The 56,446-nt window shown below is 66.3% G+C and carries 50 protein-coding genes and 1 tRNA gene (1 of these 51 cut by a window edge); 22 read left to right on the top strand and 29 right to left on the bottom strand.

The features are described from left to right. The 4 genes from CHU93_RS08785 to epmB all read left to right on the top strand — a co-directional run. Positions 1–1,006, top strand: partial view of a CaiB/BaiF CoA transferase family protein gene (locus tag CHU93_RS08785; protein ID WP_094473713.1) — the 3' portion only. 185 nt of this gene lie to the left of the window's left edge; only the last 1,006 of its 1,191 coding nucleotides appear in the window; the start codon falls outside the window, past its left edge; it ends in the stop codon at positions 1,004–1,006. 137 nt (positions 1,007–1,143) lie between these two features. Beyond that, on the top strand, positions 1,144–3,531 hold the full coding sequence (gene lon, locus CHU93_RS08780; RefSeq protein WP_094473712.1) for an endopeptidase La: 2,388 nt from the start codon (positions 1,144–1,146) through the stop codon (positions 3,529–3,531). 79 nt (positions 3,532–3,610) lie between these two features. Next, positions 3,611–3,685, top strand: a tRNA-Val gene (locus tag CHU93_RS08775). 58 nt (positions 3,686–3,743) lie between these two features. Continuing rightward, a complete protein-coding gene (epmB, locus tag CHU93_RS08770; RefSeq protein ID WP_094473711.1) occupies positions 3,744–4,754 on the top strand; it encodes an EF-P beta-lysylation protein EpmB in 1,011 nt (336 codons plus the stop codon). Here epmB and CHU93_RS08765 read toward each other — a convergent pair. Next, complete coding sequence (locus CHU93_RS08765) at positions 4,747–6,111, bottom strand: alkaline phosphatase PhoX (protein WP_207759255.1); 1,365 nt, start codon at positions 6,109–6,111, stop codon at positions 4,747–4,749. The two genes, epmB and CHU93_RS08765, sit on opposite strands and share 8 nt — an antisense overlap. Positions 6,112–6,238: 127 nt before the next feature. Here CHU93_RS08765 and CHU93_RS08760 point away from each other — a divergent pair, with 127 nt between their 5' ends. From CHU93_RS08760 to CHU93_RS08750, 3 genes are all read left to right on the top strand, one after another. After that, positions 6,239–6,676 carry a glycine zipper 2TM domain-containing protein gene (locus tag CHU93_RS08760; RefSeq protein ID WP_165768670.1) on the top strand — a complete coding sequence of 146 codons (438 nt, stop codon included), beginning with the start codon at positions 6,239–6,241 and terminating at the stop codon, positions 6,674–6,676. 33 nt (positions 6,677–6,709) lie between these two features. Then, positions 6,710–7,354, top strand: coding sequence for a hypothetical protein (locus CHU93_RS08755; protein WP_094473709.1), 645 nt, complete (start codon positions 6,710–6,712; stop codon positions 7,352–7,354). Between the two features lie 86 nt (positions 7,355–7,440). Next, a complete protein-coding gene (locus CHU93_RS08750; RefSeq protein WP_094473708.1) occupies positions 7,441–7,932 on the top strand; it encodes a Dps family protein in 492 nt (163 codons plus the stop codon). Here the strand turns inward: CHU93_RS08750 and nhaA are convergent. The 12 genes from nhaA to CHU93_RS08690 all read right to left on the bottom strand — a co-directional run bounded on the left by nhaA (position 7,929) and on the right by CHU93_RS08690 (position 20,200). Further along, positions 7,929–9,089, bottom strand: a complete 1,161-nt coding sequence (gene nhaA / locus CHU93_RS08745; protein ID WP_094473707.1) for a Na+/H+ antiporter NhaA — start codon at positions 9,087–9,089, stop codon at positions 7,929–7,931. The two genes, CHU93_RS08750 and nhaA, sit on opposite strands and share 4 nt — an antisense overlap. A gap of 45 nt (positions 9,090–9,134) precedes the next feature. Then, complete coding sequence (gene rfbB / locus CHU93_RS08740; protein WP_094473706.1) at positions 9,135–10,223, bottom strand: dTDP-glucose 4,6-dehydratase; 1,089 nt, start codon at positions 10,221–10,223, stop codon at positions 9,135–9,137. Beyond that, positions 10,220–11,071: a dTDP-4-dehydrorhamnose reductase gene (gene rfbD, locus CHU93_RS08735; RefSeq protein WP_094473705.1), complete on the bottom strand. Its 852-nt coding sequence runs from the start codon at positions 11,069–11,071 to the stop codon at positions 10,220–10,222. The genes rfbB and rfbD overlap by 4 nt, the downstream gene beginning before the upstream one ends. Beyond that, positions 11,068–11,613, bottom strand: coding sequence for a dTDP-4-dehydrorhamnose 3,5-epimerase (gene rfbC / locus CHU93_RS08730; RefSeq protein ID WP_094473704.1), 546 nt, complete (start codon positions 11,611–11,613; stop codon positions 11,068–11,070). Before rfbC ends, rfbD begins: the two co-directional genes overlap by 4 nt. Then, positions 11,610–12,497, bottom strand: coding sequence for a glucose-1-phosphate thymidylyltransferase RfbA (gene rfbA, locus CHU93_RS08725; RefSeq protein WP_094473703.1), 888 nt, complete (start codon positions 12,495–12,497; stop codon positions 11,610–11,612). Before rfbA ends, rfbC begins: the two co-directional genes overlap by 4 nt. Continuing rightward, entirely contained in the window at positions 12,494–13,705 is a 1,212-nt protein-coding gene (locus CHU93_RS08720; protein ID WP_094473728.1) for a Coenzyme F420 hydrogenase/dehydrogenase, beta subunit C-terminal domain, read from the bottom strand. The genes rfbA and CHU93_RS08720 overlap by 4 nt, the downstream gene beginning before the upstream one ends. Positions 13,706–13,796: 91 nt before the next feature. Further along, positions 13,797–14,900, bottom strand: coding sequence for a hypothetical protein (locus CHU93_RS08715; protein WP_094473702.1), 1,104 nt, complete (start codon positions 14,898–14,900; stop codon positions 13,797–13,799). After that, the gene (locus CHU93_RS08710; RefSeq protein ID WP_086117532.1) at positions 14,901–16,070 is read right to left on the bottom strand and encodes a polysaccharide pyruvyl transferase family protein; all 1,170 of its coding nucleotides are present in this window, start codon (positions 16,068–16,070) and stop codon (positions 14,901–14,903) included. Positions 16,071–16,109: 39 nt separating this feature from the next. Continuing rightward, positions 16,110–17,210, bottom strand: coding sequence for a glycosyltransferase family 2 protein (locus tag CHU93_RS08705; protein WP_094473701.1), 1,101 nt, complete (start codon positions 17,208–17,210; stop codon positions 16,110–16,112). Beyond that, positions 17,207–18,145 carry a glycosyltransferase family 2 protein gene (locus CHU93_RS08700; RefSeq protein WP_094473700.1) on the bottom strand — a complete coding sequence of 313 codons (939 nt, stop codon included), beginning with the start codon at positions 18,143–18,145 and terminating at the stop codon, positions 17,207–17,209. The genes CHU93_RS08705 and CHU93_RS08700 overlap by 4 nt, the downstream gene beginning before the upstream one ends. A gap of 7 nt (positions 18,146–18,152) precedes the next feature. After that, the gene (locus tag CHU93_RS08695) at positions 18,153–18,764 is read right to left on the bottom strand and encodes a CatB-related O-acetyltransferase (RefSeq protein ID WP_094473727.1); all 612 of its coding nucleotides are present in this window, start codon (positions 18,762–18,764) and stop codon (positions 18,153–18,155) included. Positions 18,765–18,796: 32 nt separating this feature from the next. Next, entirely contained in the window at positions 18,797–20,200 is a 1,404-nt protein-coding gene (locus tag CHU93_RS08690) for an ATP-binding protein (RefSeq protein WP_165768669.1), read from the bottom strand. A 328-nt stretch (positions 20,201–20,528) separates the two neighbouring features. Here CHU93_RS08690 and CHU93_RS08685 point away from each other — a divergent pair, with 328 nt between their 5' ends. From CHU93_RS08685 to epsI, 6 genes are all read left to right on the top strand, one after another. After that, complete coding sequence (locus tag CHU93_RS08685; protein ID WP_094473698.1) at positions 20,529–21,863, top strand: outer membrane beta-barrel protein; 1,335 nt, start codon at positions 20,529–20,531, stop codon at positions 21,861–21,863. Beyond that, the gene (locus CHU93_RS08680; RefSeq protein ID WP_094473697.1) at positions 21,863–22,636 is read left to right on the top strand and encodes a polysaccharide biosynthesis/export family protein; all 774 of its coding nucleotides are present in this window, start codon (positions 21,863–21,865) and stop codon (positions 22,634–22,636) included. The genes CHU93_RS08685 and CHU93_RS08680 overlap by 1 nt, the downstream gene beginning before the upstream one ends. 69 nt (positions 22,637–22,705) lie before the next feature. Beyond that, positions 22,706–24,100 (top strand): Wzz/FepE/Etk N-terminal domain-containing protein, encoded by a 1,395-nt coding sequence (locus CHU93_RS08675; protein ID WP_094473696.1) that lies wholly within the window; start codon positions 22,706–22,708, stop codon positions 24,098–24,100. Between the two features lie 44 nt (positions 24,101–24,144). Next, a complete protein-coding gene (locus CHU93_RS08670) occupies positions 24,145–25,065 on the top strand; it encodes an AAA family ATPase (protein WP_094473695.1) in 921 nt (306 codons plus the stop codon). Beyond that, complete coding sequence (gene xrtV / locus CHU93_RS08665) at positions 25,055–25,972, top strand: exosortase V (protein ID WP_094473694.1); 918 nt, start codon at positions 25,055–25,057, stop codon at positions 25,970–25,972. Before CHU93_RS08670 ends, xrtV begins: the two co-directional genes overlap by 11 nt. Next, positions 25,969–26,676 carry an exosortase-associated protein EpsI, V-type gene (gene epsI / locus CHU93_RS08660; protein ID WP_094473693.1) on the top strand — a complete coding sequence of 236 codons (708 nt, stop codon included), beginning with the start codon at positions 25,969–25,971 and terminating at the stop codon, positions 26,674–26,676. The genes xrtV and epsI overlap by 4 nt, the downstream gene beginning before the upstream one ends. A gap of 23 nt (positions 26,677–26,699) precedes the next feature. On the opposite strand, the gene CHU93_RS08655 is transcribed toward epsI, so the two are convergent. Continuing rightward, positions 26,700–26,957 carry an XrtV sorting system accessory protein gene (locus CHU93_RS08655; protein WP_094473692.1) on the bottom strand — a complete coding sequence of 86 codons (258 nt, stop codon included), beginning with the start codon at positions 26,955–26,957 and terminating at the stop codon, positions 26,700–26,702. Between the two features lie 144 nt (positions 26,958–27,101). Here CHU93_RS08655 and CHU93_RS08650 point away from each other — a divergent pair, with 144 nt between their 5' ends. The 3 genes from CHU93_RS08650 (at position 27,102) to CHU93_RS08640 (ending at position 37,845) form a co-directional block, all read left to right on the top strand. Beyond that, positions 27,102–28,535 carry an undecaprenyl-phosphate glucose phosphotransferase gene (locus CHU93_RS08650; RefSeq protein ID WP_165768668.1) on the top strand — a complete coding sequence of 478 codons (1,434 nt, stop codon included), beginning with the start codon at positions 27,102–27,104 and terminating at the stop codon, positions 28,533–28,535. Positions 28,536–28,699: 164 nt separating this feature from the next. Further along, complete coding sequence (locus CHU93_RS08645; protein WP_094473690.1) at positions 28,700–34,204, top strand: AMP-binding protein; 5,505 nt, start codon at positions 28,700–28,702, stop codon at positions 34,202–34,204. Between the two features lie 5 nt (positions 34,205–34,209). Then, a complete protein-coding gene (locus tag CHU93_RS08640) occupies positions 34,210–37,845 on the top strand; it encodes an SDR family oxidoreductase (protein ID WP_243375453.1) in 3,636 nt (1,211 codons plus the stop codon). A gap of 19 nt (positions 37,846–37,864) precedes the next feature. On the opposite strand, the gene CHU93_RS08635 is transcribed toward CHU93_RS08640, so the two are convergent. The 6 genes from CHU93_RS08635 to rpmF all read right to left on the bottom strand — a co-directional run bounded on the left by CHU93_RS08635 (position 37,865) and on the right by rpmF (position 41,633). Then, complete coding sequence (locus tag CHU93_RS08635) at positions 37,865–38,578, bottom strand: ParA family protein (RefSeq protein ID WP_094473688.1); 714 nt, start codon at positions 38,576–38,578, stop codon at positions 37,865–37,867. A gap of 6 nt (positions 38,579–38,584) precedes the next feature. After that, positions 38,585–38,947 (bottom strand): MerR family transcriptional regulator, encoded by a 363-nt coding sequence (locus tag CHU93_RS08630; protein ID WP_094473726.1) that lies wholly within the window; start codon positions 38,945–38,947, stop codon positions 38,585–38,587. Next, positions 38,947–39,252 (bottom strand): integration host factor subunit alpha, encoded by a 306-nt coding sequence (locus CHU93_RS08625; protein WP_086117517.1) that lies wholly within the window; start codon positions 39,250–39,252, stop codon positions 38,947–38,949. Before CHU93_RS08625 ends, CHU93_RS08630 begins: the two co-directional genes overlap by 1 nt. Positions 39,253–39,364: 112 nt before the next feature. Further along, positions 39,365–40,354, bottom strand: a complete 990-nt coding sequence (locus CHU93_RS08620; RefSeq protein ID WP_094473687.1) for a beta-ketoacyl-ACP synthase III — start codon at positions 40,352–40,354, stop codon at positions 39,365–39,367. Next, a complete protein-coding gene (gene plsX, locus CHU93_RS08615) occupies positions 40,351–41,421 on the bottom strand; it encodes a phosphate acyltransferase PlsX (protein ID WP_094473686.1) in 1,071 nt (356 codons plus the stop codon). Before plsX ends, CHU93_RS08620 begins: the two co-directional genes overlap by 4 nt. A gap of 32 nt (positions 41,422–41,453) precedes the next feature. Continuing rightward, positions 41,454–41,633, bottom strand: coding sequence for a 50S ribosomal protein L32 (rpmF, locus tag CHU93_RS08610; RefSeq protein WP_086117514.1), 180 nt, complete (start codon positions 41,631–41,633; stop codon positions 41,454–41,456). Between the two features lie 249 nt (positions 41,634–41,882). On the opposite strand from rpmF, the gene recN reads away from it, so the two are divergent. The 4 genes from recN to CHU93_RS08590 are packed head-to-tail and all read left to right on the top strand — an operon-like array spanning position 41,883 to position 45,902. Continuing rightward, positions 41,883–43,535, top strand: coding sequence for a DNA repair protein RecN (gene recN, locus CHU93_RS08605; RefSeq protein WP_094473685.1), 1,653 nt, complete (start codon positions 41,883–41,885; stop codon positions 43,533–43,535). Further along, a complete protein-coding gene (locus CHU93_RS08600) occupies positions 43,536–44,864 on the top strand; it encodes a serine hydrolase domain-containing protein (RefSeq protein WP_094473684.1) in 1,329 nt (442 codons plus the stop codon). A gap of 28 nt (positions 44,865–44,892) precedes the next feature. Further along, positions 44,893–45,261: a DoxX family protein gene (locus CHU93_RS08595; protein WP_243375450.1), complete on the top strand. Its 369-nt coding sequence runs from the start codon at positions 44,893–44,895 to the stop codon at positions 45,259–45,261. After that, complete coding sequence (locus CHU93_RS08590) at positions 45,261–45,902, top strand: metal-dependent hydrolase (RefSeq protein WP_094473682.1); 642 nt, start codon at positions 45,261–45,263, stop codon at positions 45,900–45,902. Before CHU93_RS08595 ends, CHU93_RS08590 begins: the two co-directional genes overlap by 1 nt. A 152-nt stretch (positions 45,903–46,054) precedes the next feature. On the opposite strand, the gene CHU93_RS08585 is transcribed toward CHU93_RS08590, so the two are convergent. After that, a complete protein-coding gene (locus tag CHU93_RS08585; RefSeq protein WP_243375447.1) occupies positions 46,055–46,654 on the bottom strand; it encodes a TetR/AcrR family transcriptional regulator in 600 nt (199 codons plus the stop codon). A gap of 180 nt (positions 46,655–46,834) precedes the next feature. Between CHU93_RS08585 and CHU93_RS08580 the strand changes: the two genes are divergently transcribed. Then, positions 46,835–49,162 carry a TonB-dependent receptor gene (locus CHU93_RS08580; RefSeq protein ID WP_094473681.1) on the top strand — a complete coding sequence of 776 codons (2,328 nt, stop codon included), beginning with the start codon at positions 46,835–46,837 and terminating at the stop codon, positions 49,160–49,162. A gap of 440 nt (positions 49,163–49,602) precedes the next feature. Here CHU93_RS08580 and pgmG read toward each other — a convergent pair whose 3' ends face one another. Genes pgmG through CHU93_RS08565 form a run of 3 tightly spaced genes read right to left on the bottom strand, consistent with a single transcriptional unit; the run spans position 49,603 to position 52,180 of the window. Beyond that, positions 49,603–50,970, bottom strand: a complete 1,368-nt coding sequence (gene pgmG, locus CHU93_RS08575) for a phosphoglucomutase/phosphomannomutase PgmG (protein WP_094473680.1) — start codon at positions 50,968–50,970, stop codon at positions 49,603–49,605. A gap of 8 nt (positions 50,971–50,978) precedes the next feature. Further along, on the bottom strand, positions 50,979–51,389 hold the full coding sequence (locus tag CHU93_RS08570) for a J domain-containing protein (RefSeq protein WP_094473679.1): 411 nt from the start codon (positions 51,387–51,389) through the stop codon (positions 50,979–50,981). Further along, positions 51,389–52,180 carry a division plane positioning ATPase MipZ gene (locus tag CHU93_RS08565; RefSeq protein ID WP_094473678.1) on the bottom strand — a complete coding sequence of 264 codons (792 nt, stop codon included), beginning with the start codon at positions 52,178–52,180 and terminating at the stop codon, positions 51,389–51,391. The genes CHU93_RS08570 and CHU93_RS08565 overlap by 1 nt, the downstream gene beginning before the upstream one ends. 81 nt (positions 52,181–52,261) lie before the next feature. Between CHU93_RS08565 and panC the strand changes: the two genes are divergently transcribed. Next, positions 52,262–53,110: a pantoate--beta-alanine ligase gene (gene panC / locus CHU93_RS08560; RefSeq protein WP_094473677.1), complete on the top strand. Its 849-nt coding sequence runs from the start codon at positions 52,262–52,264 to the stop codon at positions 53,108–53,110. A gap of 184 nt (positions 53,111–53,294) precedes the next feature. On the opposite strand, the gene CHU93_RS08555 is transcribed toward panC, so the two are convergent. The 5 genes from CHU93_RS08555 to CHU93_RS08535 are packed head-to-tail and all read right to left on the bottom strand — an operon-like array spanning position 53,295 to position 56,293. Continuing rightward, entirely contained in the window at positions 53,295–53,789 is a 495-nt protein-coding gene (locus tag CHU93_RS08555) for a hypothetical protein (RefSeq protein ID WP_094473676.1), read from the bottom strand. Continuing rightward, the gene (locus tag CHU93_RS08550; protein WP_094473675.1) at positions 53,790–54,941 is read right to left on the bottom strand and encodes a GNAT family N-acetyltransferase; all 1,152 of its coding nucleotides are present in this window, start codon (positions 54,939–54,941) and stop codon (positions 53,790–53,792) included. Continuing rightward, positions 54,941–55,399 (bottom strand): RidA family protein, encoded by a 459-nt coding sequence (locus tag CHU93_RS08545; RefSeq protein WP_094473674.1) that lies wholly within the window; start codon positions 55,397–55,399, stop codon positions 54,941–54,943. The genes CHU93_RS08550 and CHU93_RS08545 overlap by 1 nt, the downstream gene beginning before the upstream one ends. 4 nt (positions 55,400–55,403) lie before the next feature. After that, complete coding sequence (locus tag CHU93_RS08540) at positions 55,404–56,015, bottom strand: hypothetical protein (RefSeq protein ID WP_094473673.1); 612 nt, start codon at positions 56,013–56,015, stop codon at positions 55,404–55,406. Beyond that, positions 56,012–56,293 carry a DUF3572 domain-containing protein gene (locus CHU93_RS08535; protein ID WP_243375443.1) on the bottom strand — a complete coding sequence of 94 codons (282 nt, stop codon included), beginning with the start codon at positions 56,291–56,293 and terminating at the stop codon, positions 56,012–56,014. The genes CHU93_RS08540 and CHU93_RS08535 overlap by 4 nt, the downstream gene beginning before the upstream one ends. Positions 56,294–56,446: the final 153 nt, after the last annotated feature.

Raw genomic sequence — 56,446 nt, 5'->3', positions numbered from 1 at the left:
CCGCGGCAAGCAGGGCCTTTGCCTCGATCTGAAATCCGCCGATGGGGTGGCTGTGCTGGAACGGTTGATCGCCACCGCCGATGTGCTGATCGAGAATTTCCGGCCCGGCGTGATGGAGCGGCTCGGCCTGGGCTGGGCGCATATCCGCACGCTCAATCCGCGCATCATCTATTGCAGTATCACCGGTTTTGGCCCGGATGGGCCGTATCAGAATGTGCGCGTCTATGATCCTGTCATCCAGGCGGTGTCGGGCATTGCGGCAAGCCAGGTCGACAAGGAGGGCACGCCCGGCCTGGTGCGCCACCTGGTGGCAGACAAGGTGACGGCGTTGACGGCGGCGCAGGCGATCACCGCGGCGCTGCTGCGGCGGGAGCGCGGCGGGCCGGACGCTGCGGGTGAGCGGGTGGAGGTGGCGATGCTGGATGCCGCCATCGCCTTCAACTGGCCCGACGGCATGTACAACAATGCCTTTCTGGACGACGCGCCGGAACGCTGGCCCGAATATGGCGCGCAGATGCGGTTGTGGAAGGCGGCCGATGGCCAGGTGGCGATCGGCGCGCTGCAGACCGCCGAGTTCGTGGCGCTGACCCGCAGCCTTGGCCGCGATGATCTGGCCGAAGACCCGCGCTTTGCCACCACCGCCGGCCGCATCAAGCACCAGCGCGAATGGGCGCCGCAGGTTTCGGCCGAGATTGCCCGGCGCACCCGGGCCGAGCTGATGGCCGGATTCGTCGCCCATGGCGCGGTGGGTGGGCCGGTGGTGCGGCTGGAGGATGTGCCCGATGATGCCCAGGTGCGGCACAACCGCATCTGCATCGAGGTGGCGCATGATGACGCGGTGGGCCGGGTGCGGCAGGCCCGCGCGCCGGCGCGTTTTGGGGCGCCGCTGGACCCGCTGGGCCCGGCCCCACATCTGGGGCAGCACAGCCGGCAGACGCTTGCCGCCCTGGGTTATGATGATGCCGCCATTGCCGCCCTGGTGGCGGCGGGCGCCGTCAAGGGCTGATTGCCACTGGCCGGGCCGGCATGGCTCTTGCATCATCACAACCGGGCCTGCGCTGATTCTGCCATTGCAGCCGGGCCCCGGCCTTCCCATATCGGGAGGCGATGCGGGGCGGCGTGTGCGGCCCCAGTGGAGTGAACATGACCAATCAGACCCTGCCCGTCTTGCCCCTGCGCGACATCGTGGTGTTTCCGCAAATGATCGTGCCGCTGTTTGTTGGCCGCGAGAAATCGGTGAGCGCCCTGGAAGCCGCCATGCAGGATGGCAAGATGGTGTTCCTGTTGAGCCAGAAGAACCCGGGTGACGAGGATCCCGGTGCCGACCAGCTCTATGATGTGGGCACCATCGCCACGGTGCTGCAGCTGCTGAAGCTGCCCGATGGCACGGTGAAGGTGCTGGTGGAAGGCCAGAGCCGCGCCGGGCTGGTGGCGCTGGATGCCAGCGGCGACCATCTGGTGGCCGAGGTGGCGGAGCGTGCCGATGTGCTGCGCGACGAGAGCGAGGTTTCGGCGCTGCTGCGTTCGGCCCAGAAGCAGTTCGAGCAATATTTGAAGCTGAACCGCAAGGTGGCGCCGGAAATTTCCAACCAGATCAGCGCCATCGAGGAGCCGGCGCGCTTTGCCGACACGGTGGCGGCCAATCTGGGCCTGAAGATTGCCGACAAGCAGAGCCTGCTGGCCGAGCCCGATGTGGGCACGCGGCTGGAGAAGATCTTTGCCTTCATGGAGGGCGAGCTGGGCGTGCTGCAGGTGGAGAAGAAGATCCGCACGCGCGTCAAGAAGCAGATGGAGAAGACGCAGCGCGAATATTATCTGAATGAGCAGATGAAGGCCATTCAGCGCGAACTGGGCGAGGAGGACGAGAAGGACGAAGCCGCCGAGTTCGAGGAGAAGATCAAGAAGACCAAACTTTCCAAGGAAGCGCGCGAGAAGGCGCTGGCCGAGCTGAAGAAGTTCAAGGCGATGGCGCCGCAATCGGCGGAAGCCACGGTGGTGCGCAATTATCTCGACACGCTGCTGGGCCTGCCGTGGGGCAAGAAATCGAAGATCAAGAAGGACATTGTGGCGGCGCAGACGGTGCTGGACGCCGATCATTATGGCCTGGAAAAGGTGAAGGACCGGATTGTCGAATATCTGGCCGTGCAGGCGCGCACCAACAAGCTGAAGGGGCCGATCCTGTGCCTCGTCGGCCCGCCCGGCGTGGGCAAGACCAGCCTGGGGCGCAGCATTGCCAAGGCGACGGGGCGCGAGTTCATCCGCCACAGCCTGGGCGGCGTGCGCGACGAGGCCGAGATCCGGGGCCACCGCCGCACCTATATCGGTTCGATGCCGGGCAAGGTGATCCAGAATCTGAAGAAAGCCGGCACGTCCAACCCGTTGTTCCTGCTGGATGAGATTGACAAGCTGGGCCAGGATTTCCGCGGCGATCCGGCCTCGGCCCTGCTGGAGGTGCTGGATCCGGAACAGAACAAGGCGTTCAACGACCATTATCTGGAGGTCGATTACGACCTGTCGGACGTGATGTTCGTGACCACGGCCAACAGTTACAACATGCCCCAGCCCCTGCTGGACCGCATGGAGATCATCAGCCTTTCGGGTTACACCGAGGATGAGAAGGTGGAGATCGCCAAGCGCCACCTGATCGAGAAGCAGTATGATGCGCACGGCCTGAAGAAGGACGAGTTTGCCGTGGCTGATGAGGCCATTCGCGACCTCATCCGTTATTACACGCGCGAGGCCGGGGTGCGGAAGCTGGAGCGCGAGATTGCCAAGCTGGCGCGGAAGGCGCTGCGCCGCATCCTGGAGGGCAAGGACACGAGCGTGACCGTGACCTCCGAAAACCTCGCCGAGTTTGCCGGGGTGCGCAAGTTCCGCTTTGGCCTGGCTGACAGCGAGGATCAGATTGGTGCGGTGACCGGCCTGGCCTGGACCGAGGTGGGCGGCGATTTGTTGACCATCGAGGCGGTGACCAGCCCCGGCAAGGGCAATATCAAGACGACCGGCAAGCTGGGCAGCGTGATGACCGAATCGATTTCGGCGGCGCTGTCCTTCGTGCGGGCGCGGGCCACCCATTATGGCATCAAGCCCAGCCTGTTCGAGAAGAAGGACATCCATGTGCACGTGCCGGAAGGCGCGACGCCCAAGGATGGCCCGTCGGCCGGCATCGCCATGGTGACGGCGATCATTTCCACCCTGACCGGTGTGGCGGTGAAGCGCGACGTGGCGATGACCGGCGAGGTGACGCTGCGCGGCCGGGTGCTGCCGATCGGCGGCCTGAAGGAGAAGTTGCTGGCGGCGCTGCGTGGCGGCATCACCACCGTGCTGATCCCGGCCGAGAATGAGAAGGACCTGGCCGACATCCCCGAAAATGTGAAGCAGGGGCTGAAGATCGTGCCCGTGGCCCATGTCGATGAAGTGCTGGCGCTGGCGCTGACCCAGCCGCTGGTGCCGATCGAATGGACGGAGGCCGACGAGAAGGCGGTGCAGCCGGCAGCGGCGGTGGCGGCCGAACCGGCGGTGCGGCACTGATTTTGTTGATTGGGCGTGATGCTGGGGCTTTACAGCGCCCGCCATCTCGCCTAATCGGCCGCTCCGCACGCGGAACATCGGGCGCGTAGCTCAGCGGTAGAGCACTGCTTTCACACGGCAGGGGTCACAGGTTCAATCCCTGTCGCGCCCACCATGTTCCCCCAAGACCCCGCAGCACTGGCTGCGGGGTTTCTTGTTTCAGGGCCCGACTGATGAACGCGCATCCGCAGCAGATCTGGACCGATTGGCAGGCGCAGCAGCGGGCGGCGCGGATCAGCACGGCCGATCTGTTGGCCGAAGTGGGGCTTTCGGCTGCGGATTTCCCGGCCGGCGTGCTGGCTGCGCCCGATTTCCCGGTTTCGGCACCGCCGCATTTCCGCAGCCTGATCCGGCGCGGCGACCCGGGTGACCCGTTGCTGCGGCAGGTGCTGGCACGCGGAGAGGAGGCGCTGCCGCAGCCTGGCCGGCTGACCGACCCGCTGGAAGAGGCTGATTATCGTGCGGCACCGGGCCTGCTGCGCAAATATCGCAGCCGGGCGCTGATGATCGCATCGGGCGCCTGCGCCATCCATTGCCGTTACTGTTTCCGCCGCCATTATGATTATGGCGCCGCGATGCTGACCCGCGCTGGCGAGGCCGAGGCACTGGCCGCCATCGCCGCCGATCCGGCCATCGAGGAGGTGATCCTGTCGGGCGGGGACCCGCTGTCGCTGAACGATGCGCGGCTGGACGGGCTGGTGACGGCGATTGCCGCCGTGCCGCATGTCGGGACGCTGCGCCTGCACAGCCGCACGCTGATGACCATTCCGGATCGGGTGACGCCGGCGCTGATCCGGCTGTTGACCGGCACGCGGCTGGCCGTGGTGATCGTGGCGCACAGCAATCATGCCAATGAGATTTCCGCCGATGTGGCGGCCGCGCTCGGCCGGCTGCGGGCGGCGGGGGTGACGCTGCTCAACCAGTCCGTGCTGCTGGCCGGGGTCAATGACGATGCCGCCACCATCGCCGCCCACGCCCGGCGGATCTTTGCCGCCGGCATGCTGCCTTATTACATGCACTTGACCGATCCGGTGGACGGCGCGGCGCATTTCGATGTGGACGAGGGCCGGGCGCGGTTGATCGAGGCCGAACTGCGCGGGATGTTGCCCGGCTATCTGGTGCCGCGCTTTGTGCGCGAGGTGCCGGGGCGGACGGCCAAGACCCCGCTGGCCGACCTCAGCTGAGCGGTGCGGTGCTGACCTGGCCCCAGGGGCCGGTGATTGCCAGCGTCTTGCCGGGGGCATAGACATTGACGAACAGCGTGCGGCCATCGGCGCTGAAGCAGGCGCCGGCCAGTTCGGTCTGGGCGCGCAGCCGGCCGATGGCATAGATCTGCCCGGCCGGGGTGATGCCGCGCAGGTGATTGTCCTGCACCTCGGTATATTGATCCTCGCACACCACCAGATGGCCACCGGGGCCCACGGTGATGTTGTCGCCAAAGTTCATCACGTCGGCGCGGGGCGATTCCACTAACAGATCGAGCTGGCCGGGCGCGTCGGCTTCGCGGGGCGTGCCTTCGTGGGGGGAGGGGCGATAGCGCATGATCTGGCCCAGCTTTGCCTGGCCGCCGCTGGTGCACATGATGAAAATCTGGCCGGCGCCGATGACAATGCCTTCGCCGCGGGCAAACAGCGCGGCACCCTTGGCCGCGCCGCGCAGGCGCAGATCATCCTCACGCGAATCGACACCATCAAGATCGATCCAGCGCACCGCCTGGGGCCGCTGCAGCGGCAGCTGTGCGCCGCTGAAATTGCGCGTGTCGGCAAGACCGCTGGCCAGCGCCAGCGCCTGCAGGCGGCCACCGGCCCTGAGATCGCCGCGCCGGGCCGGCAGCAGGCGATAGATCAGGCTGTCGGCCCGATCTTCGGTGAGATAGACGATGCCGGTGGCGGGATCGACGGCGGCGGCCTCGTGGTTGAAGCGGCCCAGCGCGGTGAGCGGCACGGGATCAACGAGGCCGCGCGCGCGGGCCGGCACTTCGAACACCCAGCCATGGTCGCGGGCGAGGCCGGACTGGCCGGCGCGGCTGACATCCTCCTCGCAGCTGAGCCAGCTGCCCCATGGCGTGGTGCCGCCGGCACAATTGCGGATGGTGCCGGCGAGGCTGAGATGGCGGCGTTCCACCTGGCCGGTGCGGTGGTTGTAGACGATGCTGGTGGTGCCGCCGGGTAGCGGCGTGCCATCCAGCCGGTCATAGGCGGCAAGATTGGTGCCGCCGCCGGCCGGGAAGGCGCCATCCCGGGCGTGGCGGGTGTGGAGTTCGTGGTTGCGCACCAGGATGGTGCGATCCCGATCGAGGCGGAAGGCGCCCATGCCGTCGAACCGGTCGGGCGTGGGCAGGCCATCGTCCATCTTCGTGCCGGCGGCGTCGATCACGCGATAGGCAAAACCGGGCGCCAGATCGAGCAGGCCGGCCGGATCGGGCCGCAGTGGGCCATGGCCAGCAATCGGCATGGAGGTGGCGGCCTGGGCGCGGGCGGCCAGGCCGGCGAGAGCGGTGGCGGCCAGACCGGCCCCGAAATCACGGCGGTTGATGATCATGATGCTGCCTTGCCCGCCCCCTGTTGCAATATCGTGAAACTGAACGGGCGATAACAAGCCTGTTCAGACTGTTCACATGCCGGATGTGCGAATCATCGGTGCATCAACAGGAGCGAAGGATCAAGCGATGCAGATCAAGACGGGCGTGATGGCGGGCCTGATGCTGGCCGGCCTGGCCGTGGCCGCCCCGGCCGCCGCCCAATGGCAGCAGGATGGCTGGCAGCAGCCGCAGGCCGGTTGGCAGGACAGCGGCTGGAATGACAACCGCCGCTGGAATGACGATCGCGGCTGGAATGACCGGCGTGGCTGGAATGATCGCCGCGGCTGGAACGACCGGGATCGCGGCGGCTGGAACCAGCAGGCCGGCTGGAACGATGGCCGAGGCGGCCAGTTTTGCCGCCGCAGCGATGGCAGCACCGGCACGCTGGTGGGGGCCGCCGTGGGCGGGGTGATCGGTTCGGAAGTCGCCCGGCGCGGCGACAAGACCATGGGCGCCGTGCTGGGCGCGGTGGCCGGCGGCCTGTTGGGCCGCAGCGTTGATCGCGGCCGCGTGGTGTGCCGTTGAGCCCCGGAATTTCTGATGGAAGGAGTAAGGTCCATGATGATGCGCAGCGCGATGATGACGGCCACCCTGGCGGGCCTGGCCTTTGCCGCCCCGGCACTGGCCCATGACGATGATTGGCGTGACCGCCGCAACGCCTCCCCGCGCGAAGTGGCGCGCAGTTGGGACCGTGTGCAGGATGAACGCCGCGACCTGGCCCGCGCCCAGTGGCGTGGCGATTGGGACGATGTGCGCGAGGAGCGGCGCGAGCTGCGCCGGGCCGAGCGCGAGTTCCGCGAAGACCGGCGCGATCTGTATCGCGCCGGCTGGGGCGGCGGGCCCGGCAACGGGCGGGGCAATGGTCAGGGCTGGGGCCCCGGTGGCCGGCCCGGCAATGACTGGAGCTGGCGCCAGGACGGCTGGAACCGCCCGGGCTGGCATGCCGAACATTTTTATCGCCAGGGCAATTACCGGCCCTATCAGCTGGGATGGAACGATCCGGTGTGGCGCGGGTATGACAACCGCTATTACTGCCGGCGCAGTGATGGCACCACCGGCCTGATCGTGGGCGGCATCGCCAGCGGTGTGCTGGGCAATGTGCTGGCGCCGGGCGGATCGAAGACGCTGGGCAGCATCATCGGCGGCGCCGCGGGCGCGGCCATCGGCAACAGCATCGATCGCGGCCGGGTGGTCTGCCGATAAGCCTTGGCGGCGATGGCGTTCATCGGAAAATCCGGTTGGACGCCATCGCCACCCCTGGCCTATCGTTTTGCCAAAGGAGACGGACGATGGCCAAGAAGAAGCACAAGGGTGATGAAATCGATCTGGGCATGGCCGATGGCCAGCGCAAGGCGATTGCCGACGGGCTGGCGCGGTTGCTGGCCGACACCTATACCCTGTATCTGAAGACCCACAATTTTCACTGGAACGTGACGGGGCCGCAATTCAATTCGCTGCACCTGATGTTTGAAACCCAATATACCGAATTGGCGCTGGCGGTGGACCTGATCGCCGAGCGTATCCGCGCCCTGGGCGAACCGGCGCCGGGCAGTTATTCGGCCTTCGCGACATTGTCGACCATCAAGGAGGCGGACGGCGTGCCCAAGGCGGACGAGATGGTGCGCATCCTGGCCGAAGACCAGCTGGCCGTGGTGCGCACCGCCCGCGCGGTGTTCCCGTTGGCCGATGCGGCCCATGATGAGCCGACCGCCGATCTTTTGACCCAGCGCATGCAGGTGCACGAAAAGACCGCGTGGATGCTGCGCGCCAACCTGGGTTAACGGCGCAGCACCATGAGCCCCAGCAGGGCGGCGGCGAGGCTGCCGGCGATGATGCCCAGCTTGGCCGCCGCTTCCTGATCGCTGCCGCTGCCAAAGGCCAGCGCGGCGATGAACAGGCTCATGGTGAAGCCGATGCCGCACAGGAGGCTGAGGCCCCAGAGCTGGCGGGTGGTGGCGTGGGCCGGCATGTCGACGATCTTCAGCCGCACCAGCGCCATGATGGCGCCGAAGATGCCGATCTGCTTGCCCAGCAGCAGCCCCAGCGCAATGCCCAGCACCAGCGGATCGAGCGCGGCGGCCAGAGACAGACCGCGCAGATCGACGCCGGCATTGGCAAAGCCGAAGATCGGCACGATCACAAAGCCGACGATGGGCGCCAGCGCATGTTCGACCCGCAGCAGCGGGCTTTCCCGGTCTTCCGGCGTGCCCGGTGTGGTGCGGATCGGCAGGGCGAGCGCGGTGATGACACCGGCCAGGGTGGCGTGGATGCCGCTCATGTGGATGGCCAGCCACAGGCCGGCACCGAGCACCAGATAAGGCCAGATTGCCTGCACGCGCCGCCATGACAGAAGGGCGAGCGCCGCAGTGAGAGCGGCAGCAGCGGCAAGCGCGGCGAGGTTGAGGCCGGTGGTGTAAACGGCGGCGATGACGACGATGGCGCCCAGATCATCGATGACGGCAATCGCGGTGAGCAGCAGTTTCAGGCTGGCGGGCACGCGGTCGCCCAGCAGCGCCATGACGCCCAGCGCAAAGGCGATATCGGTGGCGGTCGGGATGGCCCAGCCCGGCAGATTGCCCGGCGCCGCGCGGTTGATGGCGAGATAGACCAAGGCCGGCACCGCCATGCCGGCTGCGGCGGCCACGCCGGGCAGGATCCGGCGCGGCCAGCTGGCCATTTCACCATCGACAAATTCGCGCTTGATCTCGCAACCGACCAGCAGGAAGAAGATCGCCATCAGGCCATCGTTTATCCAGTGCAACAGACCCATCGGGCCGATCTGCACGTGGAGCAGATGGAAATATTGATCGGACAAGGGGCTGTTCGCAGCAAACAGCGCGGCGGCGGCGGCCATCATCAGCACCTGGCCGCCGCTGGCCTGGCTGGCCAACAGTTCGCGGATCACCGTGAAGCGCAAACGGGGCAGGGCGGGGCGCATGCCCCTGATCTATCAGGCCCGGTGCGCAGGTGGAATCAAAACCGGTCAGCGCGTGTAGTTGGTTTCGACCCAGTCGCGGTAGCTGCCGTCGATCACGGCGCGCCACCAGGCTTCGTTGGCGAGATACCAGTGCAGGGTTTCCGCAAAGCCCTGTTCGAAGGTGCGGGCCGGGGCATAGCCCAGTTCGGCGCGCGCCTTGGTTTCATCGATGGCATAGCGGCGATCATGGCCGGGGCGATCGGTGACAAAGGTCTTGAGGCTGGCGGTGGGCTGGCCCTTGGCGGCGGGCGCATCCGGGAAGCGGGCAGCCAGGCCGGGATCGGCGGCAAAGGCGGCATCCACCGCCGCGCACAGGGTTTCAATGACGGTGAGGTTGGGCAGTTCGGCGCCGCCGCCGATGTTGTAGGTCTCACCCACCTGGCCCTTCAGCAGGCAAGCCTCGATGCCGCGGCAATGATCCTCGACGTGCAGCCAGTCGCGGATCTGCATGCCATCGCCATAGATGGGCAGCGGCCGGCCGTGCAGCGCGTTGATCAGGAACAGCGGGATCAGCTTTTCCGGGAACTGGTAAGGCCCGTAATTGTTTGAACAATTGCTGGTGGTGACATTCAGCCCATAGGTGTGGTGCCAGGCGCGCACAAGATGGTCGCTGGCGGCCTTGCTGGCCGAATAGGGGCTGTTGGGGGCATAGGCCGTGGTCTCGCTGAACGCCGGATCATTGGGGCCCAGCGTGCCATAGACCTCGTCGGTGGAGACATGGTGGAAGCGGTGGGGCTTGCCGCCGTCGGCCAGCCACACGGCGCGGGCGGCGGTGAGCAGCGACAGCGTGCCGATGACATTGGTATCGACAAAGGCGGCCGGGCCGTGGATCGAGCGGTCGACATGGCTTTCGGCGGCGAAGTGCACGATGGTGTCGATGTTCCCATCGCGAAGAAGTTGTTCGACCAGCGCGGTGTCGCGGATGTCGCCGTGGACGAAGTTGACGCTGTTGGCGCCTTCCAGATTGGCGCGGTTGCCGGCGTAGGTGAGGGCATCGAGCACGGTGACAGTGTCATGGGGGTGATGCCGGCGCCAGTAATGCACGAAATTGGCGCCGATGAAGCCGGCGCCGCCGGTGACGAGAAGATGGCTCATGCCAGCATGTCCTTCAGGCAATCGATCAGTTCGGCCCGCCAGTGGCGCGCCGGACCGGTGATGGCAAAGCTGCTGGCCTTGTCGAGCACGCTATAGGCCGGGCGCTGCGCCGGGGTGGGATAATCGCTGGTGGCGATGGGAATGATGGGCACCTGGCGGGCGAGCAGGCCGAGCTGCAGCGCTTCGTCCTGGATGGCCACGGCAAAATCATACCAGCTGGCAACGCCGGCATCCGTCCAGTGGAACAGGCCGCTGTGGCCGTCGAGCGCCCAGATTGCGCGGGCGAGGCTGGCGGCATGGGTGGGCGTGCCGATCTGATCGGCGACCACCCGCACCTCGTCCCGTTCCGCCATCAGGCGCAGCATGGTGCGGACAAAGTTGTTGCCTTGCGCGGCATAGACCCAGGCGGTGCGGATGATCAGCGGCGACGGGTGATGGGCCTGGGCGGCCTGTTCGCCGGCCAATTTGGTGCGGCCATAGGCGCCGGCGGGAGCGGGCGGGGTTGCGGGGGCATAGGGCGTGTGACCCCGGCCATCGAAGATATAATCGGTGGAAATCTGCACGAAGCGCGTGCCCGATCTGGCCGCGGCGGTGGCAAGATGGGCGACAGCGGTGGCGTTGACGAGCAGCGCGGTGGCCTCTTCGGCCTCCGCCTTGTCAACCGCCGTCCAGGCCGCGGCGTTGACCAGCAGATCGGGCGCGGTGTCGGCGACGATCCGGGCGACAGCATCGGCGTTGGTGATGTCAAACTCGGCCTCGGGCGGGGCGATCAGGGTGACGCCGGCCGGCGCCGTGGCGGCCAGCGCCCGGCCCAACTGCCCACCGCTGCCGGCAACCAGCACCTTCATGCGAACAGCTCCGCATCGGCGAGCAGCGGCGCAATGGCATCCTTGCCCGAAAGGGTCGGCACAGTGCCGACATCGGGCCAGGCGATGCCGATGGCCGGATCATCCCAGCGGATCGCCCGTTCATCGGCCGGATTGTAGAAGCTGGTCACCTTGTACATGAAATCCGCGCTGTCGCTGGTGACGATGAAGCCATGGGCAAATCCCGGCGGCACCCACAGCATGCGGTGGTTTTCCGCCGAGAGTTCATAGCCGACCCATTGGCCGAAGTGCGGCGAGGACCGGCGGATATCCACCGCCACATCGAACACCGCGCCTTGGGTCACGCGCACCAGCTTTCCCTGCGGGTCGTTCAGTTGATAGTGCAACCCGCGCAGCACGCCCCGGGCCGAGCGGCTGTGATTGTCCTGCACGAAATCCAGATCGAGGCCGAGGCCGGCAAAGGTGCGGCGGTTCCAGCTTTCCATGAAAAATCCGCGCGCGTCGCCGAACACGCGCGGTTCGATCAGCTTCACGCCGGGCAGTGGGGTGTCGACGACGTTCATCGGCCGGCCTTCAGTTGGCCGAGAAGATATTCGCCATAGCCCGATTTGCGCAGCGGTTCGGCGATCCGGGCCAGCTGGGCATCATCGATCAGGCCGCGCCGCCAGGCGATTTCCTCGGGACAACAGATCTTGAGGCCCTGCCGTTCCTCGACAATGCGGACATAGAGCGCGGCATCGAGCAGAGAGCTGTGGGTGCCGGTATCAAGCCAGGCAAAGCCGCGGCCCATGAGTTCGACATTGAGCTTGCCGGCCTCGAGGTAGCGGCGGTTGAGATCGGTGATTTCCAGCTCACCGCGTGGGCTGGGCTTCAGGTCGCGCGCCAGCGCCACGGCATCGCCATCATAGAAATAGAGGCCGGTGACGGCATAGTTGCTCTTGGGGACCGCCGGCTTTTCCTCGATGGTTTCGGCGCGGCCCTGCGCATCGAAGGAGACGACGCCATAGGCCTGCGGATCCTTGACATAATAGCCAAAGACGGTGGCGCCATCGGTGCGGGCGGCGGCGCTGGCCAGCAGTTCGGGCAGGCCGTGGCCGTGAAAGATATTGTCCCCCAAAATCAGCACGCTGGGGTCGTTGCCGACGAAGTCCGCGCCGATGTGATAGGCCTGCGCCAGCCCTTCCGGGCGCGGCTGCTGGGCATATTGGATGTTCATGCCCCAATCGCTGCCGTCACCCAGCAGGCCCTGGAAAGCCGGTGCATCCTTCGGCGTGGTGATGATCAGCACGTCGCTGATCCCCGCCAGCATCAGCACCGACAGCGGGTAATAGATCATCGGTTTGTCATAGACCGGCATCAGCTGTTTCGAGACTGGTTTGGTGAGCGGATAGAGCCGGGTGCCAGAGCCGCCGGCTAGGATGATGCCGCGCCGTTTGGTACCCATCATGCCGTTCCCTTGATGAACCGGCGCAGGAGGCCGGCAAAGCTTTTCAATTGCTGCAGCAGCGGCTCGCGCCGGGCGGCTTCGGTGACAGCCAGGCCCAGATAGCGTGGCACCGGCCGGCCGGCGACGCGCATCGCCCACAGGCGCGACAGCACCTGGCGCTTGCGTCGGGCCTGGTGCGGCTGCATGCGGATGATGTGATCCACCGGCACCGCTTCGGTGGCAACGGCGCCGGCGGCGCGGGCGGCATCCAGCACGGCAAGGCCGGCCGGCGTGCGGGCCATCACCAGGCTGCGACCATCGGTTTCCTCGAAACTTGGGTAGCCGCGATCATCGCCATACCAGGCGTCGGCGCAGGCAACATCGGCGGCCGCGCCCACGGCATCGGCGCAGATCTTGCAGCGGAACTGGATTTCCTTTGACAGTATCTGACCCCAGCTGTCGTTGTAGGTCATCCGCCGCGTGCTGCCATCGGCCAGCGTGGCGGTGGCATAGCCGGGCCAACCATCGCCGCGAAAGCGGAAACCGGTGACATCATCGGGCCTAACAGAAAGATGATCGAGGATGCGGCCCACCGCCCGGTCAGACGGGATGCCGGCACAGAAGAAGGCCAGCATCAGCGGCACGCGCGCCGCCAGCGCCGGATCGGACCTGACCCGGGCGCGCAGGGCAGCCACGTCGCAGGGTTTGCCGACAAAGGCGAAGCGACCGGGCCGGGCCAGCCAGTCGTTCAAGCCAGCCAGCGGCGAACTTTGGGCATAGCGGGAGCCCGCAGCGGCCATGATATCGTCAACGCTGGTGGAGATGCTGGTGATGTTGCCGGTGGGCCGGGCGGGATCGGCGCGCACCTGCACGACAAAATCGACAAGGCCGCTGGCCAGTGCATGGGCGAGCAGGGCCGAGATCATGCCACCCGACGAGGCGCGGTAGCGCATCGCCGCATCGGTGGCATGGCCCACGCCGGTGAAGCGCTGCGGCCCCCACAGCGGCTCGGCCGGATCATGCGGATTGTCCGTCTCGTCGACCACCAGGCCGGGGCAGGCGGCGGCGATGGCGGCATCTTCGGCCGATGTGACTGCACCGATCTGTTCCGGCCGGGCCCAACCTGGGCCGGCGCTGGCCATGCGGATGCCCGGCGACACGGCAGCACACAGACCGCAGCCGGTGCAGCTGTCCGCCTGTTTTACCTTTGCCAGAAAGTCCGCAGCCATGGCCTTGCCACCGTTGGTCAACAGGTTCGTGCCGCGGCTCCATTGGAACCGGGCGGGTCAGGCCGGGCCGGCGGCACCGGCCCGGTCGCCATTATTTGGCTGCGCTGCCGGCCGGTTTGGCAGCAGCGGCCTTGGCAGCCCCGGCCTTGGCGCGGGCTTCCTGTGCAGCCTTTTCCTTGGCGGTGGCAGCGGTGGCCTTGTCGAGGGCCTGGGCGGTCTTTTCCGGCGTGTCATAGCCGGCGGCATAGATGATCTTGCCGTTGTTCAGCTCGCGCAGACGGGTGAGTTCGGCCTGCAGGCGCTTGGAGATTTCCTGGCGCTGGATCAGCTGCTGGGCATAGGAAATGGCCCGTTCGCCGATGAACGGCTCGGTCTTCTGCTCGCTGACGACGTTGATGTAGACGATCGGCGCCGGGGCACCGGCTGGCTGATCGGTGAACATGAAGGGTTCGCCGTTCGGGCCCTGGGCAAGGCGGACGATTTCCTTGCTGAGCCGCGGATCAAGCAGCAGCGTGTCGATCTGCTGGGGCGCGCGGCGGAATTCGATGTTGGCATCCAGCAGCATGCGTTCCACCGCCACCATGTTCTTGGCATCGGCGAGCGGAATCTTTTCCATCAGCGGGGTCTGCAGCAACTGGATCTGATCGAGGATGAGGATGCGGCGATCACCGAAGATGATCGGGTTTTCCTCAATGAACTTCTGGGCCTGTTCGCGCGGGGTGGTGGACACCTTGCCGGCGACTTCGGCCTGCAGGGCCTGCACCAGCAGATTTTCATCGTTGCGGGCCTTGGCCAGCACGAATTGCGGCGACTGGTCCAGCTTGCGCTTGCGGGCTTCGGCGGCCAGCATCTTGCGTTCGATGACGCGGGCCAGGCCCACGGATTCAATCAGCTTTTGGGACACGCCGCCGGCCTGGTTGGCGATGCCGTTGGCTTCCATGCTGACTTCGTTGATGGTCACTTCCTGACCATCGACCGTGGCGACGACCTGACCTTCGGGCTTGCCGGCCTTTTCATTGCAGGCGGCCAGCAACAGGCCAGTGGCAGACAGCAGCAGCAACTGCTTGGGAAAATTGGCCATCATCGTCTCCATCTCATGTTTGATACGGCCGTGGGATGCCGCAGTTGCTTCCTCTTGCCGCGCCTGCCAGCCATGGTCAATGCCCGTATGGCGGCGGGCAAGCAGACGCGCCAATCATCGGCGGGCAATGCTCGCAAACAGCCCGGCCAGTGCATCAACATAGGTCTTCAGCCCAGCATTGATGCGCGGCTGGGCGGCGGCGATGGCGGTGGCAAGTTCGGCGCGCCGATCAATCCCGGTCAGGATCTGCGCCAGGGCTGCCTCATCATCCATGTCGCGGCGCACGAGCCAGTCATAGCCAAAGCCGCCGAACAGGCCTTCGAATTTGCGGCTGTAGCTGATCGGTACCACCGGCACGCCGCTGGAAAAGGCGCCGATGGTGGCGTGCATGCGGGCACCGGTCAGGAAATCCAGACCGGAAATGAAGCTTTTGGCGGCACTGGCTGACTGGAAATCCGGGTGGCGGTGAAGAGCCGGATATTGCGCCTTCAGGCGATCACTGGCGGCGGCATCATCGTCATTGGGCATGTGCGGGGCAATCACGTGGGGCACCAGATGGATGTCGCAATCGCCGCGGGCCAGCAGGGTTTCGATCAGGCGCCGGGTGAGCGCGGCATAATCATAGCCCAGGCCATATTGGTTGCCGCCGGCATAGCCGCCGTTCATCAGCAGACCCGAGACATTGAGACCGATCTGCAGTCGTTCCGGTGTCTTGGCGCGGCGGGTGAAGGGCAGGGCGAAGGCGACATCGACGACCTGGGTGGCCGGCACATCGGGTGCCAATTGCTGCAGCGCAGCCATCGACAGGCCGTCGCGCGGGAACACCGCCCTGGCCTTGCGGCAGATCCAGGCGGCGATGGCGCTGTGCGGCTGGCGGCTGAACGGGCCGATGGTCTGTGGGCTGAGCACCAGCGGTGTGCCCATCAGGATCGGCACGATCTTGGTGCCGGTGATATAGGCAAAGCGCTTGTTGGGATAAATGTCGGTGAAACTGTCGCCGGCGCTGATATCCAGCATGATATCGCAGGCGCGGGCATCAGCCAGCAGGCCACGCGGATCAATCATGTAACGGCCGGTGACGTCGCGCTGTTCCAGTGCGAGGCCCGGTTCGGCCAGCGGACCCGGATCGCGGGCGGAAATGATGACGAAACGGGCGTTGATGCCGGCCTGGGTGGCGGCGCGGCGGGCCAGCGCCAGATTGCCGGCGGTGAGCGCGCCCATGCCAAGATTGCTGGCATTTGCGGCGTGCCACAGCAGGCCGACGCGGATTTCAGCTGCGGGCATGATGTCACCTCGTTTCGGACAGGCGGAGCCGGTGGACGGTCATCGGAACGGCCGGCCCAGAGCGGCCCGCGCCAGGGCGCCGGCATTGGCAAATTGCCGCCGGATCAGCCGGCGGCCCAGCATGGCCCAGCACAACAGCCAGTGCAGCGGCCACAGCCAAGGAAAAAACCGGGCGGTGAAGCGCAGGCGTGACCGGGCCAGCCAATATTCGGAAAAGGCGCTGCGCGCTGCTGTAAGGCTGCGCGAGCCGATGGCACGGCCGGCCTTGTGATACACGTTGGCGCCATGGGCAAAGCCGGTGACAAAGGCATTGGTGCCGCGCCGGCGGTTGCGCACCGCCCAGTCAATCTCTTCGAAATACAGGAAATAATCCTCGGCCATTGGGCCGACTTCGCTCAGGAACGGCCGGCTTACGGCCAGGCTGGCGCCAAGCACGAAATCGGTGGCATCGGCGACATCCTGCGGGCTGTAGGCGATGGCGGCAAGCTCCTCGCCGCCGATGGCGCGGCCGGCCCCGGTATATTTGTTGAACACATAGCCATTCAGTGCCTGCAGCCGGTCGGGCTGCCAATAATGGCAGACCACGGTGCCGCACATGCCGATATCGGGGGTGGCATCCATGCGGCGCAGCAGGGCGGCGGGCGCATCGGGGGCGACCACCGTGTCATTGTTGAGCAGCCAGAAATGCCGCAGCCGGCGATCGCTGGCCAGCAGGCGAAGGCCCAGGTTGTTGCCGCCGGCAAAGCCCAGATTGTCGTCGGACAGGATGAGGGTCAGCGGCGCCACTGCACCGGGCGCATCAGAGACGGCGCTGGCCGGCATCTCCACCATCGTGACCGGTTTGGGCAGCGGTGGCACGGTAAAAACCGCCATCGTGTCTGACGCTGGCGCCGGCCGGTAGCGCCCGGCGGCCCAGTCGCGCAGTTTCTGGGCGCTATCGTCGCCGGAGCCATTCTCCACCACGACGATGCGCAGCGCCACAGTGCTGCGCATCAGGCTTTCGAGGCATTCGATGGTATCATCGGCGCCGCGGAAATTGACGATCACAACGCCGAGTGCCGCATCGGGGCCGGCAACGGTGCGGCGGTCAGTCCGGCGGTCTGGGCGGCTGGGGCCAGCGGCAGGGCGGGGAGTGATCACGCCTTGTCCTTCTGCCAATGGGTCCCGGCATCTTCGTTGCCGGCGCCGATCACGCGCAGCATTTCGGCGGCGCGCATCATGCGGATGCGGGCCAGAACCGCCAGGCCGCGCCATTTGTTGGCCAGCCCCGGCACGCGAGGCGACGCCAGCAGGCGCAGGCCATCGATGAGCACCGACACCGGCATCAGCCCGGCCTTGCCCAGCCAAAATAGCACCGGCCGGCCGGCGGCGCGGTGTTCTGCCAAATCATGCGCGATGTGGCGTTGCCACTTGCGCCACAATTCCGCCATGCTGCCCCGCGCCGGGTGATAGACCAGCATCGGCTGGCAATAGGCATGGCGGAAGCCGGCGGCCGTGGCGCGCAGGCCCCAATCGCGATCCTCGGCGATGCCGATGCCTGCAAAGGGGCCAACCGCGGTGAACACATCACGGTGCATGGCCAGGTTGAGCGTGGCGGAAAAACCCTGCTTTTCGATGTACATGCGCTGGCGATAACCGAACACGGCCTCATAGGCTTCCATCGGGGTGAGCCGGTCGGGATCGCGCACATCGATGCGCACATCGCCGCCGGCGAGACCGCGCGCGCCGCCAGCGCGCACGCTGTCCACCGCCGACTGCAGCCAGCCGGGGCCGGCACGGCAATCCGCATCGATGAAGGCCAGGATCGGCGCCCGGGCGGCGGCAATGCCGGCGTTGCGGGCCGGTCCGGGGCCGGGGGTGGTCTCACCGATCAGGCGGACGCCAGGGAACTGCGCCACCGCCGCTTCGGGCGTGATGCGCGAGGCATTGTCGACCACGATGATTTCGACCGCGCCGTCCACCTGCTGTGCCGTGACCGAGGCGAGGCAACGGGCCAGCGCATCGGGCATGTTGAAATGAGGGATGACCACCGAAACCACCGGTTCCGCGCTGTCGGCCTGTTGCGTGCCGGTCATGGTTGCATCATGCCGTGGGGCCGATGGCGGCCAGATTGCGCGGATCGGGATGGAACACCGCTGCCGGGTGCTGACGGATAAGGTCGCGCAGGGCCAGCTTGTCGAGCAGCCACCACTGGCTGGCCTCGATAGCGGCGATGGTCTCGGCGTCAAAGCGCTGGCGCAGCACCCGGCCCGGCATGCCGGCGGCGATGGCATAGCGCGGGATATCCTGGTTGATGATGGCGCCGGCGGCAATCACCGCGCCGCGGCCGATGAACTTGCAGCCGGGCAGGATGGTGGCGTTGTGGCCAACCCACACATCATCCTCCACCTGCAGCCAGGGCGGTTCGGGCAGATTTTCCGCCACCACGCCAAAGCGGCGTTCGTAGAGATAGGGGTGGGTGGTGAGCGCATCGAGCGGGTGATTCTGATCAATCACCCGCGCCGATCGGGCGAAGGAGCAATAGCGGCCGATGCGCGTGTGGGCTGAAATGCGCCAGGGATCAAAGCAGCCATAACTGTAGAGGCCAACCTCGATCTTCCAGCGGCGGCTGAACCAGTCACGCAGGGCCGTGCTTTCATACTCGTTCCGGCGCAGCCAGATGAGCTTCAGCTTGTCGCCGACCGCAAATGCCATGGAACCCCCGTTGCCCAGCAATAGGATCGCGGTCAGGCCACCAGACGCGCCATGGCGGCCGACATCATCAACAGCGAGGCCACACCGGGGTAGCTGAAGCGGAAGTGGGGGTCGCCCGGGCCTTCGCGCCGATCCAGCAGATCGACGGTGTTGACGAACAGCTTAAGATCCCGCTCGATGGCGAGCGCCGACAGGGTGCCGCCCATTTCGGCATAGACATCATCGACGGTGAACCAGCCATCGGCCGAGCTGCCGGCCTTGGCGGCCGACACCAGCAGTTGCCAGTGCGTCTTGGTTTCCTCTCGCGAGAGGTTGGATTGCACCCGGCGCGGCAGGCTGGCCTGCCAGTCGCGGATGACGACATCGACGGCGCGGCGGGCATCGGCCTCGTTCACCTTGTCGCGCCCGGCATCCAGCGCGATCAGGCAGGCCTGGTGGCCGAGCAGGCGGACGAGATAGGGCGAGCCGCCGGCCATCTGGCCGATGGTTTCCACGGCATCGTCACCGATGGAGAGTTCGGCGGCGCGTTCGCCCATGCGCAGCAGTTCGCGCATTTCGGCCTTGGTCATCGGGGTCATCGGCAGGCCGGTGATGTTGCGCCGGATGGACGGGGCATAACCGATGAGTTCGTCGAGGTTGAGTGCGACGCCGGTGATGATCAGCTGGACACGCGCCGCGCGGTCCGACAGGTTCTTGATGAGTTCGGCCACATCGCGGCGGAAATTCACATCGATGACCCGGTCATACTCGTCGAGGATGACCAGCACGCGGGTGCCGACGACGCCGGTGAGCACATCGGCCAGCTCGCGGGCGCCATATTCGCCTTCGGGCAGCATGATGTCGAAATTGTCACCGGCTTCGGCCTCGGCCGAGTTGGGCAGCACCGAGGCATGGAAGATGCGCGGGATCCGGGACAGGATCGAGCGGAACATGTCGGAGAAATTGGCTGCGGTGCCGCAACTGGCATAGATGACGTGGTAGCGCGCCTCGCGGGCGGTTTCGGCGAACACATGGGCCAGGCTGGTCTTCCCGATCCCGCGCTCGCCATAGATCACGACATGGACACGCTGTTCCTCGATGGCGTTGATCAGGCGCGACATCGGATCGTGACGGCCGGCAAAGGATTCGCGCGCCACCACCGGTTGGGAGGCGGCAAGCGCGTCACGCAAGGCGAGGCGCCGGCGGGCCATCCGGTCAGCCGAGGCGGATTCCACGTCATCGGCGGCGCTGGCGACGAAACGCGGCAACTTCGGGCCCGGTTCCACATCAAGCCGTTCCCGCCACAGGCTGTCTTCGCCAACCGGCATGTCATAGCCGCGGGTCTGGGTGGGGAAGGCCTCGACCAGGGTGACGCTGCTCTGCGTCTCATCGGCGGTGTTGTTGAGATCGCTGGCCGCGTTATCAATGCTGGTCTGTGATTTGCGTTTCCAGATCATCCCGTCCCCACCATTGCCAGCACGGCCCGGCCAGCATGTTTGCGGCCAAGGCCAGTTACGGCACAACATGCACTGTAATTGCGTTCGCCTCTGCCATGAGAATGTTGCAGATGCGAGGGGCAATATGGGCAATTTGCACACAATGTCTCAAAAATCCATCGCTTGGGCCGGCGAGATGGTTGCCCGGAAGATGTGCTGCGTGTAGCAGGAGCGCCAATGGAACGCTGGCGAAATCTGGCTGCCTTGCCCAGTGCAGAGCGCGTGGCATGTGCCGAGGGGGTGTGGACTGAACATGAACGGGGCGGAACAAGCAGGCAGCGCCGGGCGGATGCGAGCCGCAACGCTTACCCACGCGCTGGCATGGGTGCTGGCCATCGTGGCAGCGCCGGCGCTGGCGCAGGTGGCGCGGCCGGGCCAGGCCAGCACGCCGGTGCTGCCGACGGTTGCCGACAGTGATGATCTGGATGGCACAAGCTCGTCTGTGGCTGGCCTGCCCGGCTATCCGGGCCGTGGTTTCAACCTGCAGGCCATGGTGTCAACCCGTTATGAGGACAATCTGTCGCGCCGGCCGGTGAAGGATGACGGCGTGCGCATCCGCCCGAAGGCGACGCTGAGCTATGGTCTTGGTGCCGGGCGCATCGGGCTCTATGCCATTGGCACCTACGGCCGCGATATAGTGCGCGGCAACAATCTGTTCGCGGGGGCAGACCGGCATTTCTATGGTGGCGGCGCTGCAATGCAGTTGTCGCGCTGCAACATCGATGGTGGCGGCAGTTTCAAGCAGAATCTGGTGTTCACCTCGGATGTGGCGCTGGCGGGGTCCTTTGAACAGCGTACCAGCCAGTTCGGGGCGGCCGTGTCGTGCCAGATCGGATCGGCGCTGTCGGTGAATGGCGGCATTTCGCAGGCCACCATGGGCGTGGTGCGCCGGGTCACCCAGGCGCTCGATTCCAACCGTTGGACTTATAATGCCGGCTTGGCGCTGGAACGGCCCGCCTTTGGCCGCCTGTCGCTGGACGGCTCCATTTCGGACATAAACCTCACCGGCCGGCAGGTGCTTACGCCCGATGGCCTCGTGGATGATGGTCTGCTGCAGCGCAGTCTGCGCCTGGGCTATAGCCGCAATTTCGGTTCGCGCATCACCCTGACGCTGGGCGGCTCATATCTCGACACTGCGCCGAAGGCGACGCAGAACGTGGTGATTGTCGATGGCTTGCCGCAAGTGGTGGACCGCAGCAGCTTCAACGGGGCTGGTTATGATGCGGGGCTTGTTGTGCGGCTGTCACCCAGGCTTGGCTTGACCGGTTCGGCCAGCCGCAACATCCGCTCGAACGGATTTGTGGGCGCCCAGTTCATCGTGGTGGACACGGTGGAAGGCGGCATCAGCTATGAATTGCCCAACGGCATGACGCTGGCTGCCGGCTATAATTATCGCGATTCCCGCTTTCGCGGGGCGGTGATCACGTCGCTGGAGGCCCGCTTGCGGAACCGTGACCGATTCTATCGCTATTTCGCGCATCTGGGCGGCAAGCTGGGCCGGCGCATCAATCTCGCGCTGGATGTGTCGCACAATCAAAGACGGTCCGATCCGTCCGTATTCAATTTTGATTCCACGGCCGTTGGCTTCACCCTCGGCTTTGAACTTGGCAACCAGGGGTCCTAATGATCAAGATGCTTCCCTTTGCCGTGGTCGCCGCTGTGCTGGCGGGCCCGGTGTCTGCCCAACAGGCCTATGCCGGTTATCAGCTTGGACCTGACGACAGCGTGCAGGTGGTGGTCTACGGCCAGTCTGAATTCAATGTCACCACGCGGGTCAAGGCGGATGGCACCATCGTCATGCCGCTGATCGGCACGGTGAAGGCCCAGGGCGAAACCAACATCACCCTGGCCCGCCTGATCACAGACAAGCTGGTGGCAGGCGGATTTCTGAAGCAGCCCCTGGTGAACGTCGAAATCGGCGCTTACGTGTCGCGCACCGTGAATGTGGCCGGCAATGTGACGTCGCCGGGCATCTTTCCGCTCGATCGTCCGTATCATGTGCTGGAAATCTTGCTGAAGGCGGGCTGGGTGCGGGCAGATGGCGCCAATTTCGTGTATCTGCGTCGTGCCGGTCAGCCGGAGCAGCGGCTGGAGATCGAGCAACTGGTGCGCACGTCGGGTGCCAGCACGGAACCGGCCCTTGCGCCGGGAGATACGTTGTTTGTCCCTCCGGCCGAGACATTCTTCATCTATGGCCAGATCAACGCGCCGGGCATGAAGAATATCCTGCCGGGCATGACCATCCGGCAGGCGATCGCGCTGGCGGGCGGGGTGACGGCATCGGGCAAGGCCGACAAGGTGGGCCTGGTGCGCGGCAGCGGCAAGGAAATTGACGCCGATCCGTCACAGAAGGTGCAGAATGGTGATGTAATCGTCATCAAGGAACGCCTGTTCTGATCGGGTGCCCGCCGGCGGTGCCGGCGGGATGCGGAATTTGAGGGAGCCGGCCTGGCCGGGGAGACGTTTATGAGTTTGATCCAGTTGGTGCGAATCCTGGTGGCGCGGCGCTGGCTGATCGCCTTTGCCGTGTTCCTGGGCCTGCTGGTCGGCGTGGCCATCGGCAATCTGCTGCCCGCCCGTTATCCGGCGCGCGCCCGTGTGTTGATGGACAATTTCAAGCCCGACCCGGTGACCGGCGCCGTGCTGAACGCCTCGGGCATCAAGATGTTCATCCGCACCCAGCTCGAACTGATCAAGGATTACCGCATCGCCGGCGAGGCGGTCGACCGTCTGGGCCTGACCAGCAACGCCAACCTGCTGGCCACCTGGCAGGCCGAAACCGGCGGCTATGGCGATTTCCGGCGCTGGCTGGCGGACCGGATCGTCAACAACGTGCAGGTGTCGCAGATCGAAAGCTCCAACATCATGGAGATCACCTATGAGGCCGGGGTGCCCGAAGTGGCCCGCCGCACGGTGAACGCGCTGCGCGATGCCTATATCGAGAACAGTCTGAAGTTCCGGACGGATTCGGCCGGCCGCACCGCCGAATGGTATCGCGAGCAGGCGGCCCGTGCCTTGCGCGTGCTGCAGAGTGCCGAAGCGGCCAAGACCAAGTTCGAGCAGGATAACGGCATCGTGATGACCGGCACCGGCGAGGCCGAGACGTTAAAGCTGGCCAGCTTGCAGGCTGCCCTTACCGAGGCCCGATCCAATGCCGGAATGCAGAGTTTCGAGGCGGTGCGCCAATCGACCAACAGTTCGGTGGTTGATCAGCTGAAGGTGCAGCTTGCGACATTGAATGACCAGATCGAGCAGGCATCGGAACGGCTGGGCAACCAGCACCCGACCTATCTGGCCATGCTGTCGCGCCGGACCCAGCTGGAACGCCAACTGGCCCGCGAACAGGTGGCTGCACGCCAGGCCGGCGCGGCCCAATTGGGCGCGTCGCGCGGCGGTGTGGCCCAGCTTGAGGCCGAATATGAGGCGCAGCGCGCCAAGGTGTTCGCCATGAAGGAAAAGCTGGACAAACTGGGCCAGTTGACCAGCGAGGTTGAGCTGCGGCGCCAGCAATATGAGCAGGCCGCCAAGCGCACCAGCGAACTGCAGCTCGAATCGAATGTGGCGGATGCAGGCCTGATCGTGCTGGGTGACGCCATCGTCAGCCCCGACCCGACCTTCCCGAACTGGTCATTGATCATTCCGCTGGCGGCCGGCATCGGCCTTTCGGTGGGCGTGCTGATGGCCCTGCTGGTCGAGTTGTTGAATCGCCGCGTGCGCGGCGCCGAGGATCTGGGCTTTGCCGCCCGGGTGCCGGTGTTCGCCGTGGTTGCCGATCAGCAGACTCCGGAATGGCAACGCCTGATCAAGCGGTTGCTGATTCGTCGCAACGGGCGGAACGAACAGTTTCAGCCGGCCCAATGATACCCGGACGGGGCAACGGGCAGTGGCTGCGCAAGGACAGGTGAATGGATAACAACGAACAGGAAGTCCCGTTCGAGGACGTTGAGGCCAATGTTGTCGAGCGGGTTCGGGTCGCCGGCGGCGAACGTTATGATGCGCCGATCCGCGATGTGCTGACCCGGCTTGGCTATCTGTCGCAGGATCAGGCGGCGCATGTGGCGCAGCATGCCGCCGAGCGTGGTCTGGACTTTGACCAGGCGGCGCTGGAAATCGGCTATATCACATCGGAAGAGCTGGACCGCGCCCGCGAACAGCTGATCAACGCCATGGCGTTGCAGAATGTCGTGCGTCGTCCGACGTCGGACGAGCTGATCGTCATTTCCGATCCCGGATCGGTGCGGGCCGAAGCCATCCGCATGCTGCGCACGCAGGTGATTGCCCAGCACATCAAGAATGGCCGTCGCGGCCTCGCGGTGGTGGCCACGGCCGATGGCCATGGCTGTTCCTATGTCGCGGCCAATCTGGCTGTTGCGCTGGCGCAGGTGGGGTACAAGATCCTGCTGGTTGATGCCGACATGCGCAGCCCGCGCCAGGATCAGATCTTCGGGCTTGATCCCAATGCGCCGGGGCTGTCCAGCTTCCTGGCCCTGCAGGTGGCCCGCCCGGAACGCGTGGTGAATGCCAATGTTCTGCCCGGTCTGGCCGTGATCACCGCCGGCCCGCCGACCAGCCGCCCGCAGGAACTTCTTTCGGGCAACCGGTTCCGCGACGGTGTCAACACGCTGCTGCGCGAATATGATCTGGTGCTGTTTGACACGCCGGCGGCCAACACCAGCGCCGATGCGCTGAACATCGCCGGCGCGGCGGCCTATGCCCTGGTGGTCGGCCGCACCAACCAGACCTATTACAAGGATGTCAGCGTATTGGCGGATCAACTTGCCGCGGCGCGCTGCGCGGTGGTGGGAGCCGTGCTGAATGACTTCTGAAGCCGCATCGCAGGCGGTTGGCGCAGCGACAGGCAGGACAGCGGCTGGACCCGATGTCCGCGCCTTCGTGCGCAACCAGTGGCCATTGGCTGCCGGGCTGGCGGTGCTGGCCCTGCCGACGATTGTCAGCCTGGCGCGTGGCCCCTGGCAGGAGGAATCCGGCGTACACGGTGTGATCGTGCTGGTGACCGGCATCTGGCTGGTGATGCGGCGCTGGAACGATATCGTGCGGCTGCAGCGGCCGGGCAATCCGGTGCTCACCGCGCTTCTGCTCGCGGTTGCCATGGTGGTTTACATTGGCGGCCGGGCGTTTGAGTTCATCAGCATCGAGGCGGCGGCACTGCTGCTCGCGATGGTGGCGGTGATCCAGCAATATTGGGGCATGGCAGTGCTGCGCATGCTGTGGTTCCCGATTTTCTATCTGGGCTTTGTCATTCCGCTGCCCGGCTGGTTCCTGGACCAGATCACCTTGCCGCTGAAAGAATTCGTGTCGCAGATCGTCACCGATTCGCTGGCCGCGATGGATTATCCGATCGCCCGGCTGGGTGTGACCATCTATGTCGGCGCCTATCAGTTGCTGGTGGAAGATGCCTGCGCCGGCCTGAATTCGCTGGTCAGTCTTTCAGCCATTGGCCTGTTCTATGTCTATCTGCTGCGGGGTTCGAACCCGGCCTATTCGATGCTGCTGCTTGCGATGGTGATCCCGATTGCCATTCTGGCCAACGGCGTGCGCGTCGCGGCCCTGGTGCTGATCACCTATTATCTCGGCAATGCCTGGGCGCAGGGTTATCTGCACAATTTTGCCGGCATGGTGACCTTTGTCTCGGCCCTGTTGCTGATCTTTGCGCTGGATTGGGTGCTGACGCCGCTGCGCAATCGGCTGGAATCGAAGGGTGTCGTGGCATGAGCGGGCCATCGCGCCGGGATTTTCTGGTGGGCGGTGCGCTGGCGGCCGGGGCTGCCGGTGCCGTGGCGTTGACGCCGCGTGACCGGCTGGTGCTGATGCCGGATGGCACGACGCTGAACGACATCGTGCCGGAACGGCTGGGCGAGTGGGAAGTCGTGCCCACGTCCAGCATCGTGCTGCCAAAGCCGCGCGAAGGCTCGCTGGCGGACAAGCTTTATGGCGACCAGCTCGCCCGCCTGTATGAGGCACCGGGCAATCTGCCGATCATCCTGGTCATGGCCTATGGCCCGATCCAGAGCGATTCGCTGCAGTTGCACCGGCCCGAGGTCTGTTATTCGGCGGCGGGCTTTTCGATCGAGAATGTGCGCACATCGGTGCTGGATGTCGGGCCCCGGCTGCGCCTGCCGGTGCGTGATCTGGTGGCGCGCAACGAATCGCGGGTGGAAACCATCACGTACTGGACCCGCATTGGCGATGATCTGCCGACCAGCGGCACCGAACAGCGGCTGGTGAAGCTGCGCCAGCAGTGGGACGGCTATATCGCCGACGGCATTCTGGTGCGGTTGAGCGTGGCGGCCGAACCGTCACCGCAGGTGTTGGCGACGATGCGGGTGTTTTCCCAGACGATGTTGCAGGCAATTGCGCCACGGGCCCTGCCGGCCCTGATCGGCCGGACGTTGGCGCGAACGGCGGGTGGCGCGTGATGGCCGCCCGCCCTTGCAGCGGCTCAGCCGTGATCGAAGGGTTTGAGCACGCGCCAGATGAAGCCCAGCGTGCCAGCGAACAGCAGCAGCGCCCCGCCATGCAGGGTGATTTCCCCGCTCTTCATCGCTTCGTTGCCGAGATAGTTGGTCACCGCGCAGCCGACAGACGCGACCAGATACTGCCAGAGATGGTCGCGCGGTTCGCCCTGACTGCGTTGCAGGAACAGGACGATTAAGACGGCAAACGCCATCACCGTCACCCAATCATATGGTGTTTCCATCCAATCATCTCCCTCGCACTTGCCTCTATACCAACACGGCCAGATGTGACCATGCTGATTCAAACGGCAGTCGCGCCAACCAGTAAATTTTTCTTAGCAAAGTTCCAGTGCTGAATGAATTCAGAACGACCCATTTTGCCGCCAATGGCCACTGAACCCGGCGCCAGCCGCAAGGGCGTGCCGCTCCGCATCGCCATCACGCTGGGACGCGTTGTCGAATTTCTGGCGGCGGCGAGCAGCGGCCTGGTCCTGATTGCCATTGGCGTGTGGGATTTCGGCGGCACGCTCGACACCCACAGCCGCGTGGTGCTGCTGGGCGCGGCGGCCTATGCGTTGTTGGCCGAAAGCCTGGGCGCCTACGACATTGATGCGCAGTTTTCGGTGCGCAAGGGCTGGAACCGGGTGGTGATGGCCTGGCTGCTGACGGCGGTGTTCCTGATCACCCTGGGCTATCTCTTGAAGGAATCGGATCAGGTGTCGCGGGGCTGGGCGGTCAGCTGGCTGGCCCTGGGCGCGGTGTCGCTCTGTTCGGTGCGTGCCATCGACATCATCTGTGTGCGCCGGCTGAAAACCCGCGGCACGTTCAACGAACGGGTGGCGATCTTTGGCACTGGCCAGCAGGGGCTGCGCTTTGCCCAATATGTGCAATCGGATGAGCGGCTGACCATCACGCTGATCGGCATGTTTGATGATCGTTCGCCCGAACGGCGGCCGGCCGATGTTGCCGGCGTGCCGGTGCTGGGCAATCTGACGACCCTGATCGAGATGATCCGCGACGGGCTGGTGGATCAGGTGGTGGTGGCGCTGCCTTGGGCGGCCGAGCGGCGCTTGCAGGAAATTGTCACCCGGCTGGCGCTGACACCGGTGAAGGTGCGGCTCGGGCCCGATCTGGTCGCCTTCACCTATGCCCGGCGGCCGGTGGTGATCCTGGGCGATGTGCCGGTGATGACCCTGTTTGACCGGCCGATTGGCGGGCTTTCGGCGGTGGCCAAGAATATCGAGGACAAGCTGCTGACGCTGATCATCCTGGCCTTCATCTGGCCGGTGCTGCTGGCGGTGGCGATCGCCATCAAACTGGATTCGCCCGGGCCGATCCTGTTCCGCCAGCCGCGCGAGGGCTTCAACAATCGCACCTTCGATTGTTTCAAGTTCCGGTCGATGTATCACAACCAGCTGGAATTCAAGAATATCAACCAGGCCACTCGCGATGATCCGCGGGTGACGCGGGTGGGCCGTATCCTGCGCCGCACCAGCCTGGATGAGCTGCCGCAGCTGTTCAACGTGCTGCTGGGGGACATGAGCCTGGTCGGCCCGCGCCCGCATGCGCCATCAACCCGCGCGGGCGGCCGGCTGTTTTCCGATGTGGTGCAAAGCTATGCCGCGCGGCACAAGGTGAAGCCGGGCATCACCGGCTGGGCCCAGGTGTGCGGCTGGCGCGGCGAGACCGACACCGAAGAGAAGCTGATCAAGCGCTTCGAGCATGACCTTTACTATATCGACAACTGGTCGATCCTGCTGGATTTCTATATCCTGATCCGCACGGTTGGGGCCGTGTTGCTGCCCAAGAACGCCCTTTGAGGCCGGGCATTGCCGTGCGGCAGGGCAGAATGTCGCACCGGCAATAATAGAACCCAATATTCCTTGGCGGGGACATAATCTTTCCCTAAGGCCTGCCCTCATTCAATTTTCCTGTCCGCTGGACGGCCTCTGCCGATTCCCGCGGCCAGCAAAAGGGCAGAGCCATGTACGATCCCGCCGCTCCACTGCGTCCGCCGGTGCCCCGGCCCGAATATAACCCGGTCGCCACCCGCGCCGACTGGCAGGCCATGCGCGAGGCGGTGCTGGCCGATCCGGGCGGTTTTCATGGCAAGATCGCCGGGCGCAACCTGCACTGGTTGGTGGACGTGGCCGGCCGCAACGCCTGGATGAGCCATGCCGGCGACGGCCGCTGGACCGGCTGGGATGCCGAGACTGCGGCGCCGGTGGCGGCCGATCTGGGCGCCGATTTCGCGCCATGGACGCGGGACTTCAACGCTGATGATGCGCCCAATTTCCGCTGGTTCGAAGGCGGCTTCACCAATGCGGCCTTCAACGAGCTGGACCGGCATGTGCTGGCTGGCCATGGCGCCGAAGCCGCCTTCATCTTTGAAGGCGACCGCTGGGATCTGGCGGCCAACAATGGCCGCGGTGCGCCGGTGGATTGCATCACCGTGTCCCGCCGCCAGCTGCTGCTGGAAGCGGCCAAGTGCGCCATTGCGCTGACCAGGCTGGGCCTGAAGGCGGGTGACCGCATCGCCCTCAACATGCCGAACGTGCCGGCCCAGCTCTATTGGAGCGAGGGCGCCAAGCGCATTGGCGTCATCTACACGCCGGTGTTCGGCGGCTTTTCTGACAAGACGCTTTCGGACCGCATCCACGATGCCGGCGCCCGCATCGTCATCACCGCTGACGGTGGTTACCGCAACGCCCAGATCGTGCCATTCAAGACGGCCTATACCGATCCGGCGCTCGACAATTATGTGCCGGTGGCCGTTGCCCTGCGCCTGCTGGAAGAGCGGCTGACGGGCAGCGATCTCGGCCTGTCGGATGCCACCCGCACCGCCATGGCTGGCATTGTCGCCACCGCGCTGAAGGGCGAGGTGACGGTGGAACGCGGCGATGTCATGCGCGGCCTGGGCCGGGCGCTGGCCGAGCTGGGCAAGGAAGGCCAGGTTGATGCCGCCCAATCGGCGCGCATCCGCATTGCGATTGCCGAGGCGCTGGTGTCGACCCCGCCGCGGGTGGAGGCGGTGATCGTCGCCAACCACACCCATGTGCCCGATCTGGTGTGGCGTGACCGCGATGTGTGGAGCCATGATCTGACCAACGCCGCGCTGGCCGATATCCTGGCGGCGGCCGGGCTGGCCGATGAGGCGGCGCTGCACGCCCTCGACGACGAGGCCTTTGTGGCCGCGCTGTGGAAAGCGTCAAAGCCGCTGCCGGTCGATGCCGAATATCCGCTGTTCTTCATCTACACCTCGGGCTCCACCGGCAAGCCGAAGGGCGTCGTCCATGTCCATGGCGGCTATGCCAGCGGCATCATGGAGACGATGAAGGTCGCCTTTGATGCGCGGCCTGGCGACACGATCTTCGTGGTGGCCGATCCGGGCTGGATCACCGGCCAGAGCTACATGATCGCCGCCGCGCTGCTCTCCCGCGTGACCACCGTGCTGGCCGAAGGCTCCCCGGTGTTTCCGCACGCCGGGCGCTTTGCCGCGATGATCGAAAATCACGGCGTGACCATCTTCAAGGCCGGTGTGACCTTCCTGAAGGCGGTGATGACCGATCCGCAGAATCTGAAGGATATCCAGGCCTACGACCTGTCGAAGCTGCGCGTTGCCACTTTCTGCGCCGAGCCGTGCTCGCCGCCGGTGCAGGCGTTCGGCATGGATCATATCACGCCGCAATATATCAACAGCTATTGGGCGACCGAGCATGGCGGCATCGCCTGGACGCATTTCTATGGCAATGGCGATTTCCCGCTGGCCGCCGATGCCCGCACCTTCCCGCTGCCGTGGATTGTTGGCGATGTGTGGGTGGAGGATGAGGCCGGCGACAAGGCCGCGCGCGTGCTGCTGACCCGTGAGGGCAGCGACGGCGTGACCTGGCGCAAGGCAGGGCAGGGCGAGAAGGGTGAGATCATCATCGCCGGGCCTTATCCTTATCTGGCGCGCACCGTGTGGGGTGACAGCGACAATTTCCGCGTGGAAGATGGCCGCGTGGTTGGCGGCTGGGCTGGCGACGCTGGCCGCTGGCGCGATGGCTATTGGGGCCGCTGGCAGGGCGTGTGGGCCTATACCCAGGGCGATTTTGCCGTGCAGGGTGACGATGACGGCTTCTCGCTGCATGGCCGCTCGGACGATGTGATCAACGTCTCTGGCCACCGCATGGGCACCGAGGAGATCGAGGGCGCCATCCTTCGCGACAAGGCGCTGAACCCGGAAAGCCCGGTGGGCAATGTGCTGGTGGTTGGCGCGCCGCACCGCGAGAAGGGCTTGACCCCGCTGGCGTTCATCACGCCGGCACCGGGCCAGATCATCACCCGCGACGACGAACGCCGGATGGCCGATCTGGTGCGCAGCGAAAAGGGCGCCGTGGCGGTGCCGGGCGATTTCATCACCGTTTCGCAGTTCCCGGAAACCCGCAGCGGCAAATATATGCGCCGCATGGTCCGCGCGCTGGTGGAAGGGGCGCCGCTGGGCGATGTCACCACGCTGAAGAATCCGGAGAGCCTGGACGAGTTGAAGCGCGCCATCACCGCGTGGGAGCGCAAGCAGCGCCTGTCGGAAGATCAGGATATCTTCGATCGCTATCGCTATTTCCGAATCCAGTACAACATCGTCGCGCCGGGCAAGAAGGTGGCGACGGTGTTCATCACCAACCCGCCGGTCAACGCGCTGAACGAACGCGCCATCGACGAGCTGGTGATTGTGGTGGAGCATCTGTCCCGCCGCGATGATGTGGCGGCGGTGGTGTTCACCGGTGATGGCACGGCCAGCTTTGTCGCCGGCGCCGACATCCGCCAGTTCCTGGAGGAAATCCACACGGTTGAGGAAGCCCGCGTGCTGCCGGCCAACGCCCAGCTGGCGTTTGGCAAGATCGAGCAGATGGGCAAGCCCTGCGTGGCGGCCATCCAGGGCGTGGCGCTGGGCGGCGGCATGGAATTCGCACTGGCCTGCCATTATCGCGTGGCGGAATCCCACGCCCGCTTCGGTCAGCCGGAAATCCGCCTGCGCCTGCTGCCCGGCTATGGCGGCACCCAGCGCCTGCCGCGTCTGCTGGCTGACGTGAACCCCAAGGACGGCTTGCGTGACTCCTTGGACATCATCCTCGGTGGACGCAGCATTGAGGCTTGGGAGGCATATTCCTTAGGCGTTGTGGATGACGTTGCGCGGGATTCTCATGATGCGTTGTCACTTGCTCATCAGAAGGTCAGGGACTTCATTTCTGGCGGTGCAGGGAGTGCCTTGGGCAGTGCGTGGATCGAACGCCGCCGCAAGGCACAGGGGAACTGGCAACAGCCCGGAGAAGCCAATCTTGATGCGGCGCTCAGCGACGAGTTCGTGCAGCGCATCCTCCGGCAGCTCGAATGGGCCGGCCGCGGCAAGGCCGGCGAACGCGCCATCGACGCGATCCGTACCGGTTGGACCCAGGGCATCGCCGCCGGCCTCGCCCGCGAAGCCGAGCTGTTCGCGCAGGCCGTGGTTGACCCCGATGGCGGCAAGACCGGCATCCGCCTGTTCATGGACAAGAAGGCGCCGCCGCTGCCCGTCCGCCGCAATGGCGTGCATGTGGAGGCCGAGTTCGCGGCCAAGGCCAAGCGGCTGGAAGCGGCCGGCGACCTGTTGCCGGTGGGCGCGCCCTTCTTCCCCGGCGTGACGCCGATCCCGGGCCATCAATATGGCTTTGGCATCGCGCGCAATCCGGACACCGGCGCGCCGCAGTTCGGCCCGCCGGCCACCCACGAAAAACAGCTGATCGTGCCGACGCCGCAGCCGGAGCCGAACGAGGCGCTGGTCTATCTGCTCAGCTCGGAAGTGAACTTCAACGATATCTGGGCCTTGACCGGCATCCCCGTCTCGCCGTTCGACAATCATGAGGAGGATGTGCAGCTGACCGGTTCGGGCGGTCTGGCGCTGGTTGCGGCGCTGGGCAGCGAGGTGCGGTCGCAGGGTCGGCTGAAGGTGGGGGACATGGTGGCGGTCTATTCCGGCACCTCTGACCTCTTGAGCCCGCAGGCCGGGCGCGACCCGATGTATGCCGATTTCGCCATCCAGGGCTATGAGACCAAGTCGGGCAGCCATGCCCAGTTCCTGACCGTGCAGGCGCCGCAGTTGCATCCCGTGCCGGGCGATCTGACGCTGGAACAGGCGGGCAGCTATATCCTCAACCTCGGCACCATCTGGCGCTGCCTCTACACCACGCTGGAAATCGTGGGCGGCAAGACCATCTTCATCGAAGGCTCGGCCACCGGGACGGGCCTGGATGCGCTGAAATCGGCCAAGGCCAGCGGGTTGCAGGTCACCGGCCTAGTGTCGAGCCCGGCGCGTGCCGAGTTCGTCAAGTCCAAGGGCGCGGTCGGCGCGCTTGATCGCACCGATCCGCGCTTCAAGGCGCTGTTCACGCCGGTGCCCGATGGCAGCAAGGATGACTGGGCGGCGTGGGAAGCCGCCGGCGAGGCGCTGGTGGCGGAATACAAGGCGCTGAACGGCGGCAAGCTGGCGGATTATGCGGTGAGCCATGCCGGCGAAACGGCCTTCCCGCGCTCGTTCCAGTTGCTGGGTGATGGTGGCGTGCTGGCCTTTTATGGCGCCTCGTCGGGCTATCACCTCAGCTTCATGGGCAAGAAGGGTGGTTCCGACCCTGTGTCGATGCTGGCCAAGGCCGGTGCGCGCGGTGGTGAGGCCGTGCTGATCTTCTATGGCCCCGGCAGCAAGGCGCTGGCCGACGAGACCGGGCTGGAGATGATCGAGGCGGCGCGCGGGCTGGGTTGCCGGATCGTGGTTGTCACCAACACCGATGGCCAGCGCGAGTTCATCCTGAGCCTGGGCTTCGAGGATGCGGTGGCCGGCGTGGTGAGCCTGGAGGGCATCAAGCGGCGGGAAGGCGCCAATTTCGATTGGCCCGACACCATGCCGCGCCTGCCGGTGGCGCGCGAGGATATCGAAACCTTCCGCGAGGCGGTGCGCCAGTTCCAGGACAAGACGCTGAAGCCGTTCGGCAATGCGGTCGGCAAGTTGCTGCGCAGCCCCGACAATCCGCGCGGCAACCCGGATATCGTGCTGGAGCGCGCCGGGCAGGACACGCTGGGCGTGACCACGGCGCTGGTGAAGCCGTTCACCGGCCGGGTCGTCTATTGCGAGGACATGGCGGGGCAGCGGTACAACTTCTATGCCCCGCAGGTGTGGACGCGCCAGCGCCGCATCATCATGCCGATGGCAGAGATCCGCGGCACGCATCTGTGCAACGCCTATGAAGTCACCCGCATGAACGACATGATCGCGGCCGGCATCCTGGATGTGACCGAGCCGACGGTGGTGCCGTGGGAAGGCCTGCCGGAAGCCCACCAGAGCATGTGGGACAACCGCCACACCGGCGCGACCTATATCGTCAACCACGCGCTGCCGGCCATGGGCCTGCGCGGCAAGGATGAACTGTACGAAGCCTGGGCCTCTCTGGGCGGCAGCAGCGAAGGGCAGGGGGAATGAACGCGATGTCGAAGACCAAGGGCGGTGAGCCCGTACCTGCTCCGCAGGGAGATCGCCCTGGCCGGCTGGCCGGCAAGGTGGCGCTGATCACCGGGGCGGCCGGCAATCTGGGCGGCAGCATCGTGCGCCGTTATCTGGCCGAAGGCGCAACCGTGGTGATGAGCGGCCGGGATGCCGCCCGCACCACCGCCGCGATGGAAGCCGCCGTGGCCGATGCCGGCGGATCGGCCAGCATCGTGACGATGGACGGCGCCAACATCGAATCGGTGCGCGCCGGCATTGCCGAGGTCGTGGCCCGCCACGGCCGCATCGACATATTGGTCAACAATGCCGGTTCGGCCGGCCCCAAGCAGGTGCTGGGCGCGCTGCCGCTGTCGGCCGACGAACTGGAAGGCACGCCCGACAATGAGACGGTGGGCGATGCCGCCCGCAACATCATGGTGGTGGCGTGGAACCTGGTGCGCGCCGCTGCCCCTGCGATGGGCGAGGGCGGCAGCATCATCAATGTTTCCACCATCTTCAGCCGCACCGATTATTTCGGCCGCGCCGCCTACACGGTGCCCAAGGCGGCGCTGAACATCCTGTCAAAGCGGTTGGCGCGCGAACTGGGTGGGCGTGGTATCCGGGTGAACACGCTTTATCCCGGCCCGATTGCATCCGAACGCATCCGCACCGTGTTTGCCGCGATGGACGGCCTGAAGGGCGACGCGCCGGGCAGCACGGCCAATCATTTCTTTGATCTGATGGCGCTGGAGCGCAGCGTTGAGGGCGAGGCCCGCGCCAAGACCTTCCCGACGCCGGCTGATATCGCCAATGCCTGCGTGTTCATGGGCAGCGATGAAAGCGCTGCCTTTGCCGCGCATGATTTTGAAGTGACGCACGGCATGGCGGTGCCGCAGGAATCGCGCAGCGAATTCCTGCACCGGCCCGACATGCGCGCCATTGATGGCGATGGCCGATCCATTCTGGTCGCCGCCGGCAACCAGTTGGACGATGGCCTGGCCATTGCCGGCCTGTTTGCTGCGCAGGGCGCGCGCGTGCTGCTGGGCTATCACGCCCAATCGGCGCTGGACGATGCGCAGGACCGGCTACCGGCTGGCGTGACGGCGGTGCGCTTCCCGCGCCATGACCATGTTGCCATGGATGAAGCGCTGGCGGAATTCTCGGCCGGCGGTGCCATCGATGGCGCGGTGATCCTGCCCACCCGCGGCCCCGGTTATTTCACCGGTGCGCTGGGCGAGGCGACGGATGCCGATGTCGAACGCTTTGTGGATGACGAGCTGGAAGGCGCGATCGCGCTGGCCCGCACGCTTGACCGTTACTGGCAGCGCAGCACCGATCTGGCCGCCGATCCGCGCGTGGTGTTCATCACCAACGGCGATGATGGCGCCGGCAATCTGTGGGCCGATGTGGAGCGCGCCGCCATCGAGGAGCTGCTCCGCGTGTGGCGCGACGAGGCCCGGGTGGCGCATGCGCAGGGCAAGACGCCGCGGGTGATCTGGGGCAACCAGATCGTGCGCTATGGCAATGGCGAGGTGGAAAACCGCGACTTCGCCGCTGGCCAGGCCGCGCGCCTGCTGCTGACCGACCGGCAGGTGGATCCGATCAACCTCTATCTGCCCAAGAGCATCGCCAAGGCGACCGGTGCGCGCCGTGCGCTGGTGGGCACGGCGGAAAACATCACGGGCCTGCATCTGGGCAAGGTGGCGCTGATCACCGGCGGTTCGGCCGGCATTGGCGGCGCGCTGGCGCGGCTGCTGGCACTGGCCGGCGCCAAGGTGATGATGGTCGCCCGCCGCGAGAGCGAGCTGGACGCCGCGCGCGAGCGCATCGTTGGCGAATTGCAGGACATCGGCTTTGCCGGCGTCGAGCGCCGGGTGCGCACGCTGGCGGGTGTGGACGTGGCCGACATGGCCTCCCTGCGCCGCGCCGTGGACGAAACGCTGAAGGCCTTTGGCCGCATCGATTATCTGATCAACAATGCCGGCATTTCGGGCGCCGAGGAGATGGCGGTGGACATGGAGGTGAGCGCGTTCCGCCACACCCAGTTTGCCAACCTCATCTCCAACTATGCCCTGATGCAGATGGTAGTGCCGCTGATGCGCAAACAGGGCAGCGGCTATATCCTCAATGTTTCCAGCTATTTCGGTGGGGAGAAGTTCCTCGCCGTGTCGTACCCGAACCGCACTGATTATGCGGTGTCGAAATCGGGCCAGCGCGCCATGGTCGAATCCATGGCCCGGCATCTCGGCCCGCAGATCCAGATCAACGCCATCGCGCCCGGCCCGGTGGACGGCGACCGCCTGGCCGGCCTGGGCGGCAAGCCGGGCCTGTTTGATCGGCGCGGCCGCCTGATCCTGGAGAACAAGCGGCTGAACGCCGTGCACGCCGCCGTGATCAAGGCGGTGCGCGGCGGGGCGCCGGTGGCGCAGCTGCTCTCGAAGCTGGCGCGCAACGACAGCGTGCAGCTGAGCCACGACCGCTCCAACCCGCAGGCGCTGCGCGACCTGGCGCTGGCCTGTGCCCGCGAAGGCGATGAGCGCTGTTGCTGGGACCGGTTCATCCTGACCCCGCCGCTGGCGGCCAAGCTACTGCGCCGGTTGCGGCTGGGTGGTTGGCTGATCGGCACCGATTGGCAGACCCGCGACGAGCATGACTGGCTGCTGCGCGTGCCGCCTGATGATGTGCCGTGGCTGCCGGTGGCCCAGATCGGCCGCGAGGCGGCCAAGGTGCGGGGCGGCGTGCTGAGCCAGCTGCACCTGGGCAAGATGCCGACCGAGACCGAAGTGGCGCAGGCGACGGTGTTCTTCCTGGCGGATCGCGCCGTGTCGGGCGAAACCTTCATGCCTTCGGGCGGCCTCAACGTGGAGCGCAGCCATACCGAACGCGAATTGTTCGGCAGCCCCAAGGCGGAGCGGCTGGCCCAGATGGGCGGCAAGACCGTGTGGCTGGTGGGTGAGCATCTCGCCGATTATCTCGGCGCGGCGGCCCAGGGCTTCCTGGACACCGATGTGGCGCGCGTGGTGCTGATCACTGGCACGGCGGCGGCTGGCGCGGCGATCCGCGGCCATGTGGGCCAGGGTGCCGACCGGGTCGAAACGCTGGTGATTGATGGCGATATCGAAACCGCCATGGACCAGGCGCTGGCCAAGTGGGGCCATCCGACCACCATCGTTTCAACACCGCTGGCGCCGTTGCCGGACCGGCTGTTCGATGGTGACGAGCCGCTGGACGGTGCCGGCTTTGCCGAGGTGGTGGAGCACAACCTGACCCACCATTTCCGCATCGCCCGCAAGGTGTCGCTGTTCGATCATTGCCAGCTGGTGCTGGTGTCGCCGGATGTGCCGATGGGCGAAGGCGCCAAGGGGGCCTTTGCGCTGGCCAATTTCGTCAAGACGACGCTGCACGCCTTTACCGCGACCATCGCGGTGGAGAATGAGCGGCTGGTGCACGAGGTGGCGGTGAACCAGATCAACCTGACCCGCCGCGTGCGCTCGGAAGAGCCGCGCAGCGAGGCCGAGCATCAGGAAGAGGTGCGCCGCTTTGCCCGCGCCGTGCTGCTGGCCGGTGCGCCGCTGCCCGATGCGGAAGACAGCCGTTATCGCAGCCGCATCTATCGCGGGATGAGCCTGACGGTGTGATGCGCAGCCGGTGGGGCGATCAGGCCGAAAGCTGCCGCTCCACCGCTGCCCATAGCGCGTTGATGGCGGTTGCGGCCGGCCCGCTGGCGACCGGCTGGCGCGTGGCCGCCATGGCTTCGACCGCGCTGGCATAGGGGATCACCAGCCAGTCCGGGTGGGCGGCCAGTGCGGCCTTGTGCAGCGCCTTGCGGCGATCGGCCATGGAAAACACCGGCAGCAGCGGTGGCGGTGTTTTCATTTCGGCGGAAAGATGCCCCGTCAATTGATCCAGCGCCCGGCCGGACAAGGGCGAGGGGATGGCCGGCACGACGATGAGATCGGCGGCGCGGAACATCTGATCGGCCAGTTCGGTGAGGCCGGGCGGGCAATCGAGGATGACCCGGTCATAACGGTCTTCCAGCGGCTTCAGGGCCTTTTTCAGGCGCTTTTCGCTGTCTTCGCCGGCAAGGTCAGCCTCCAGCCGGCGCAGCGACCGGTCAGCCGCCAGCACATCAAGATTGGCAAAGGCCGATGGCTGGATGAGATCGGCGAGGCTGGCGGCGGCGAGGCCCTTGCGCGCCTTGGCGCCGGCCTTGGGCTCAACACCCAGCAACCAGCCGGAAGCGCCCTGTGGGTCCAGATCCCAGAGCAGGGTGCGGCGGCCGCTGCGGGTGGCAGCGCCATGAGCAAGGCTGGCTGCCAGCGAGGATTTGCCGACGCCGCCCTTCGCGCTGAACAGGGCGACGACCTTCATGGCCGGTCAGGCCAGCAGTGCGGCGGCCAGCCGGTTGCGGATGGCGAGCAGGGCAGAGCGGTCAATGCCGGGCCCGGCCGGGGCCACGGTTTCGGCGGCTGGCGGCGGGGCGGGCTTGGCCCCCAACGCCAGCTGCGCGCCGCGGATGGTCATGCCCTGATCCTGCAGCAGCGCCTTGATCCGGCGCAGCAGCGCCATGTCGGCCGGGCGGTAATAGCGGCGGCCGCCGGCGCGCTTCAGCGGTTGCAATTGGGAAAAGCGGGTTTCCCAGAAGCGCAGCACATGCGCGGGCACGCTGATTTCATCAGCGGCTTCGGAAATTGTGCGGAATGCGCCTTCGGCCTTCCCAGAGACGGATTCCGCCACGATCAACCGCGGTTGATGGCTTCGCGCAGCAGCTGGCTGGGCCGGAAGGTGAGCACGGTGCGCGGTTCGATCGGCACTTCGACGCCGGTTTTCGGGTTGCGGCCGACGCGCAGGCCCTTGTTGCGCAGGACGAAGCTGCCGAAACTGGAAATCTTGACGTTGGAGCCGGCGATCAGCGCATCGCAGATGCGATCAAGCACGGCTTCGACCAGTTGGGCCGATTCGGTGCGCGAGAGACCGATTTCGCGATGCACGGCGTCTGCCAGATCGGCCCTGGTGACACTGCCGGCGCTTGCCTTGCTTGCCATCTGTTCTCCCCCCACCCTGCGCGCGCCAGCCTGTGTGGATTATGGTCTTGGCTGGCTGCGCTGATTCTACGCAGCTTTGGGCGATTCGCCACTGAAAAGTTTCACGAAAGTTTCACCACCGAACGGCGGCAGCGCCCCAGGTGAAACCGCCGCCCATCGCTTCGAGCAGGAGCAGGTCGCCAGGCTGGATGCGGCCATCGCGCACCGCCGTGTCGAGCGCCAGCGGCACCGAGGCGGCGGAGGTGTTGGCGTGGGAATCGACCGTGACCACCACCTGGCCTGGATCAAGGCCGAGCTTCTTTGCAGTGGCCTCCAATATGCGCAGATTGGCCTGGTGTGGCACCACCCAGGCGACATCGGCGGGGGCAAGGCCGGCCGCATCCAGCACCTCGCCCATCACGCTGGACAGGTTGGTGACAGCATGGCGGAAGACTTCCTTGCCCTTCATGCGCAGATGGCCGGTGCTGCCGGTGGAGCCGGGGCCGCCATCGACATAGAGGAGATCATTGTAGCGGCCATCGCTGTGCAGACGGCTGGCCAGCACGCCGCGATCATCGGTGGTGCCCGCCTGGGCCTGGGCTTCAAGCACGATGGCGCCAGCCCCATCGCCAAACAGCACGGCGGTGGTGCGGTCTTCCCAATCGAGCAGGCGGGAGAAGGTTTCGGCGCCAATCACCAGCGCCCGATTGTGTGCGCCGGTGGTGAGCAGGGCGTCGGCCACGGTGAGGGCATAGAGAAAGCCGGAGCAGACAGCGGCGACATCGAAGGCGACCCCGTGCGTCATCCCCAGCTTGTGCTGGATCACGGTGGCCACGGCCGGAAAGGTTTGATCGGGCGTGGCGGTGGCGACGACGATCAGATCGATGTCATCGGGGGTGCAGCCGGCAGCCGCCAAGGCGCGGCGGGCGGCTTCGGCGCCAAGATCGGAGGTGAATTCGCCTTCGGCGGCGATATGGCGGCGGCGGATGCCGGTGCGTTCGATGATCCATTCATCCGACGTGTCGAGCCGGGCGGCGAGATCATCGTTGGTGAGAATGGTTTGCGGCAGATAGCTGCCGGTGCCGGTGATGACCGAGCGGCGTCGGGCGGTGGGGCTGGTCATGCGGCGTTGGGTTCCGTCGTGGAGTCGCCAATGGTCGGGCCCATTCTGATGCCGGCCAGATCGGCGCTGATGCGGCGGCCCACATCATCGCGAACCAGATCATGCGCCACCCCGATGGCATTGGCCAGCCCGCGTGCGTTGGCGCTGCCATGGCTTTTCACCACAAGGCCATTGAGTCCAAGGAACACCGCACCGTTGTGGGCGTTGGGATCGAGATGGTTGCGCAGCGACTGCAGCGCGCTGCGGGCGATGAAATAGCCGAGCTTGCCCCAGATGGAGGCGCGAAAGGCGTTGCCGAGCAGGCCGGTGACGAGCCGGCTGGTGCCTTCGGCGGTTTTCAGCGCGATGTTGCCGGAGAAGCCATCGGTGACGACGACATCGACATCGCCGGTGCCAATCTTGTCCCCCTCGACAAAGCCGACGAAATCCATCGGCAGCTGGGCGGATTTGAGGATGGTGGCGGCGGTGCGCAGTTCCTCGGTGCCCTTCAGCTCTTCCTCGCCGATGTTGAGCAGGCCGAGGCGCGGGCGTTCGAGGCCGAGCACGGTGCGCGCAAAGGCCGCGCCCATCACGGCGAACTGCACCAGGTTGGTGGCATCGCATTCGGTGTTGGCGCCGAGATCGAGCATCACCGATTCGGATTTCAGCGTGGGCAGGATCGCGGCGAGTGCCGGGCGATCAATGCCCTTCATGGTGCGCAGGGCAAACAGCGCGATGGCCATCAGGGCACCGGTGTTGCCGGCCGACACGGCGGCATGCGCCTCACCCTGCTTCACTGCATCAATGGCCATGCCCATGGAGGTGGTGCTGGCGCGGCGCAGCACTTGGCTGGGCTTGTCGCGCATGGACACCACATCATCGCTGTTGATGATGCGGGCGCGGCCGGCCAGGCGCGGGTGGCGCGCCAGCTCGGGGGCGATGGCGGCTTCCTGCCCGAACAGCAGGAACGACAGGCGCGGGTAGCGTTCCGCCGCAATATCAGCGGCGGCAACGGCTTCGGCCACACCGGATTCGCCGCTCATCACATCGAGGGCGATGATCGGGCCCGCAGGCGGCGTGGCGGTCATGATGCGCGGGCCAAACCGGCGTTGGCCAGCAATCAGGCTTCGACGGCGACGACTTCGCGGCCGTTGTAGAAACCGCAAGCACCGCACACATTGTGGGGCAGCTTCAGTTCACCGCAGTTCGGGCATTCCTGAAACTGGGTGGCGGTGAGCGCATGATGGCTGCGACGCATGTTGCGGCGGGAAGGCGAGGTCTTGCGCTTGGGAACGGCCATGGGGCACCTGTATCAATCAATCTGGTTCGGCGAATTTCCGGGAACCGATGCGAACCATGGCCAGCTTGCGCAGCGGCCATGCGACATGGCCGGGCCGGTTCATCCCGGAACAACGGAAGAAGCACGCGCCTATATTCGATTTTCGCCGGCATGCAAGCGGGAATGGCGTGGACCTAGGTTGCGAGGCGGCGGGGCAGGCGCTGAAAATGCCTCTCGCTTGGGGAGCGGGCAATCGGCTAACAGGGCGAGGTGCTGACCGGGCTTGCCATACAGAATATCGTGCTGATCGAGGCGCTGGCGCTGGATCTGGCGCCGGGGCTGGTTGTGCTGACCGGAGAAACCGGGGCCGGCAAGTCCATCTTGCTGGATGCGCTGGGGCTCGTGCTGGGCAATCGTGCCGATGCCGGGCTGGTGCGCGCGGGCTGCGAAGCGGCGCGGGTGGTGGCCGAATTCGAGGTTGCGGCGGACCACCCGGTGCGGGCGCTGCTGGCCGAGCATGAGCTGGATGGTGATGGCCCGATCATCCTGCGCCGCCAGTTGAAGGCCGATGGCGGCAGCCGGGCCTTTGTGAACGACCAGCCGGTCTCGGCGGCGTTGCTGCGCGAACTGGGCGGCGCGCTGGTTGAAATCCATGGCCAGCATGACGAGCGCGGCCTGTTGAGCCCCAAGGGCCATCGCGCGCTGCTGGACCAGTTTGGCGGGCTGGGCGGAGCCGTTGCGGACTGCAGGACGGCCTGGACGGCGTGGAAGGCGGCCGAAGCCGAGGCACAGGCCGCCAGGGCCCGGTTGGCTGAGGACCAGCGCGACCGCGAGTGGCTGGATCATGCCGTGGCCGAATTGCAGGCTCTCGCGGCCCAAGTGGGGGAAGAGGGCGAACTAGCCCTTGCCCGTGCCGCCATGCAGAAGGGCGCGCGCATTGCCGATGATCTGGCGGCCGTGGCCGGACAATTGACCACGGGCAGCGCCACGCTGGCCCAGGCCGCCCGCCGGCTTGACCGGATCAGCGGAGAGCATGATCTGCTGGCCGAGGCGCTGGCCGCGCTGGACCGGGCGCTGGTGGAGGCTGGCGAGGCTGAAACCCGCCTGATCGAGGCGACGCAGGCACTGGACGCCGACCCGGCCCGGCTGGAACAGGTGGAGGCGCGGCTGTTCGAGCTGCGGGCGATGGCGCGCAAGCACAAGGTGGAGGCCGATGCGCTGCCGGCGTTGGCCGAAACGCTGCAGGCCCGTGCGGCCGCATTGGTGGCAGGCGAGGGTGGGCTGGTGGCGCTGGATGCAGCGGTGGCGGCGGCCGAAGCAGCCTATGGCCGGGCAGCGGCGCAGCTGTCGGCCGCGCGCACGGCAGCCGCAGCCCGGCTGGATTCAGCGGTGGCCGGCGAACTGGCCCCGCTGAAGCTGGATACCGCCCGGTTCCGCACCGCGTTGGCAGCGCTGCCAGTGAGCGACTGGGGGCCGGAGGGGCAGGAACGGGTGGAGTTCGAGATTGCCACCAATCCGGGCGCCGATTTCGCGCCGCTGATGAAAATCGCGTCGGGCGGGGAATTGTCGCGCTTCATCCTGGCGTTGAAGGTGGCGCTGGCCAGCACGGGCAGCGCCGGCACGATGATCTTTGACGAGATTGACCGCGGGGTGGGTGGTGCCGTGGCCTCTGCCATTGGCGAGCGGCTGGCGCGGCTGGCAGGCCAGGCCCAGGTGCTGGTGGTGACCCACAGCCCGCAGGTGGCGGCGCGTGGCCACAGCCATTGGCGCATCGAAAAGGCCAGCGACGGCAGCATGGCGCGCACCAATCTGGCGTTGCTTGACGCCGCGGCCCGGCAGGAAGAGATTGCCCGCATGTTGTCGGGGGCGGACGTGACGCCCGAAGCCCGGGCCCAGGCCCGGCGCCTGCTGGAAGGGGATTGAATGATGCACGCGGTTGATCGGCGCCAGATGTTGCAGGCCATTGCCATGGCGGCGGCCGGGGCGGGTGCGGCAGGCCGGGCCGGTGCGCAACTGCCGCTGCCGCCGTTGGCGCCGTTGCGCCATGATGCGGTGCAGTCGTTGATTGATGAATATGTGGCGCAAGGGCGGGTACCAGGGGCGGTGGTGGCGCTGGTGGAACCCGGCAAGCACAAGCCGGTGTTTGTTTCGGCCGGTGTCACGGCCTTTGGCGGCAGCACCAAGGTGACGCCCGACACGCTGTGGCGGGTCTATTCCATGTCGAAGCCGATTACCGCCATGGCGATCATGCAGCGGGTGGCCACCGGCGAATTGAAGCTGGACCAGCCGATCGCCGACATCATGCCGGAGTTCCGGCAGATGACTGTGCTGATCGATCCGGCCAAGGGGCTGGAATCGCGGCCGGCGGCGCGGCCGATCACGGTGCGCCACCTGCTGACCCACACGGCCGGTTTTTCCTATTCCATCAATGGCAACGGCCCGCTGGAGAAGGAATATAGGCGGATCGGCATCCAGCCGGGCAGCGTGCCGGCCTTCCTGCAACCGGGCGAGGGGCCGCTGCCCGATCTGCAGGTGATGGCCACGGCGCTGGCCGGGCTGCCGCTGGTGCTGGATCCGGGAACGGCGTGGAAATATTCGGTGGGCCTCGACGTGGCCGGCGCCCTGCTGGAACGCCTGACCAGCAAGACGTTCGACACGGTGCTGGAGCAGCAGATCCTGGGGCCGCTGGGGATGCGGGACACCGGTTTCTGGGCGCAGGACAAGGCGCGGCTGGCGGCCAATTATCTGTGGACGGCGCCCGGCACCACCAAGCGGCTGGACAAGCCGATCCCGATTTCGCTGCTGGAAAAGGATGGATTCACCACCCGGCCCAAGCTGCTTTCGGGCGGTGGCGGGTTGGTGAGTTCGGCGCGCGATTATGCCAGGTTTGCGCAAATGGTTCTGAACGAAGGGCAATTTGAAGGCCGCACCATTTTGCCGCGCGGTGTGGCGCGGTTGGCGACCAGCAATTTGCTGCCGCCGGGCGTGTTTTTCGATGGCAGCCATGGCTATGGCGCTGGCGGGCGGGTCACCCTGTTCGACACCCGGGGCACGGGCCAGGCGGCGACATCGACCTGGGGTGGCGGCACCGCTGATGCCTATGGCTGGGGCGGGGCTGCCGGCACCTTGTTCATGGCCGACCGGGTCCGGCAGTTCGGCGTGGTGCTGATGCTGCAGACCATGGGCGATTCGACCTTGCCGCGCGACAGGGATCTGGCTGCGGCGCTGGCGCGGGATGCGGATGGGCGCTGAGGCGCCTGCCCGCAGGGTTGCACGGGCCATGCTGGCCATCGCCTATGCGGCGGTTGGTGTTATCCATCTGAAAAGCCCGGATGGTTTTCTGCCCATCGTGCCGGATTGGGTACCGTTTCCGCGCGATGTGGTGCTGGCGACGGGGGTGGCGGAAATTGCCGGCGCGATTGGCCTGATGATCCCGCGCCTGCGGGTGGCGGCGGCCTGGGGTTTGGCGGCCTATGCGGTGTGCGTGTTCCCGGCGAATATCAAGCATGCCGTGGAAGGCATTGCGATCAATGGGCAAATCCTGGGCTGGGGTTATCATGGGCCGCGGTTGCTGGCGCAGCCCGTGATCGTGTGGTGGGCGCTGTGGGCTGGCGGCGTCACCCATTGGCCATTCGGGGGGAGGCGCTGATGTTCATCGGGCATTTCGCGGCATCGGTGGCGGTGAAGACGGTGCGGCCGCAGCTGCCGTTCTGGGCCTGTGTGGGGGCGGCGCAGCTGATGGACATTGGCTGGGCCGGGCTGATCTGGGCGGGGGTGGAGAAGCTGCGGGTGGTGCCCGGCCTGCCCGGATCGCCGCTCGATTTGTATCACATGCCTTATACGCACAGTCTTTTGGCGGCGATATTGTGGTCGCTGGCGGCGGCTGCGGTGGCCGCACGCTGGTATGGCGTGACCGCTTTGTGGCTGGGCGTGGCGGTTTTCTCGCACTGGGTGGCCGATTTCGTCGTGCACCGGCCTGATCTGCTGCTGTGGCCGGGCGGCACGCTGAAACTGGGCCTGGGGCTGTGGAATTTGCCGGTGCTGGAGATGCTGGTGGTAGCGGGTCTGCTCGGCCTGGCGGTGGCCTGGTGGGTGGGCCGGCGCGTGGCGGCGGGGCAGGCGGCCCGGCCGGCGCTGGGCTGGTTTTTCGGTTTGCTGGTGCTGGGCGCGGTCAATGCCGTGCCGGGCGAGCCGCCAAGCCCGGCCGGCATGGCGGCGCTGGCGCTGCTGGGCTTTGGGCTGGCGATCGGGTTGGGTTGGCTGGTTGACCGCGCCGACCGGCGAACCTGACGGGTGCCGGCTGTCGCGGGGGTGTCTGGGTGGGCCAGTGCCCCCGCGACCCGGCTGGGCCATAACAGGGGGGAACGGCCGAGCCGGTGCCGGCTGCCTTCACAATAGTTACATGACTGTAATGTGCAAGGCCGAAATCCGGCCCGTGCGGGTCAGCGGCGCGGCGCCAGACCGTCGCTGATCAGGGCGTGGGCAGCCGCAGCAATGTCGGCCGTGCTGCGCGTTTCATCCCAAACGCCGAACTTCAGGCCCAGGAACACGTTCATGCCCATGATGGCCCAGGCGCGCACCTGCCAGTCGCCATCCGAAACCTCACCCTTGCCGAAGGCTTGGGCCAATGAGGTGGCATAGCCTTCGGCGACGCTGACATAATGGGCGCGATAGGCGTCTTCGGCGACGAAGGCGCTTTCATCGATGATGCGATAGAGCGCCTTGTGGGTGCGGACGAAATCGAGAAAGGCGGCGAGGCCGGCGCGTTCGCCGGACAGGCGATCGGGCGCCGCCAATATGTGCGGCACGACATGCTCGCGCACCTGGCGGCTCATGTCGGCCACGAGCGCGCGGAACACCGCCTCTTTCGAATCGAACCAGGTGTAGAAGCTGCCGATGGCGACGCCGGCGCGCTGGGCGATGCGCGCGATGCTGCCGTCGTGATAGCCGCGCTCGCCAAATTCGGCGGCGGCGGCATCCAGGATGATGCGCACGGTGCGCTGCCCGCGGGCGGTGCGCGGGGTCTTGTCGGCGGCGGCCACCGGCAAGGGGGGCGCTTGTTGCTGCAAAGTCACATCCTCAGCCAATCCCGCCCCCAATAGCCACAAATTGCCGGCCTGTCTTGTTCCAGAGTTGAATCCTGGTTCAGGTTTCAGTATTCCATTGCCCAAGCAGAAACAAGCCCGGCCATCGGAAGCGGCCCGGCCCTGGTGGGGAGAGCGATGATGACAATGCGTGTGCGCATGATGCTGTTGGCCGGTGTGGGGCTGCTGGGTGCGCTGCCGGTGGCGGCGCAGGCCGATCAGGCGGCCGCGGCCGTGGCGGCGGACGACAGCGTTGAATCCGCCGAGATTGTGGTGTCGGCCCGCCGGCGTGAGGAAAAGCTGATCGACGTACCGGTGGCCGTCACCGCCTTTTCGCAGGCCGATCTGCAGAAATTCCAGGCGGTTGACCTGTCGGGCCTGCAAGGCACGGCGCCCAACCTCAACCTGGTGCAGGGGCGTGGTTCGGCGGCGAGTGCCAATATCTTCATCCGCGGCCTGGGCCAGCCCGATGCGCTGCAGACGTTCGATCCGGCCGTCGGCATCTATGTCGATGGTGTCTATCTGTCCCGCATCCAGGGCGCGCTGCTCAATCTGTTCGATGTCGAGCGGATCGAGGTGCTGCGCGGGCCGCAGGGCACGCTTTATGGCAAGAACACCACGGGCGGCGCCCTGTCCATCGTCAGCCGCAAGCCCAGCTTCACCGACACGCGCGCCGAAGCCTCGGTGCAATATGGCAGCTACAACCAGTGGGTGCTGAACGGCTATGTATCTGCACCGCTGGGTGGCGACCGGCTGGCGCTGAGCCTGGCGGGCCAGTGGGACAAGCGCGATGGCCTGGTGACCGATCCGCGCACGGGCCGCAAGTACAACGACCGGGACAGCCTGACCTTCCGGTCCATCCTGCGTGCACAGGCGACCGACAATCTCGAAATCCTGATGTCGGGCGATTACAACCGGCAGCGCAATGCCCTGACCCTGGGCTATCCCACCGCGCCGCTGATCCAGACCAGCCTGTTCCCGGCTGGCGTGCGCACGGCGGTGCCGGCCGAGCCCTATGGCCGTTATGATTTCCGCGCCTCAACCAGCTTCCGCGGCAATGAAGGCCAGAAGCTTGACCATTGGGGCGCCAATATCACCGCCAACTGGACGGTGAACGACGCCATCACCCTGACCAGCATCACCAGCTGGCGCAAGCTGGACCCGGACCTGTTCATCGACATCGATGCCGCCGAAACCGAGATGGGCGATGTGTTCGTGGGGATCGACCAGCGCCAGTTCAGCCAGGAAATGCAGCTGAAGTGGAACACGGAGAAATTCTCCGGCGTGTTCGGGCTGTTTTACCTGAACGAGCGGGTGCGGTCGCACCAGGAAGCCTATGCCGATGACCTGTTCACCTTCCTGGGCGGCCCGGTGACCTTCACGCGGCTGATCGATGATGCCCAGCGCACCAAGAGCTATGCCGCCTTTGGCCAGGCAAGCTACAAGTTCACCGAGGCGCTGAGCTTCACGGCCGGCCTGCGTTACACCTGGGAGGAGCGGACCTACAATCGCTTCACCACCACGGCCTCGAACCAGGCGTTTCTGAACAATGTCGCGTTCCGCTTCCCGGACAATCTGCCGGCGCCGCTGAACCTCGACAACAAGGCCGAATTTGGCGCGTGGACGCCCAGTTTCACCCTGTCGTACAAGCCGGGCGATGACAGCCTGCTTTATGTCTCGGCTGCCCGTGGCTTCAAGTCGGGCGGGTTCAACGGCCGTGCCAACAGTGTGAATGATCTGACGCTGGTGGTGAACGGCGCGCCGACGCTGGTGACGCGCTTCAACCCGGAAACCGTGTGGACCTATGAAACCGGCGCCAAGGGCAGCTTTGCCGATGCCAAGCTGTTTGTCGCGGCCAGCCTGTTCTACAGCGATTTCCGCGATTTCCAGGCGCGTGTGGGCGGCGGCACCGTGGGGTCGACGGGGGTGTTCCCGGTGCTGAACGCCGGCAAGATGTCCATCTGGGGCTTTGAACTGGAGGCCACGGCCAAGCCGACCAAATATTGGACCCTGCGCGGCAGCCTTGGCTATCTCGATGCCAAATATGATGTGTTCAACGACGGGCGCCGGGTGCCGCCGCAAAGCTTCAGCTGCAACCCGACCGGCAATGCCGTGACCTGCGAGCCGGCCTTTGCGCCGCCGATCACGCTGAACCTGGCCACCGATTATCGCATCCCGGTGGGCGAGGGCAGCATCACGCTGGGCGTGGATGCCCGCCATGTTGGCAAGCATTTCCTGAGCGTGGACAACCGCCCCGGCCTGACCGAGCCGGGCTATTGGCTGGCCAACGCGCTGGTGCGTTATGATGCGGCCGGTGGCCGCTGGTATGGCCAGGCGGGCGTGAAGAATCTGTTTGACCGGCTGTACCGGACGGACGGGCAGGAGTTCAGTTCGGTGGGGAATATCCAGACGGTTTATTATGGTGACCCGCGCACGTTCAGCGTGATGGTGGGCGTGCGGTTCTGAGCGCAGCGCTGCCGGGCGAGTGGATAGTGCACAGCACTATCCACCGACTCCGGCAAGCTCGGCCGGCGACCAAAAAGGGCGGCCCTCAGGCCGCCCTTTTCGTGAGTCGTCCGACGGCGCGGCTCTGCCGCGCTTTTTCTGCCTTTCCTCCCCCTGTTCAGCGGACTCGGCGGCTTTTCCGCCGGCCGCGCGGCCTTTGGGCGAGGCCATATGGCAAAGGCGCGGCCCCCTCCGCCCTGCGGGCACCTCCCCCAGAGGGGGAGGATCTGAGTGGCGATCCCGGTGGTATGGGCGCTGCCCCTCCGTCGCCTGCGGCGCCACCTCCCCAAACAAGTTTGGGGAGGATCGGGGCGGCAAGCCCGCTGGTATGGGCGCAGCCCCTCCGCCGCGCTCCGCTCGGCACCGCCCCAAACAAGTTTGGGGAGGACCTGATTTGCCATTCAGCCCCAATCCACGCCGGACAGCCTCAGCTGCTCCGCCAGCTCCGCCTGCATCCGGGCCAGCGCGGCGGCGTCGCGGGCTTCGACGCGGGCGGTTACGGCTGCTTGGGTGTTGGAGGCGCGCAGCAGCCACCAGCCGTCGTCGCGCATGACGCGGGCGCCGTCGGTTTCATTGATGCGCGCGTTGGTGGCGCGCAAACGGGCCAGCACCTCGGCGACCACGGCGAATTTGCGATTCTCGGGGCAGGGGATGCGCAGTTCGGGCGTGTTGACCATCACCGGCATGGCGGATTTCAGCGCGGTGAGGCTGGTGCCGGCGGCGCTGACGGCCTCCATCAGGCGCAGCGCGGCCAAAATGCCGTCATCCACACCGTACCAGCGGTGGCCAAAGATGATGTGGCCGCCCATTTCGCCGGCCAGCGGCGCATCCAGCGCCTGCAACCGGGCCTTGACCAGGCTGTGGCCGGATTTCCACATGTCGGGCCGGCCGCCCAGGGCGGCGATGCGATCGAACAGGGCCTGGCTGGCCTTCACATCAGCGATGATGGCAGCGCCTGGCTGGGCCTTGAGCACCGGTTCGGCCAGGATGGCCAGCAGTTCATCGCCCCCCAACATGCGCCCCTGGCCATCGACTGCGCCGATGCGATCGGCGTCGCCATCGAAGGCGACTCCAAAATCGCAGCCGCGGTCGATCACCACCCGTTTCAGATCGGCCAGATTGGCTTCGATGGTGGGATCAGGTTCGTGATTGGGGAAGCGGCCGTCAACTTCGCTGTGCACCAGATGGTGCGTGCCGGGCAGCAGGCGGATCAGCCGCTCCACCACCGGGCCGGCGGCGCCGTTGCTGCAATCCCAGGCGATGGTGAAGGCACCGCCCTGATAATCGCCGGCCAGCCGGGCGACATAGCGATCGATCATGGGGGCATGGCTGAGCCTGCCGGCGTCGCTTTCCCAATTGCCGGCGGCCGAGATCGCGCCCAGTTCCGCGATATCCGCGCCATAGAATGGACGGTGGCGCAGGATAAGCTTGATGCCATTCCATTCCGGTGGGTTGTGGCTGGCGGTGATCATCAGCCCGGCATCGGCGCCGGTGTCGAACACGCTGAAGTAGAGCATGGGTGACGGGGCAAGGCCGATGTCGGTGACATCGCAGCCGCTGGCCAGGAGGCCCCTGGTGGCTGCAGCGGCGAGTTCGGGCGAGGTGAGACGGCCATCCCGGCCCAGCATGACGCGGCTGCCGCCATCGCGCCTGACCATGGTGCCGAAACTGCGGGCGGCGGCTTCGACATCAGCGGCATCGAGATCGGTGCCGACGACGCCACGGATATCATATTCGCGCAAAGCGACGGGGTTCAGGCGGTGGGCCATGCTGGGGTTCAATCCCGGCTGTCGCGGCGCTTTTCGGCGGCGCTGATCAGCAGGTCGCGCGCGGCGGTGAGGGCCTGGGCCTGATCATCGCTGCCGCCGGCATCGGGGTGGGCGCTGGCCATTTTCTGCCGCCAGGCCTGCCAGATCACCTCGGCCGGCGCGTCTTCGGGTACGCCGAGCAGGCGGGCGGCGGACGTGAGGCGGCGGTTGCCGCTGGAGCCGTTGCTGTTCCAGACCCACCAGCCAAAGGCGATGGCGGCGGCCAGGGCGGCCATCAGGATGCGGCCGCTGGTGAGGAAGCGCACGGCGAGCAGGCCGGCCGCCGCGGTGCCACCCAACCGGATGAGATTGGGCAGCAGCAGGCCTTCGCGGTGCAGCCACCAAGCCAGCGCGGCGACGGCAAGGATCGCCAGCAGCATCAGGCGGCCAGATCGACGCCGCCGGGCAGGTTGAGGCCGGCGATGAGCGCGCGCAGTTCGTTGCGGGCGGCGACGTGGGACAGCGAGAAATCGGTGAGGGCGGCGCGATCCAGCAGGGTGAGGCCGCGCGGGAAGAATTCGCGGTAGATGACGCGTTCGGACAGGCCGGGCAGCACGCGGAAGCCGATGCGCTTGGCCAGGCCATCAAGCGCGGCGCCCACGCGCTGCTTGTTGCGGGCATCAAGGGCGGAGAGGCGGTTGCGCAAGACCACCCAATCCATCTGCTTGCCCTGTTCGCGGGCGCGGGCCGTGCGGGCTTCCCAGACGAGTTCGGCGTAGAAGCTGGGCTTGTTGACCGCGAAGGTCTCGCCATCGACTTCGCCGATCAGGTCGAAATCGACGAAACTGTCATTGATCGGGGTGACCAGCGTGTCGGCGCGGGCCATGGCGGCGCGGGCCAGGGCCGAATCGCGGCCGGGGGAATCGACCACGATGAAATCGAGCACGCTGGCCTGGGAAAAGCGCAGGGCAAGTTCATCGACGGCGCCATCCCCATCGGCAACCACGGCAACATCGGGGACGGGCAGGGTGAGGCCGTGACGCTGGGCATGGTGCCAGCGGTTTTCGAGATAGCGGGTGGACGTGCGCTGCCGGCTGTCGAGATCGATCAGCGCGGTGCGGTGGCCGGCCAGCGCCAGGGCGACGCCGATATGGACGGCGGTGGTGGATTTGCCGGTGCCGCCCTTTTCATTGGCGAGCACGATCACATGTGCGGTCACGATTATCCCCATCCCGACTGGCAGCCTTGAGGCTTGCAACTGGCGCCCGTATCGCCCACAGCCGGGCGCGCAAGTCAACCGCGTGAAGTGCTTATGACCAGCCCGCTGCCCATCGTGCGAACCCCAGCCGCGCTCCGCGCCCAGGTGCGGGCCTGGCAGCTGGCGGGCAAGCGTGTGGCGTTTGTGCCGACCATGGGCGCGCTGCATGCCGGCCATCTGGCGCTGGTGGGCAAGGGGCTGGAACAGGCCGATGTGGTGGCCGCGTCGATTTTCGTGAACCCCAAGCAGTTTGGCCCCGGCGAGGATCTGGACCGTTATCCGCGTGACGAGGCCGGCGATGCCGCCAAGCTGGCCGGGGCGGGGTGCAGCCTTTTGTATGCGCCGGATGTGGCGACCATGTATCCGCCGGGCTTTGCCAGTTTCGTGCGGGTGTCGGGCTTGCCCGATCTGTTGTGCGGGCGGGTGCGGCCGGGGCATTTCGATGGTGTGGCGACCGTGGTGGCCAAGCTGCTGAGTGCCGCTGGCGCCGATGTGGCGGTGTTTGGCGAGAAGGATTGGCAGCAGCTGGCGATCATCCGGCGCATGGCGGCCGATCTCGACATTGCGACGCGGATCATCGGTTGTGCCATCGTGCGCGATGCGGACGGGTTGGCGCTTTCGAGCCGCAATGCCTATCTGTCGGCCGATGAACGCGCCCGCGCGCTGGCGCTGCCGCGGGCGCTGGTGGCGACGCGCGATGCGATATTGGCCGGCATGCCGGTGGCCGCCGCGCTGGCGGCTGGGGAACGGAGGATCAAGGCCGCCGGGTTCGTGCGGCTGGATTATCTGGAGCTGGTCGACGGCGAGAGCCTGCACAGCCTTGGCGTGGCCCAGCCCGGCGCGCGGCTGATGGGGGCCGGGGTGATTGGCACGACGCGGCTGATCGACAATATCGCGCTTTAGAGCGGTTTCCGACCAATCTGAACCACCGTCATCGCCCTTTGGGCGACCCCTTCGGGGCGGGGCGCTTTTGGCGCAGGGCGGCGTCATTCGTCGGTTGCGATGGCCAAGCATCGCCCCCGTCTCACTCCTTGCCCAGTACCAAAATCACCTCCGTGCCAGTGATCCCTATTGGTCCGAAACCGCTCTAACGCCGGCCGCGCAGGGGGAAGCCGGGATCGAAGGCGGAGATGCCGGGCCCGAACAGGCCGGGGTTGCTGATATCGGCGTTGAAGCTGCGGCGGGCATCGCCGCTGGTGAAGCCAAAGCCAAAGCCGCTGATGTTGCCAAAGCGGCTGCGGCCCTGGGTGACCGAAACGGCAGCCATGCCGGTTTCGCCCACCGGCACGATGGCGGTGCCGGAGATGCCGAAGGTGCCGCCGCTGCCGGCAAACATGGTCATTTCACCGTGGACCTTGCGGTCGTTGATGGGCGGGCCATCGGCGGCGAAGAATTCGGGGTAGAGCGGCCGGTCGAGCACAGACGGGCGTGGGGTTTGCACCGGGGTGAGCACCGGCGCCTTTTCGGGGCCGTTGGCTGCCGCCGTGATGACGGCGTCGCGCTGGGCGTCTGACAGGCGGATCACCTCCGTGGCGGCGGCCGGCGCGGCGATCAAGGCCAGGATCAGGGCATAGCGCATCATTCAGTTTTGCGCCTCGCTTGCTTGCCGTTGCCTGAACGGGCCGTGGGCATCGAGATATTCAATTTCCTCGATCATCGCCCGGGTTTCGCGGCCGAGATAATCGGCAACGGCCTGGCGGAAGCCGGCGTTGGCGATGAAATGCGCCGAGATCACCGGGGTGGGGCGATAACCGCGCGCCAGCTTGTGCTGGCCTTGCGCGCCGGCTTCTACGCGGGCGCGGCCATTGGCGATGGCCCATTCGATGGCCTGGTAATAGCATAGCTCGAAATGCAGGAAGGGCACATCCTGGGTGCAGCCCCAATAGCGGCCATAGAGGCATTCATCGCCGATGAAGTTGAGGGCGCCGGCAATCGGCTGGCCGGCGCGGGCCGCGAACATCAGCAGGATGCGATCCCCCATCGTCTCGCCGATCTGGCTGAAAAAGCGGCGGGTGAGATAGGGCTGGCCCCATTTGCGCGCACCCGTGTCCTGATAGAAGGTCCAGAACGCGTCCCAATGGCTTTCCGTGATCTCGGCGCCGGTCAGGTGGATGATGTCGAGGCCGGCGACCGCGCGTTCGCGCTCCTTGCGGATCATCTTGCGGCGGGAGGAGGAGAGGGCGGCCAGAAAATCGCCGAAATCGCGGTAATTGTCGTTCTGCCAGTGGAATTGTTCACCCATGCGGATCAGCCAGCCGGCATCGCGGAACAGCGGCTGTTGTTCGGGTGTGATGAAGGTGGCGTGGGCGCTGGAGAAATTGTTCGACGTCGTGATCTGTTCGGCCGCCGCGATCAGGGCGGGGGCGCACGCCGCGTCGCGCAGCAGCAACCGTGGCCCGGTGGCCGGCGTGAACGGAAAGGCCGCCTGCAGCTTGGGATAATAACGGCCGCCGGCGCGTTCCAGCGCATCGGCCCAGGCATGATCGAAGACATATTCGCCCTGGCTGTGGGTTTTGAGGTAACAGGGCAGGATGCCGGCCGGGCGGCCATCCTCACCGTCAGCAACCAGATGCACGGGTTGCCAGCCGGTGCGCGCCGTGGCGCTGCCCGAATCCTCCAGCGCGCGGAAAAATTCACCTTGCGCAAAGGGATGGCCATTGCCGGCGCAGATGTTCCAATCGGCCAGCGCGATCTCGCTGGCCTTGCCCACCACACGCACCTGCCATTCGGCCATCAGGCGATCTCGATCACCGCATCCACTTCCACGGCAACGCCGCGCGGCAGCACGGCGACGCCCACGGCCGAGCGGGCGTGGCGGCCGGCATCGCCAAACACCTCTACCATCAGGTTGGACGCGCCGTTGCCCACCTCGGGCTGATCGGTGAAATCGGGGTGGCTGGCGACGAACACGCCCAGCTTCACGATGCGCTTGACGCGCGCCAGATCACCGAGCGCCGCCTTCATCTGGGCAATCAGGCCCACGGCGCAGCGGCGGGCGGCGGCCTGGCCATAGGCGACATCCACCGTGTCACCCAGCCGGCCTTTCATCAGGCTGCCATCCTCGGCAAAGGGGATCTGGCCGCTGATGTGCATCAGCTGGCCAGTGGTGACGGTGGGCACATAATTGGCGGCCGGGGCGGCGGCGTTGGGCAGGGTGATGCCGAGTTCGGCGAGCTTTTGTTCCGGGGTCATGGGATCAGCCTTTCAGGATGGTTTCGATGTGGGACAGCATCGCCGGCCAATCATCATGGCGGGCATGGGCATCGGGGCTCATCGGGATGAGGTGGCGCACTTCCGGTTCGGCCACCATGTGCAGGCGGTGGACATGGGGCACATGCGCCTTCACCGATGTGTGGTTGGGCGGCAGATCATCGATGAAGATGGTCTCGGTCGGCTGAAATTCGTCGAGCAGCTTCTTCAGCGGCGCGCCCTTGCCGCCCTGGTTGCCGATGACGCGATAGGGCATGCCGAGCCGGGCCAGTTCGGTGGTGCGGCGGGCGGCGTGATGATCGGCAATGTTGGTGAGCACCACCACGTCGCAATCCTTGGCCAGCTGCCCCAGCGCATCAGCGGCGCCGACGATCGGATGCTGATTGTGCATCCAGTCGGCAAAGAAGCCGTTCAGGAGCGGCGGGAAGTCCTGCGCCGGCACGGCGGTGCCGTCGGGGCGCTTCACATTGCCGGTCAGCGCGAAGGTGTCGAGGCTGAGGGTGAGGCCGTGCACGGCGCGCAGATAATCGATGAACGGCGCGATGAAGTGCAGCAGCACGCCATCGCAATCGGAAACGATCAGCGGCCGTTGTTTCACCAGTCTGTCCCTCCCAGCTGGCGGGCGGCGCCGGCGAGGGTTTCGGGCTTCACGCCCAGCGCCTCGGCCGTGGCGAGCAGGTCATGCTCGTTGGCCATCAGATAATCCATCAGCGCCATCAGCGTGGCGGGTTCGCCGGCGTGCGCGCGCAGTTCCGCCACGTCCATGCCGGTCAAGGCCAGGAAGCGCGGGCCCATCGCCTCGTCACCGGCGACATGGGCCAGCGCCTGCAGCGCCAGCACGGCCGGATCTGTGGAGGAGGGGCGGTCACGCAGCACGCAGCCAGCCCTACCGGCTGGCGCGGGCGCTGCCAAGCGGACAGCGATGGTTGTGATGGTCGCGGCCGGGCCGGCATGGCGAAATCTGGGAGTGGTCGTGGCTGCCAACCGGGCCTAGCCCGCCTTATTCATGAGCCTTCCTGTCAGGGCGTT

This window comes from Sandarakinorhabdus cyanobacteriorum (assembly GCF_002251755.1).
Lineage (GTDB): Bacteria > Pseudomonadota > Alphaproteobacteria > Sphingomonadales > Sphingomonadaceae > Sandarakinorhabdus > Sandarakinorhabdus cyanobacteriorum.
The sequence above is the reverse complement of the archived record's forward strand: the minus strand, read 5'-3'. Positions and strand labels throughout refer to the sequence as shown.

Excerpts from the sequence above, each read along its gene's own strand:
- lon (WP_094473712.1), top strand. The coding sequence starts at position 1,144 with ATGACCAATCAGACCCTGCCCGTCTTGCCCCTGCGCGACATCGTGGTG.
- epmB (WP_094473711.1), top strand. The coding sequence starts at position 3,744 with ATGAACGCGCATCCGCAGCAGATCTGGACCGATTGGCAGGCGCAGCAG.
- CHU93_RS08765 (WP_207759255.1), bottom strand. The coding sequence starts at position 6,111 with ATGATCATCAACCGCCGTGATTTCGGGGCCGGTCTGGCCGCCACCGCT.
- CHU93_RS08760 (WP_165768670.1), top strand. The coding sequence starts at position 6,239 with ATGCAGATCAAGACGGGCGTGATGGCGGGCCTGATGCTGGCCGGCCTG.
- CHU93_RS08755 (WP_094473709.1), top strand. The coding sequence starts at position 6,710 with ATGATGATGCGCAGCGCGATGATGACGGCCACCCTGGCGGGCCTGGCC.
- CHU93_RS08750 (WP_094473708.1), top strand. The coding sequence starts at position 7,441 with ATGGCCAAGAAGAAGCACAAGGGTGATGAAATCGATCTGGGCATGGCC.
- nhaA (WP_094473707.1), bottom strand. The coding sequence starts at position 9,089 with ATGCGCCCCGCCCTGCCCCGTTTGCGCTTCACGGTGATCCGCGAACTG.
- rfbB (WP_094473706.1), bottom strand. The coding sequence starts at position 10,223 with ATGAGCCATCTTCTCGTCACCGGCGGCGCCGGCTTCATCGGCGCCAAT.
- rfbD (WP_094473705.1), bottom strand. The coding sequence starts at position 11,071 with ATGAAGGTGCTGGTTGCCGGCAGCGGTGGGCAGTTGGGCCGGGCGCTG.
- rfbC (WP_094473704.1), bottom strand. The coding sequence starts at position 11,613 with ATGAACGTCGTCGACACCCCACTGCCCGGCGTGAAGCTGATCGAACCG.
- rfbA (WP_094473703.1), bottom strand. The coding sequence starts at position 12,497 with ATGATGGGTACCAAACGGCGCGGCATCATCCTAGCCGGCGGCTCTGGC.
- CHU93_RS08720 (WP_094473728.1), bottom strand. The coding sequence starts at position 13,705 with ATGGCTGCGGACTTTCTGGCAAAGGTAAAACAGGCGGACAGCTGCACC.
- CHU93_RS08710 (WP_086117532.1), bottom strand. The coding sequence starts at position 16,070 with ATGCCCGCAGCTGAAATCCGCGTCGGCCTGCTGTGGCACGCCGCAAAT.
- CHU93_RS08700 (WP_094473700.1), bottom strand. The coding sequence starts at position 18,145 with ATGACCGGCACGCAACAGGCCGACAGCGCGGAACCGGTGGTTTCGGTG.
- CHU93_RS08695 (WP_094473727.1), bottom strand. The coding sequence starts at position 18,764 with ATGGCATTTGCGGTCGGCGACAAGCTGAAGCTCATCTGGCTGCGCCGG.
- CHU93_RS08690 (WP_165768669.1), bottom strand. The coding sequence starts at position 20,200 with ATGATCTGGAAACGCAAATCACAGACCAGCATTGATAACGCGGCCAGC.
- CHU93_RS08685 (WP_094473698.1), top strand. The coding sequence starts at position 20,529 with ATGCGAGCCGCAACGCTTACCCACGCGCTGGCATGGGTGCTGGCCATC.
- CHU93_RS08680 (WP_094473697.1), top strand. The coding sequence starts at position 21,863 with ATGATCAAGATGCTTCCCTTTGCCGTGGTCGCCGCTGTGCTGGCGGGC.
- CHU93_RS08675 (WP_094473696.1), top strand. The coding sequence starts at position 22,706 with ATGAGTTTGATCCAGTTGGTGCGAATCCTGGTGGCGCGGCGCTGGCTG.
- CHU93_RS08670 (WP_094473695.1), top strand. The coding sequence starts at position 24,145 with ATGGATAACAACGAACAGGAAGTCCCGTTCGAGGACGTTGAGGCCAAT.
- xrtV (WP_094473694.1), top strand. The coding sequence starts at position 25,055 with ATGACTTCTGAAGCCGCATCGCAGGCGGTTGGCGCAGCGACAGGCAGG.
- epsI (WP_094473693.1), top strand. The coding sequence starts at position 25,969 with ATGAGCGGGCCATCGCGCCGGGATTTTCTGGTGGGCGGTGCGCTGGCG.
- CHU93_RS08655 (WP_094473692.1), bottom strand. The coding sequence starts at position 26,957 with ATGGAAACACCATATGATTGGGTGACGGTGATGGCGTTTGCCGTCTTA.
- CHU93_RS08650 (WP_165768668.1), top strand. The coding sequence starts at position 27,102 with ATGGCCACTGAACCCGGCGCCAGCCGCAAGGGCGTGCCGCTCCGCATC.
- CHU93_RS08645 (WP_094473690.1), top strand. The coding sequence starts at position 28,700 with ATGTACGATCCCGCCGCTCCACTGCGTCCGCCGGTGCCCCGGCCCGAA.
- CHU93_RS08640 (WP_243375453.1), top strand. The coding sequence starts at position 34,210 with ATGTCGAAGACCAAGGGCGGTGAGCCCGTACCTGCTCCGCAGGGAGAT.
- CHU93_RS08635 (WP_094473688.1), bottom strand. The coding sequence starts at position 38,578 with ATGAAGGTCGTCGCCCTGTTCAGCGCGAAGGGCGGCGTCGGCAAATCC.
- CHU93_RS08625 (WP_086117517.1), bottom strand. The coding sequence starts at position 39,252 with ATGGCAAGCAAGGCAAGCGCCGGCAGTGTCACCAGGGCCGATCTGGCA.
- CHU93_RS08620 (WP_094473687.1), bottom strand. The coding sequence starts at position 40,354 with ATGACCAGCCCCACCGCCCGACGCCGCTCGGTCATCACCGGCACCGGC.
- plsX (WP_094473686.1), bottom strand. The coding sequence starts at position 41,421 with ATGACCGCCACGCCGCCTGCGGGCCCGATCATCGCCCTCGATGTGATG.
- rpmF (WP_086117514.1), bottom strand. The coding sequence starts at position 41,633 with ATGGCCGTTCCCAAGCGCAAGACCTCGCCTTCCCGCCGCAACATGCGT.
- CHU93_RS08600 (WP_094473684.1), top strand. The coding sequence starts at position 43,536 with ATGATGCACGCGGTTGATCGGCGCCAGATGTTGCAGGCCATTGCCATG.
- CHU93_RS08595 (WP_243375450.1), top strand. The coding sequence starts at position 44,893 with ATGCTGGCCATCGCCTATGCGGCGGTTGGTGTTATCCATCTGAAAAGC.
- CHU93_RS08590 (WP_094473682.1), top strand. The coding sequence starts at position 45,261 with ATGTTCATCGGGCATTTCGCGGCATCGGTGGCGGTGAAGACGGTGCGG.
- CHU93_RS08580 (WP_094473681.1), top strand. The coding sequence starts at position 46,835 with ATGATGACAATGCGTGTGCGCATGATGCTGTTGGCCGGTGTGGGGCTG.
- pgmG (WP_094473680.1), bottom strand. The coding sequence starts at position 50,970 with ATGGCCCACCGCCTGAACCCCGTCGCTTTGCGCGAATATGATATCCGT.
- CHU93_RS08570 (WP_094473679.1), bottom strand. The coding sequence starts at position 51,389 with ATGCTGCTGGCGATCCTTGCCGTCGCCGCGCTGGCTTGGTGGCTGCAC.
- CHU93_RS08565 (WP_094473678.1), bottom strand. The coding sequence starts at position 52,180 with ATGGGGATAATCGTGACCGCACATGTGATCGTGCTCGCCAATGAAAAG.
- panC (WP_094473677.1), top strand. The coding sequence starts at position 52,262 with ATGACCAGCCCGCTGCCCATCGTGCGAACCCCAGCCGCGCTCCGCGCC.
- CHU93_RS08555 (WP_094473676.1), bottom strand. The coding sequence starts at position 53,789 with ATGATGCGCTATGCCCTGATCCTGGCCTTGATCGCCGCGCCGGCCGCC.
- CHU93_RS08550 (WP_094473675.1), bottom strand. The coding sequence starts at position 54,941 with ATGGCCGAATGGCAGGTGCGTGTGGTGGGCAAGGCCAGCGAGATCGCG.
- CHU93_RS08545 (WP_094473674.1), bottom strand. The coding sequence starts at position 55,399 with ATGACCCCGGAACAAAAGCTCGCCGAACTCGGCATCACCCTGCCCAAC.